We start from the raw sequence: 54,512 nt of genomic DNA on the forward strand, positions 1-54,512 counted from the left end.
AGGATGCCGCGCAGGTTGTTCATCGCGCGCCACCCGGGTGGGTCGCGGCGCGGGCCGAGCGCAGGATGGTGTAAAGACCCGAGGCCACGATGATCGCCCCGCCCAGAAGGGTCATCGCATCGGGCCGTTCTCCGAAGATCGCCATGCCAAGCCCCGTCGCAAACAGAAGCCGTGTATAGCGGAAGGGCGTGACCACGCCCACCTCGCCCAGGCGCATCGCGGCGGTGATCGAATAATAGCCCGCGACCCCGGCCAGGATCGCCGTCCCCAGGAAGGCCGCCGCCTGCGGCGTGGGCAGGCCCATCGGTCCGGTGAAGGGGCTCATGGCAAGCCCGGTGGGGATCAGAACCGCGAAGCCGTAGGTCGCCAGTTGCAGGTTCGACAGCGCGCGCGGCGCCGCGCGCGTGCCCAGGTCGCGCGCCGCGAAGCCGATGGTGCCGATCAGCGTGAAGATCGAGGCCGGCGTGAACCCCTCGAGCCCCGGACGGAGAACGATGAGCACGCCCGCGAAACCCACCCCGATCGCCGTCCAGCGCCGCCAGCCCACACGCTCGCCGAAAAAGAGCGCCGCGCCGAGCGTGACGAAAAGAGGCGAGGCCTGCAGGATCGCCGAGGCGTTCGACAGGGGCGTAAGCGTGATGCCCAGAAAGTAGCCCGCGCGGCCGATCACCTCGAAGACCGCGCGCAGGACGATCGGGCGCGACCGCGCCTCGGGCGGAAACAGCGGCAGGCCGCGCGCCCGCGTCAGCGCGGCGAAGATGACGAACCCGCCCAGACCGAAGACCGCCACCACCGGGCCCAGCGGCAGCGCGCCGGCGGCCAGCTTGATGAACGCATCCTCAAGCGCGAAGCCCACCATGGCCGCGACCATCCACAGGATGCCGCGCCGGTTCTCGGCCGCCGCGGTGGACTTCCCGGTCATGGCGCGACGATCCAGCCGCCCAGCGCCAGCGTCAGCGGGATGGTGAAGAAGCTCAGAAGCGTCTGGAAGGTGATGATCGCGGCCATCGTGGGCGCGTCGCCGCCCATGGCTCGGGCCAGCGTGTAGGCCGCCACCCCCGTGGGAAGCGCGGCATAGATCAGCGCGACCTGCGCCGGCAGAAGTCCGGGCTGGAACACCGCGATCAGCCCAACCGTCGCGGCGGGAAAGACCGCAAGCTTGCCCAGCGCCGACAGCGCCAGCGGCCCGGCGCTGGCCGTCAGCCCCCGCAGCTTGAGGTTCGCACCCACGCTGAGCAGCATCACCGGAAGGGCGGCGGCGCCCAGAAGGGCCGCCGTCTCATCGATCACCGGCAGCCCGCCGAGGCCCGAAAGGTTCGCAGCCGTCCCCAACGCGATCGACAGGATCAGCGGATTGCGCGCAAGGTCGCGCAGCACCGTCAGCGGCAGCCGCCCGCGGTCGTCCGACAGCATCAACGTCATCACCGTGACCACGGTCACGTTCACCACCGGCACCAGAAGCGCCGCGCCAAGCACCGCCAGCGCCAGGCCTTCGACGCCGAACAGCGCCTCGGCGATGGCGAGGCCGACGAAGGTGTTGAACCGCCCCGAGGCCTGCATCACGGTCGAGGCCAGCGGCGCCTCGTAGCCCGCCCGCCGGCCCGCGGCCCAGCCAAAGGCGGTCGCGGCCAGAAAGCCGCCGCACAGGACGGCGGCGAAGGGGCCAAGCGGCGCGCCCGACAGGTCGGCCGTGCTGATCTGGCGGAAGAACAGCGCCGGCATCAGCACCCAGTAGACCAGCCGGTCGTTGAGGTTCCAGAACTCGGTCGACGGAAAGCCCCCGCGCCGCAGCGCGTAGCCGGCAAGGATCATCACGAAGACCGGCGCGATCGCCAGCGCGGTCGACAGCATCTAGCGCGCGCGCTTCTTGGGCACGCCGTAAAGCTCAAGCCGGTGGCCACGCAACTCGTAGCCCAGCTTCTCGGCGATCCTCTCCTGCAGCTTCTCGATCTCTTCGTCCACGAATTCGATCACCTCGCCCGACTGGATGTCGATCAGGTGGTCGTGGTGCTCGCGCTCGGCGTCCTCGTAGCGGGCGCGGCCATCGCCGAACTCGAGCTTTTCGAGAATGCCCGCCTCTTCGAACAGCTTCACGGTGCGATAGACCGTCGCCAGCGAGATGCGCGGGTCGACGGCCGAGGCGCGGGCATAAAGCGCCTCGACATCGGGATGGTCCTGCGCCTCTTCCAGAACGGTGGCGATCGTGCGCCGCTGCCCGGTCAGGCGCAGGCCCTTGGCCTCGCAACGTTCAATGATGGTGTCGCCCATGTCGGCCCCCGGGTCGCTGAGGTCGCCCGCGCTGTGATCGTCTGCCTCTAGGGCCGTCTCTTAGGCAATCCGGGCGGCGGAAAAAAGCCCCGGCGTGCGGTGAGGGTGTCTTCGTCACGCGGCGGACGAGGTGATCCGCGCCAGCGCCTCGATCTTCTGTCGCGCGGCCCCGCTGTCGAGGCTTTCGGCCGCGATCTCGACGCCTGCCTTCAGGCTCGACGCGCGGCCGGCCACCACAAGCGCCGCCGCCGCGTTCAAGAGCACCGCGTCGCGATAGGCCGAGGGCGCCCCGTCGAGAAGCGCGCGGAAGGCGGCGCCGTTCTGGTCCGGCGTGCCGCCGAGAATCGCCTCGAACGGGTGCACGGGCAGGCCGGCGTCCTCGGGGTGGACCTCGAATTCCTCGACGATCCCGTGCCTGAGGGCCGCGACATGGGTGCGCCCGGCGATCGACAGCTCGTCGGTGCCGTCCTCGCCGTGGACCAGCCAGGCCTCGTCCGAGCCCAGCGCTGCCAGCGTCTCGGCCATGGGGCGGATCATGGCGCGCGAAAACGCGCCGGTCAGCTGGCGCGTCACGCCCGCCGGGTTGGTGAGCGGCCCGAGGATGTTGAAGATCGTGCGCGTGCCAAGTTCGGCCCGTGTCGGCATGACATGGGCGATCGCGGGGTGATGCATGGGCGCCATCATGAAGCCGATGCCCACTTCTTTCAGCGCCTTTTCAACGACTTCCGGCCCGACCATCACGTTGACGCCCATCTGCGTCAGGGCATCCGCCGCACCCGATTTCGAGCTGAGGTTGCGGTTGCCGTGCTTGGCCACCGGCACGCCCGCGCCCGCCACGACAAAGGCGGTGGCGGTCGAGATGTTCAGCGTGCCCTTGCCGTCGCCGCCGGTGCCGACGATGTCGATCGCGCCTTCGGGCGCGCGCACCTTGCGGCACTTGGCGCGCATCACGGCCGCCGCGGCGGCGTATTCGCCCACCGTCTCGCCCCGCGTGCGCAGGGTCATCAGGAACCCGCCGATCTGGCTGGGCGTCGCCTCGCCGTCGAACAGGATGGTGAAGGCCGTCTCGGCCTCGTCCCGCGTCAGCGGCCGGTCGACGGCGGCAGCGATGAGGGGCTTCAGCCGGTCGCTCATGCCGGAACCGCCACGAGGTCGAGGAAATTGCGCAGGATCGCGTGGCCGTGTTCGGACCGGATCGATTCAGGGTGGAACTGGACCCCGTGGATCGGTCTTTCGCGATGCGACAGGCCCATGATCGTCCCGTCCTCGAGCCAGGCCGTGATCTCGAGCACCTCGGGAAGTGTTTCGCGTTCCACGATGAGCGAGTGATAGCGCGTGGCCTTCAGCGGCGATGGCAACCCGCGGAACAGGCCGCGGCCTTCGTGGTGGATGGTGCCAAGCTTGCCGTGCACGATCTGGCCCGCGCGCACCACGCGTCCGCCAAACGCCTCGCCGATGGTCTGGTGGCCAAGACAGACGCCCAGAAGCGGCGTCCCCGTCTCGGCGGCGGCCTGGGTCAGCGCCAGGCAGATGCCGGCCTGCGCGGGATCGCAGGGCCCCGGCGACAGCACGATGCCTGCCGGGCGCAGCGCCATCGCCTGCTGCACGTCAAGCGCATCGTTGCGCCGCACAAGCACCTCGGCGCCAAGCTCGCCCAGGTAATGGACGAGGTTGTAGGTAAAGCTGTCGTAGTTATCGATGAGAAGCAGCATCTTGCAGCCTTGAGCGGATTGGGGGCTGGTCCGCCCCCCGGGGTCGGGTATACTTGGTCAGAGGTGCCGCCGGGGGTCAAGGCACCCAAGAGGCAAAAGAACAGGCGGAGAGACCGGGCATGGCACGCGGGTTCGTTTCGGGGACGTTCTGGGGATTCGTGGTCGGGGCGTTCATCTTCCTGACCGCCACGCTGATCGCGGACCGGCAGGACCCGGTCCTGCCGCAGCCCGCCGCCGGGGCCGAGACGACGCCAGCGCCCGACGCCAGCGAATTCGACACCGTGACCGAGCAGGCCGAACCCGAGTTGCCCGCGGCGGAAACCGCGCCCGGCGGGTCGGCCGACATCGCCGAGGCGCCCGCGGTCGCCGCGCCCGCCGCCGAGGCCACGCCAACGCCCGACGAGACGCCGCTTGTCGCCCCCGACACGGCGGCGACGGCGCCCGCCGCCCCCGAACCGCCGACCGAGGCGCCCGCCCCCTTGGTCGCGAGCGCGCCGCAGCCGGTCGAGGCGCCGCACCCCGCCGACGTGCCCGCCCCGGACCAACCGGGCAGCGACGCGCCGCTGGTCGCGGGGCTTCAGGCCCCCGCGCCGCCGGCGCCGCCCGCGCCGGAAGTCCCCGAAGCCTCCGGGGCCGGGACGCCCGCCGAGGGACCCGAAGGGGAGATCGCGGCCCTGCCCCCGACGGTCAGCCCCGAGGCGCCGACAGCCCCGCCCGTTGCCGAGGCCCCGCGCGAGGCGGCGCAGCCCGACCCCTCGGTGGGCGATGCCGCCCCCGAAGGTGGCACGGGAACTTCCCCGGAAACTGCTCCCGAGATGGCACCTGAAGCCGACGCCGCGCCGCCCCCCGAAAGCGATGCGCCGCCGGCCTCGGTGCCTGGCGCCGTCGCCTCGGCCATGCCGGGGCAGCGCGCGGCGCCCCTGCCCGGGATCGCCGGCGACCCCGGGGCCGGTGCGGCCCCGGAGGCGCCCGAGGCCCCCGAGGCGCTGCCCGCCGCCGTCGCCGCCGCCCCCGGTGCGGCCGCCGGTATGGCCCCCGCGCTTGCCGCCTTCAGCACGCCCTTCGAGATCACCGATGACCGCCCCTTGCTGTCGGTCGTGCTGCTTGTGCCCGCGAACTCCGAGGTCGGGGTCGAGACCCTGTCGGCGCTGCCCTTCCCGGCAAGCTATGCGATCGACGCCATCGCCCCCGACGCCGGCGAGACGGCGCGCGCGCTGCGCGCGGCGGGGCGCGAGTTACTGCTGATCCCCAGCCTTCCCGAAGGGGCCACCCCATCGGACGTCGAAGTGGCGCTTCAGGCGAACCTCGCCGCCGTGCCCGAGGCCGTGGCTTTCATCGACGGGCCGGGCGCCAGCTTCCAGTCGGACCGCACCGCCGTGGCGCAGGTCGTGGCGGCGGCAGGCGCGTCCGGGCATGGCCTTGTCACCTTCCCGCGCGGGCTGAACACCGCCCAGCAGATCGCCCGGCGCGACGGGGTGCCCGCCGCGCTGGTCTTCCGCGACATCGACGGCGAGGGCCAAAGCGGCGACGACATCCGCCGCGCGCTGGATCAGGCGGCGTTCCGCGCCCGCCAGGAAGGCGCCGTGATTCTTGTCGGCCGGGCCGAGCCGGCCACGCTCGCCGCGCTGACCGAGTGGGCTCTGGGCAACCGTGCGGCCTCGGTGGCGCTTGCGCCGGCCTCGGCGGCGATTCTTGCGCAGAACTGAGGCCGCGCCGACGCAGACGCCGAAGACCTGTCGCCGGAGGCCGGCGTCCCCGCGCGCGGGTCGTGACCGATCGCCCGGTCCCTTGGCACCGTCGTCGGGCGTGACCTCGGGGATCGGAATGACGGACCGAACGGCCCTGCCCTCGGTCAGAGCGACAGCTTCATGTGGATGATGCGGTCGTCGCCGGCCCCAAAGGCGTCGGGGTCGGTGTAGCGCACGAATCCAAGGCTTTCGTAAAGCGGGATCGCCTCGACATGGCGGTACAGCGCGTCGAGCCAGAGCGCGCCCATCCCCCTTTGGCGGGCCTCGTCGACCACGGCCAGGGCAAGCTTGCGTCCAAGCCCCTGACCACGGGCCGCGTCGCGGACGTACATCCGGTTCACCTCGCCGTCGCCCTCGCCTTTCGGCATCATCATCACCATGCCCACCGGCGTGCCGTCCTGCAGGCCAAGGAAGCATTCGCCGGCAGGCGGAAGGAAATGCTCCGCGAAGGCGCCCAGTTGCCCGGCAATATCCTTCTGCGCGATGTAGGCGTCGATCTCGTCGTGCATGTCGGGATAGCGCGCCCGCAGGACGTCGAAGAACTCCCAGACAAGGGCGCGCACGGACGCGATCTGCTCTGGCGTGCGGACCCTGGTTACCGTGACCGACATGCGCCCCCGCTCAGGTTGTTCCAAGATCCCGCCAGCCGGACGGGCCCCGTGGGGCCCCGGCCACGTCCCCGGTCACGGTCGCGGCAGCACGGGCAGGTCGGCAAGGCACCCCGGTCCGATCCTCAGCCCATGGCGCGCAGGCGCTTGATCAGGCTCGAGGTGTCCCAGCGGCCGCCACCCATCTTCTGCACGTCCTTGTAGAACTGGTCGATGAGCGCCGTCACCGGCAGCGAGGCGCCGGTTTCGTCGGCGGTCGACAGGCAGATGCCAAGGTCCTTGCGCATCCAGTCGACGGCGAAGCCGTGGTCGAACTTGTCGTCGATCATCGTGGCGTGGCGGTTCACCATCTGCCACGACCCCGCCGCGCCGCCCGCGATCACCTCGACCACCGCGCGGCCGTCAAGGCCGGCCTTCTCGGCGAAGTGCAGCCCCTCGGACAGCCCCTGGACAAGGCCCGCGATGCAGATCTGGTTGACCATCTTGGTGAGCTGCCCCGCGCCGCTGTCGCCCAGCCGACGGGCCAGCTTGGCATAGGCCTGCATCACCGGTTCGGCGCGGGCATAGGCCGCCTCGTCGCCGCCGCACATGATGACAAGCTGGCCGTTCTCGGCCCCCGCCTGCCCGCCCGAGACCGGCGCGTCGACGAAGGCGAGGCCGGCCTCGGCCGCCTTGCCGTAAAGTTCGCGCGTGACGGCCGCCGACACCGTGGTGTGGTCGACGAAAACGGCGCCCTTCGCCATGCCGGCGAAGGCGCCGGCGTCGCCCAGGCAGACCGAGCGCAGGTCGTCGTCGTTGCCCACGCAGGCCATCACGAAATCGGCGCCCTTCGCCGCGCCGGCCGGCGTTTCGGCCATCGCGCCGCCGTGCTGGGCGACCCATGCCTTGGCCTTGGCGGCGGTCCGGTTGAAGACGGTGACCTCGTGGCCGGCCTTGGCAAGGTGCCCGGCCATCGGATAGCCCATCACCCCCAGACCCAGAAACGCGACCTTCGCCATGGCTTTCCTCCCCCTGCCAAATCGCCTAAGACCTGCCCCTACCTAACGGCTCGGTTCGGCGCGTCAACTCAGGTTCCATGGCAACGATCTTCCGCTGGCTCTTGCGCCTGTCCACATTGGCGTTCGTCCTCGCCGCACTGTCGGCGGCGGGCCTGTTCTGGTTCGCCACGCGGTCCCTGCCCGACTACGACGAGACGATCGAGGTGGCGCGGCTTGCGGCCCCGGTCGAGATCGTGCGCGACAACGCCAATGTCCCGCACATCTTCGGAGAAAGCGACCGCGACGTCTATTTCGGACTGGGGCTTGTGCATGCACAGGACCGTATGTGGCAGATGCTGATGCTGCGGCGCGTGGCGCAGGGCCGGCTGAGCGAGTTGTTCGGCCCGCGCACGCTTGAGACCGACGACCTCTTGAGGCGGCTCGACCTTTACGGGGCGGCGGCGCAATCGGTCGAGGTGCAGGACGACTACACGAAGGCCGCGCTTCAGGCCTATGCCGACGGGGTCAACGCCTGGCTGGTCGCGGTGAACGCCGGCGCGCGGGGCCGGGGCGCGCCCGAGTTCTGGATCTTCGAACCGACGATCGCCCCCTGGCAGCCCGCCGACAGCCTGGCCGTGGTCAAGCTGATGTCGCTGCGCCTGTCGGACCACGTCGCCAACGAGGTTCTGCGCGCCCGGGTGGCGCTTGCGCTGCCGGGCGAGCGGCTTCTCGACATCCTGCCCGAGGCGCCGGGGCCGGGCATCGCCGCCCTGCCCGACTATGCCGCGCTGCTTCCCGGCATCGACCGGACCCACGCCCTGGCCTGGCCCAAGCGCGCGCAGCCGCCCTTCTGGCCCGCGCCCGAGCGCGGGCTTGCCGGGGCCTCGAACGCCTGGGCAGCGGCGCCCGACCGGTCGGCGGCGGGCGGCACGCTGCTGGCCAACGATCCCCATCTGGGCTTCGCGGCGCCGACGATCTGGTATCTCGCGCGGCTCGAGCTGGCCAGCGGCGGGGTGATCGGGGCCACGATCCCGGGCATGCCGGCAATCGTCATCGGACGCAGCGAACGCATCGGCTGGGGCGTGACCTCGTCCTACCTCGACGACCAGGACGTGTTCATCGAGAAGCTCAACCCCGACAACCCCGAAGAAGTGCTGACCCCCGAGGGCTGGACGCCGGTCACGACGCGCCCGTCGATCATCAACATCGCCGGCCAGGCGCCGGTGACGATCACGCTGCGCTGGTCGGAAAACGGCCCGATCCTGACGGGAAGCCAGTTCGATCTGGGCGCGGTCACGCCGCCCGGCCATGTCGCCGCGCTGGGGTGGACGGCGCTCAGCCCCAACGACACCTCGATGACCGCCTCGCTGCGGCTGATGCGGGCGCAGACGCTGGACGAAGCGCTTGAAGCCTCCGAGCTTTACATCGCTCCCAGCCAGAACCTGACCGTGGTCGACGGCGAACGGATCGCGATGGCGGTGATCGGCGCCATGCCCCGCCGCGACGCGCGCCACCAAAGCCTGGGCCGCGTGCCCGCGCCCGGCTGGCGGGTCGAGAACCGCTGGCAGGGTCGTTTCCCGGCCTCGGACAACCCGCGCTTCGTCGATCCGCCGGGCGGGATCCTGGGCAACACCAACAACAAGACCGTCGACCGCCCCTTCCCCAACCACCTGAGCTTCGATTGGGGCGACAGCCAGCGCGTGTTCCGCTGGCAGTTCCTGATGCAGAACCGCGAGGTGCACACCCGCGAAAGCTTCATCGAGGCGCAACTCGACACCGTCAGCTACACCGCGCGGTCGCTGCTGCCCCTGATCGCGGCCGACCTGTGGTTCACCGGCGAGGCCGCGCCCGAAGGCACGCCCGAGCGCCAGCGCCAGCGCGCGCTTCTGCTGCTGGCGGAATGGAACGGCGAGATGAACGAGCACCTGCCCGAGCCGCTGATCTACGCCGCCTGGATGCGCGCGCTTCAGGATCGGCTGATCCGCGACGAGCTGGGCCCGGTGCTGGCGGCCGAGTTTCCCCATGTCGAGCCCCTGTTTCTGGAACGCGTCTTCCGCGACATCGACGGCGCCTCGGTCTGGTGCGACGTGGTGCAGTCGGCCCCGGTCGAGACCTGCACCGACATCGCCCGCCAGGCGCTGGACGACGCGCTGGTCTGGATCAGCGAGAAGTACGGCGGCGAGCTTGAATCGCTGCGCTGGGGCGACGCGCACGAGGCGCGGCACGACCACGAGGTTCTGGGCGAGATTCCGGTGCTGCGCTGGCTGGTGAATATCCGCCAGTCCACCAGCGGCGGCGACCAGACGCTGATGCGCGGGCGCACCTCGGGCGTCGATCCCGACCCGTTCCTGAACGTGCACGGCGCAGGCTATCGCGGGGTCTACGACTTCGCCGATCCCGACAGTTCGGTCTTCATCATCGCGACCGGGCAGTCGGGCCATCCCCTGTCCCGCCATTACGACGACCTGGGCGAGCTGTGGCGGCGCGGCGAATACATTCCCATGAGCCTTGATCCCGACCTTGCCCGGGCGGCGGCGGTCGGCGTGACGCGGCTGGTGCCGAAAACGGACCCCGAGCCTGTGGGCCAGTAGCATCGCCGCCTCGCGGCCGCAGAGGAACCTTCCGCCATTGCGCGGTTCGGGCTGTAGTATGGCCGCATGAACGCCGAGTCGCATCACGATCAGGGCCGGGACACCATCCTGAGCCATGGCATCCAGACGTCGGACCCCGAGAACCTGTTTCACAGCACCGGGTGGCGCGCCCCCGTGGCGGTGCTGCGCGAAGCGGGTCTGCGCCTGTGGAGCGACGACGCCTTCGGACTGGCCGGCAACGTCGCCTTCCGGGCGCTTCTCGCGGTCTTTCCGTTTCTCATCTTCACAAGTTCGATGGCCGCCTTCATCGGCGACCGGTCGATGGCCGACAACCTGACCGAGTTCCTGATCGCCATCGTCCCGAGCGAACTGGTCGACCCGCTTGTCTCGGAGGTGAAGAAGGTGCTGACCGTCCCGCGCGGCGGCGTTCTGAGCGTCGGCTTCCTGCTGACCATCTGGTTCGCGATGGGGGGCGTGGACGGCGTCAGGGTCGGTCTCAACCGGGCCTACGGCATCCGCGAGACGCGCACGACGCTGACGCTTTTCCTGGTGCAGGTGGCCGTGGTGGTCGTCGCCGCCCTGGCGCTTGTGGTGGTCGGCTACCTTCTGGTTCTGGCCCCGCGCGTGGGATCGCTGCTGCACCGTCTGATGCCGGACTTCGACCCGGCCTCGGTGACCATCGGTCTCATCCGGTATCCGTCGGCGGCGGTCATCCTGATGGCCGCGCTCTTTGTCGCGCATGTCTTCCTGCCGGCACGGCGCACCGCCTTCGCGCATATCTGGCCCGGGGTGCTGTTCACGCTGGCCCTCTGGACCATCCTTGCGACGGTCTTCTCCTATTACCTGCGCAGCTTCGCGGTCTACGCCAGCTACTATGCGGGCCTCGCCGGGATCGTCGCGACCCTCTATTTCCTCTATCTCGGGGCGCTGATCCTGATCTTCGGGGGCGAATTCAACCGCGCGCTGCGGATCCGCCATCTTGCCCGCGCGCTAAGCCCGGGGAGCGGGCCGCACTGAGCTTGGGCGCGGGCCATGGCACCTCCGGCCAGGGCGGTGGCCCGTGGCGCCGGCGCCGGCGTCATTTGACCTTCGTCGCGCAACGATCCGCCGTGTGGGGCGTATCGGCAAGCCCGGGGAAACGATGACCGTGACGGACCAGCGCGGCCCAACGCGCCGAAACTTAACGATATTTATCCGCGCGCGCCGAACCCCCGGGGGGAAGGGCATGTTCTTGCTTGAAATTTCCCCGCCGTTCACGCATTCTTGCTGCCCTGTGTAGTCCGTAACCGCCGCGACGTGCGGCAAGGGGGAAATCATTATGAAGACGACAATTATTGCTACGGCTTTCGTGGCAGCGCTGGCCGCTCCGGCCGCCGCGTCCACGGTCCTGGATTTCACGACCAGCGGAATCGGCACCGGCAACACCACGGGGTCCGCCGCCAACAGAACCTACGAGATCACCGGGTCGGGCACGCTGACCGACGCCACGCACAAGACCAATGTTGGCTGCACCGGTGAAGCCTGGGAGTTCACGTGCGATGCGGTCGACAATCGCTTCGACGTGGGCTTCGGCGTGCAGGGCGGTGGAAACGACAACGAAGTCGACGGCATGCGCAACGGGGTCAACAAGAACGAATACGTCCAGGTCAAGTTCGGCGGCCTCGTCAAGATCCTGGGTTTTGCCGGGATGCTGACCTACGACGACAGCCAAAGCGATGGCACCGAGACGGTGGTCCTTGAATACTCCAAGGACGGTGGCGCGACGTTCTCGTCGGTCTTCGCCAGCGCGATCAACGACGACAACGACCCGTATGGCACCGGCACTGACAACAACCTGTTCAACACGGTCGGCCTTGCCTTTGCCAAGGACCTGTCGCTTCTGGCCGATGTCGTGCGGTTCCGGGCGGGCGGGGTCAGCCCGTACGACGACGGCAACGCCAACATCACGGCGGCCGGCCTCGAGGTCGGCGTGGTTCCGGTGCCGGCGGCGCTTCCGCTTCTGCTGGCCGGTGTGGGCGCCCTTGGCTGGGCCTCGCGGCGCAAGCGGCAGCTTGCGGGCTGATCCGCGCAGCCACCTGAAAAGATCCAGAGGCCGGGCCCTGCCCGGCCTCTTTCTTTTTCGGCAGCGACACGTCGCCTGGCCCTCTCCGCCGCAGGGATCGCCCCCATTCCGCGCTGCCTACTGGTGGGGCCCGACCGGCGCCGGGTTCCTGCACAACCACCCCACCCGCTTCCGCCGGCCGCCATAAGACGTTTTTTCGGGTGGCGACAGCGTCTTGACCCGTGTCGTGATTCTGGCAGGCTATGAATATTTTACCGTAGAGCTCATTCCGGCGATCGTCCCATGTGAATTCGTGCACGGAGTTTTCCAAGTGACAGCGAACGAAAACACCAAAAAACACTATGATCTTACCGCAGCTCAGTACGACAAGACGCTCGGCAACGACAAGGTTGTCGAGCACACGAGGGCACTGGAACTGCTTGTCCCCAGATATTTCTCGGAGGCGTCGTCAGTCCTCGACATCGGAACCGGGACGGGCCGCGCGCTTGAATGGCTTTCCAGCCATTTCAGTGAACGCAAGGCCAAAGTGGACCTTACGGGGGTCGAGCCGTCCACGGCACTTGCAGAGATCGCGCGCAAGAAAGTGCCGAGTGCGAAAATTGTCGAAGGGAGCGGAGAGTCGCTTCCTTTCGCGGAGGGCTCCTTCGACCTCGTAACGATCACAGGTGTCCTTCACCACGTCGAGTTCCCAAAGCAGGTCCTGACCGAAGCATTTCGCGTGAGCCGGTTCGGCGTATTGATAAGCGATCACAACAACTTTTCCTTTGGGTCGAGAGGTGCGCGAAAACTGCGGCTTGGCCTCTATGCAGCCAATCTGCTTTCGGCGTTCACCTACGTCAGGCTGGGTTTCAGACGCCAAGGCTACTCCGAAGGAGATGGCTGGTGGTATCCGTATTCGCTGCTCAACGATTTCGACGTGATCTCGAAGAATTCGGAACAATACGCCATCGTTCCAACGCGAAGACCGAATTCGGGACTTGGCAACTTCATGTTGTCCAACTCGCACATTGCTGTCGCCTGCATCAAGAAGACGGCATGAGTCTCGACGGTTGATCGTCGCGTTTCAAGAGCGGCACGTTTCTTGCAAGATACCTCTGCGCGGGGTGGCAGCCCCCTACCCCGTGACCGCCCGCGTGACCCAGAGCCCGCCCATGGCGGCAAGCGTGGTCAGGACCGTGCCCCAGGTCAGGTCAACCGCGACCATCTCCCAGGTCCAGTCCCTGAGGGTGGCGTAGTTGGTGAACTCGTAGGTGCCATAGGCCGCGGCCCCCAGAAGCGCCGCGTTCAGCGCGACCTTGCCCGAAGGGCCGGTGGCGAGCGCCGGGATCGTCACCAGCCACAGCAGGACCCCGACGTAGAACAGGTAGAAGGCCGCCGCTGGGGCCAGGCGGATCGGCTCGACCAGCGCCTCGCCCAGGTGCCGCTGGAAGAGCGGCTTCATCACCGTCGACAGCATCACCGCGTCGAGGACGAGAAAGATCACCGCCGTCGAGGCGTAAAGGATCGCGATCTGCATGGGCACGTCTCCTAAAGACGGAGATATGCGGCGCGCTGGCGCGGCGTCCAGTGCACGGTCAGGCGGTGGCCCGCGTCGGTCTGCGCCTCGTCCTCGACCACGCCCTGCTCGTAAAGCCAGGCGCGCTGGCGGCCGGCGGCGAAAGGCACCACGATCGTCTCGGTCACGCGGGCCTCGTCCAGCGCCTCGGTCACGGCCTCAAGCAGCGCGGGCAGGCCCTCGCCCGTCAGCGCCGATCCGGTGAAGACGCCCTCGGTGCGCGCCGCGCGCGCCTCGACCGCGGCGCGGGCCTCGGGGTCGAGAAGGTCGACCTTGTTCCACAGTTCGATCTTCGGCGTGTCCTCGGCGACGCCCAGTTCGGCCAGCACCGTCTCGACGTCCTCGGCCTGAAGATCGGTTTCGGCATGGGCGATGTCACGCACATGCACGATGACATCGGCGGCCAGAACCTCTTCCAGCGTGGCGCGGAAGGCCGCGACAAGCTGGGTCGGCAGGTCCGAGATGAAGCCCACCGTGTCCGACAGGATCACGTCGCGCCCGGTCGACAGGCGGACCGCGCGCATCGTCGGGTCAAGCGTGGCGAACAGCATGTCCTTCGCCAGCACCTCGGCCCCTGTCAGGCGGTTGAACAGCGTGGACTTGCCCGCGTTCGTATAGCCCACCAGCGCGACCACCGGATAGGGCACCTTGGCGCGCGCGGCGCGGTGCAGGGCGCGCGTCTTGACCACCTTCGACAACTGCTTCCTGAGCCGCACAAGCTGGTCGTCGATGGCGCGGCGGTCGGCCTCGATCTGGGTTTCGCCGGGGCCGCCGACGAAGCCAAGGCCGCCGCGCTGGCGTTCGAGGTGGGTCCAGGCGCGGACAAGGCGCGTGCGCTGATAGCTCAGCGCCGCCATCTCGACCTGAAGCGCGCCCTCGCGGGTGCGCGCGCGGTCGGCGAAGATCTCGAGGATGAGAGAGGTGCGGTCGAGAAGCTTGACCTTCCATTCGCGCTCGAGGTTGCGCTGCTGGACCGGGGTGACGGGGCCGTCGATCAGCACCAACCCGATCTCGTCGGCCTTCAGGCGCTGGCCGATCTCCTCGATCTTGCCCGACCCGAACAGCGTGCCGGGCTGGGCGCGCGGCAGGCGCACGACCTCGGCGCCCACGACGTCAAGTCCCGGCAGAGCCACGGCAAGCGACACGGCCTCGTCCAGTGCCGCTGCGGGCTCGCGCCGCGCGGGTTCGGTGCGGATATCGGGGTGCAGCACGAGGGCGCGCATGGCCCCCGTCGCGGCCTCGTCCACGGTCAGTCTTCGCCTTCGTAAAGGCTGATCGGCTGCGATGGCATGATGGTCGAGATCGCGTGCTTGTAGACAAGCTGGGACTGGCCGTCACGGCGCAGCAGCACGCAGAAGTTGTCGAACCAGGTGATGACGCCCTGCAATTTGACGCCGTTGATCAGGAAAATCGTGACCGGGACCTTGGTCTTCCGGACATGGTTCAGGAAGGCGTCCTGCAAATTCTGACGGTCGGATGCCATGAAGTTCTAGCCCTTTTTCTTTCTTGTTGCCCCGCGCCAGGGCCATTCTCAAACGTCCGGATATCAGTATGTAGCGGAGCGAAAGGAGATTCCAGACCAAAAATCAGATCGTTACGCAATTACACACGCTTACGTTGCATCAGCTGCGCCAGAAGGTGGGATTCATCAGCGCGATGATCGCCAGCGTCTCGAGCCGCCCGATCACCATCGCGGCGGTGAAGATCAGCTTGGCGGCGGGGCTGAGGATCAGCAGATCGATGGGTGTTTCCATCGCGATCTGGGTCAGGGGCCCGGTCGTCGACAGCGCGGCGACGGTCAGCACCAGGGCCTCTTCGAAACGAAGGCCCGTCAGGCTGAGCGCCGTCGTCACCGCGCAGATCGACAGCGCGAACAGCATGAAGAAGATCCAGGCCGAATAGGCGCCCTGACGGCGGATATGGCGCGCGCGCTGCCCCGAGCCGCCCACCGACGAGGGCTGCACGAGCTTTTCCATTTCGCGCTGGCCATGCTTGTAAAGCGCGTAAAGCCGGAACAGCTTGACCCCGCCCGCGGTCGTGGCGATGCCGCCGCCGAAGACCGCCAGACCCATCAGCACCAGCCCCGGCGTCTGCAGGCCCGACCACAGCTGCGCCTCGTCCCAGCCGGCGCTTCGGAAGCCCGTCGTGGTCAGGAACGACAGCGCCGTGAAGAACCCGCCCCACAGACCGAAAAGACCATCGGCCAGCCCGACGTCGTCGCCCGCCGCGAAGACCCAGTGGCGCAGGAACAGAAGCACCGGCACCGCCGCGACGATGGCAAGGCCGATGCGCAGTTCGGGGTCGGTCCAGACGCTGCGCAGGCCTTCGGGCCGCTCCCACTTCGAGAAGGTCACGCGCGACAGGGCGAAGACGAGAAACAGAAGCATCATCCCCTCGCCCAGCACGCCCGAGGTGCTGCCCGCAAGCCCACCCACCGGCGAGATGCCCGAGGTCGACAGGATCGCCATCGCATGGGCCAGCGCCACCAGCGGCGGATCCCCCGCCGACAGAAGCAGGATCCACAACAGCAGCGTGAGCCCGGCGTAGACCGGGAAAAGCAGGACGGCGAACTTGCGCAGCCGCACCGAGGTGTCGGCCACCCCCCGGATCTGCGAGGCCGGCAGCGCCCCCTGCCCGATCTCGGAACTCGACCCGACCTCGAAGCCGCCAAGGTTCAGCGGCGCGAAGACCGCCACGGCCGTGACCCAGACGAAGAAGCCCCCCATCCAGCCGACCTGCGCGCGCCAAAGGTGCAGCGACGGCTGAAGCCGCCCGCGCTCGAAGAAGCTGGCGCCGGTGGTGGTGAAGCTTGACACCATCTCGACGTAGGCGCTGAGGAAGTCGGTGTTTCCGATCGCCTCGTAAAGCGGGAAGGCCAGCATCAGCGGAAGCAGCGTGTAGGCCGCCAGAAGCGACAGCAGGTGGCTTCGTCCCTGGCGGCGCACGACGCGGTTCGCGGTGGCCACCGCGATCATCGCGAACAGGACCAGGAAGATCAGGCTGGAATACAGGAAGATCCGCGCCGTGGGCAGGTCGCGGACCAGATAGGCATGGACCGAGACCGGCAGCATCGACAGCGCGCCGATCCCCATCAGGAGGACGATGAACGGCAGGCCTGCGAACCAGGCGCGCATCAGAAGAAGTCGATCGAGACCTGGAAGAGGCGCTCGACCTCGGGGACGTCGGCGGCCAGCGAGAAGACGACGATCACGTCGCCCTCGTCGATGCGGGTGCCGCCGGTCGGGCGCACCACCTTGCCCCCCTTCTGGACCGCCGCAACCAGCACGCCTTCGGGAAAGTCGATGTCGCGGATCGCCTGGCCCGCGATGGGCGAGGTCGACAGGACCTGCGCCTCGATCACCTCGGCCTCGCCGTCGCCGATCGAATAGACGCCGCGCACGCGCCCGTGCCGGATGTGGCGCAGGATCGAACTGACGGTGGTGGCGCGCGGATTGATGTAGGCGTCGACGTTCAGCGGCTCCATCAGCGGCAGAAGCGTGGGATCGTTGACCAGCGCGATCGCCATCTTGCAGCCTGCCGATTTCGCCCGTACCGAGGCCAGAAGATTGGTCTTGTCGTCGTCGGTCACCGCAAGGATCGCATCGGCGCGGTCGATCCCGGCTTCGGACAGAAGCTCCATGTCCAGCCCGTCGCCGTGCAGCACGACCGTGCGTTCAAGCGCGTCGGCAGCGCGTTCGGCGGCGGCGCGGCTTTTCTCGATCACCTTCGAGCGCACGCGCTCGGCCCGGCCTTCCAGCGCGCGGGCGACCGCCAGACCCACGTTGCCGCCCCCAAGGATCACGATCCGCTCCTGCCGGGTGAAGGGCTTGCCGAAGATCTCGAGCGTGCGGGCGGTGTCGTCGACATGGGTCGAGACATAGATCTGGTCGCCGTCGTAAAGCTGGTCGCCCGGTTCGGGCGCGAAAAGGTTTCCGGCCCGGCGCACCCCCACGACGATCGCCCGCAGGGTCGAGAACAGGTCTGTCAGCTGCCGCAGCGGCGTGTTCAGCACCGGGCAGTCCTCGTCCAGCTGGATGCCCAGAAGCTGGACCTGGCCCTCGAGGAACATCTCGGTGTCGAAGGCGGTCGGCGCGGCCAGCCGGCGCAGCGCGGCCTCGGCCACCTCGCGCTCGGGGCTGATCACGACGTCGATCGGCAGGTGATCGCGGCGGTAGAGGTCGGAATAGATCGCCGTCAGGTAGCTTTGCGCCCTGAGCCGCGCGATCTTGCGCGGCACGGCAAAGACAGAGTGGGCCACCTGGCAGGTGACCATGTTGACCTCGTCGGAATGGGTGGCGGCGATGACCATGTCGGCGTCGCGCGCGCCCGCCCGCTCGAGCACGTCGGGATAGCTTGCGAAGCCCGCGATCCCCTGCACGTCCAGCGTATCGGTGGCCCGGCGCACCAGATCGGCGTTGCTGTCGACCACGGTGACATCGTTGCGTTCGCCCGAGAGCTGCCGGGCGATCTGCCAGCCGACCTGCCCTGCTCCGCAGATGATGACCTTCATGACTGCCCCGGTCGCCGCCTCGTGAGGCGCTCAGAAGTGGCAGAAGCCCCGGTCCGCGTCAATTGCGGGTCAGGTTCCGGCCCGGTCCGCTGGTGCGCTCCGGCGACGTGACGTCAGGGCCGGCGGCCTGCACGCGGGCCTAGGCAGAGCGCGACCGATCGACTTAAGGTTCTGAAGAAAAAGGCGCCCGGACACATCCGGGCCATACATGCACGATGGGGGACGACATGACGACGAGGACCGAGGGCCCTGGCGCCTTCAAGGGCACCGTGGCAGCGGACGGGACGGCGCCGGCGGGGGGACCCTCCGGCGCGCTTCTGTCGCCCGACCTGATCGACGCCCTGCGTGGCGCCGGCACCCCCCAGACCCTTCAGCGGGGCGAGGTGCTGGTCACCGAAGGCTCGGCGGCGGATGCCTTCTTCATCGTCCTCAACGGGCGGTTCATCGTCTTTCACGGCGCGCGCCCCATCGCCGAGATCGCCGCCGGCGAACCGATCGGCGAGATCGCGTTCTTCGCGGGCGGCAGCCGCACCGCGACGGTGACGGCCGGACGCGCCGGACAGGTCCTGCGGATCACCCGCGACAGCTATCGCGCGCTCTGCGACAGGGTGCCGGGCCTGCCCGAGGCGGTGATCGCGGCGCTTGCCGAACGCCTGCGCCGCAGCGTGCCGGCGACCGCCAGCCTGAAACCCCGTCCGGGCGACGTGATCGGCATCCTGCCGGCGGGCGGCGGGCGGCTTGATCCCGCGTTCCTCGCCGCGCTCGGCGACGAGCTTGGCCGCGACGGGTCGGTGGTGACGCTGAGCCCCGACGAGGTGGGCGCGGCCATGGACGGCGGGCTGGGCGCGCGCCTTGCCGAGCGTGGGCTGGCGGGCCGCACGGTGGTCCTGTCCTGCGCCGACCCTTCGGCCGAACCCGAGGCCGCGCGCCGGGTGTTCGACACCGCCGACACCGTGCTTCTGGTGCTTGACCGGCGGCACGGCGGGGCGGCGCCCGGTCCCTCGGCGCTCGAGGCCGAGATCGCCGCGACCTTCCTGCCGCAAAGTGTGCACCTTGCGCTGCTGCACGCGCCGGGCACGACGCGTCTTGACGGCACCGCGCAGGCGCTCGAGGGGCGCGCCCCGGGGATTCACCACCACGTCGGCATGGACAACGCCGCCGACATCGCGCGGCTTTCGCGGTTCCTGCGGGGGCGGGCCTTCGGCGCGGTCTTCGGCGGCGGCGGAGCCTTCGGCACCGCGCATCTGGCCCTTGTGAAGGCGCTTGCCGAACATGGCGTCACCATCGACATGGTGGGCGGCGCCAGCGTCGGCGCGGCCATGGGCGGCGCGGTGGCCATGGGCCTTGGTCCCGACGAGGTGCTGGACCGCTGCGACGACATCTTCGTGCGGTCGCGCGCGATGAAGCGGCTGACCGTGCCGAAACACTCGATCCTCGACCCGCGCTACTTCGACGACCAGTTGCGCCGCCACTACGGCGAAATCGCGATCGAGGACCTGCCGATCCCGTATTATGCCGTCTCGACCAGCCTGACGCGCAACGACCTTGCCGTGCTTCGGCGCGGGGCGCTGTGGCGGGCGGTGCGGGCGTCCAGCTCGATCCCGGCGGTGTTCCCGCCACTGGTCGCCCCCGACGGCGAGGTCTTCATCGACGGCGCCTATATCGACAACGTGCCGGTCGAGACGATGCGCGGCCTGAAGCCCGGGCCGAACCTTGTGCTGAGCCTCGAGGGCAAGCGCGACTGGCGCGTGATGTCCGACTACGACGCCCTTCCCGGGCGCGGCCGCGCCCTTGCCGGCGCGCTTCTGGGGCCGCTGGTCAAGCGGGTGCGCTTTCCCGGGATCTCGTCGATCATGACGCGCAGCATGATCGTGAACTCGGAACGCCGGCTGGCGAACATCGACCCCGGGTCGGACATCTTCGTGCCGGTCAGCCCCCTGCCCGGAATGGGCTTTCTGGACTGGACCAGGGGGCGGCGGCTCTACGAGGCGACCTATGCGCGGGCCTCGGCCGCGCTTGCCGCCGAGGCGGACGCCGGCGCGACGGGCCTGGACCTGCTGCGCCGGGCCGCGGCGCGCCTGTCGGCGCCCGAGGCGGCCGGCTGACCGGCGTCAGACCGCGCGCGCCTGCATCGGCCCCTCGTCCTGATCGGCATCGTCCTCGTCGCTGAACTGGGCGACGCGCGCACCTGAACGCGTCGTCGTCACTACGTTCAGCGACTTGAGCTTGCGGTGCAGCGCCGAGCGCTCCATGCCCACGAAGGTCGCCGTGCGCGAGATGTTGCCGCCAAACCGGTTGATCTGGGTCAGCAGGTACTCGCGCTCGAACAGCTCGCGCGCCTCGCGCAGCGGCAGCATGGCGACGCTTGCGGCCAGCACCATGCGCTCGCCCTCGCCATCCTCGCCGCCCCGGCCCGGCTGGGGCAGTTCGGCGGCCGTGATATCTCCGCGCTCGGCCCCCAGGATCAGCACCCGCTCGACCACGTTCTTCAACTGCCGCACGTTTCCGGGCCAAGGCATGGTCTGCAAAAGCGCGACCGCCTCGTCGCTGAGGCGCCGCAGCGGCAGGCCCTGCGTGCGGTTGAAATCGGCGATGAAATGCTCGGCAAGCTCGGGAATGTCCTCAAGCCGCTCTTCGAGGCCCGGCACGCGGATCGGCACGACGTTCAGGCGGTGGAACAGCTCGCGCCGAAAGGTGCCGGCATCGACCTCGGCCTCGAGATCCCGGTTCGTCGACGAGATCACGCGGAGGTCCACGTGCACTTTGTCCGACCCGCCGACGCGCTGGAACTGCTGGTCGGTCAGCACGCGCAGGATCTTCGACTGGGTGCCCAGCGGCATGTCGCCGACTTCGTCGAAGAAGATGACGCCGCCATGGGCCTGTTCCAGAAGCCCCGGTTCGATCCCGCGTTCGGCGCTTTCGCGGCCGAACAGCACTTCTTCCATGCGGTCGGGCTCGACGCTGGCCGAATTGACGCTGACGAAGGGGCCCGAGGCGCGGTTCGAATTCGCGTGGACATAGCGCGCGGCGATTTCCTTGCCCGACCCGGCCGGCCCCGAGAACATCACCCGGCCGTTCGAATTCGTCACCTTGTCGAGTTGCGCCCGCAGCGCCCGCATCGCGGCGCCGTTCCCGATCATGTCGGCCGCGGTGACGTCCTTGCGCCGCAGTTCGATGTTCTCGCGCCGCAGACGCGACGTCTCCATCGCGCGGCCGATCACCACCATGAGCTGGTCGATGTTGAAGGGCTTTTCGATGAAGTCGTAGGCCCCCTGCTTGATCGCGGCGACGGCGATCTCGATGTTGCCGTGGCCCGAGATGATGATCACCGGCACTTCGGGCGTCTCGCGCTTGACCTTCTTGAGGATGTCGATCCCGTCGAGCTTCGAGTCCTTCAGCCAGATGTCGAGGATCATCAGCGACGGAAGCTCGCGCTCGAGTTCGGCCACGCAGTCCTCGGAGGTGCCGGCCAGCCGCACCGTGTAGCCTTCGTCGCGCAGGATGTCCCCGATCAGTTCCCGGATGTCGCGCTCGTCGTCCACGATCAGAATATCGCCCATGAATACAACCTCCTATTCGGCGACCTTCACGTCGCCCGTTTGGCCGCCCGCCTGTGCAAGCGGCAGCAAGATCTCGGCCCGTGCGCCGATCTGGCCCGAGACGTCGAGCGGCTCGGCATCGGCAAGGGTGAGGGTTCCGTCATGCTCTTCGATGATCTTCTTCACGATGGGCAGGCCAAGGCCGGTGCCCTTCTCGCGGGTGGTCACGTAGGGCTCGAACAGGCGGGCGCGATCCTCGGGCAGGCCGATCCCGTTGTCCGAGATGAGGATCCGCGCCTGGTCGCCGTCGACCGTCAGCGCGACGCTGATGCGTCCTGAATGGCCGGCGGGGGCGCCTTTTTCCCGCAGCGTTTCAATGGCCTCGCCGGCGTTCTTGATCAGGTTCGTCAGGGCCTGGCCGATCATCGTCGCGTCGATGTCGCAGAAGACCGGCCCTTCGGGCAGGTCCACGGCGATCGCGATGTCCTCCTGCGCGGCGTCCTGCAACACGACGGCGTCGCGCACCAGCGTCACAAGGTTCTCGGTCCGCCGCGTCGGCTGGGGCATGCGCGCGAACTTCGAGAATTCGTCGACGATCCGCCGCAGATCCCCGGTCTGGCGCACGATCACGTCGGTGTACTGGTCGAGAAGCTCGGCCTCGTCGCCGGCCGAGGCGCGGAACTTGCGCTTGATCCGCTCGGCCGACAGCTGGATCGGGGTCAGCGGGTTCTTGATCTCGTGCGCGATGCGGCGGGCGACGTCGCCCCAGGCCGCCATGCGCTGCGCCGAGACAAGGTCCGAGACATCGTCGAAGGCGATCACGTAGCCCTCGAGATTGCCCGCCTCGTTGCGGCGGGTCGAGATGCGCACCAGCAGCGTTTCCTGCGCGCCGTTGCGGATCAGCCTGACCTCTTCCTGCGCCGTCTCGCGGCCGCTGTCGCGCAGACGGTCGAAGACCGGCAGGAATTCGGGTGCGGCGCGGCCCAGAGGGAGCTCGGCGGGAAGCTCGGAGGACAGCTCGGTCGAAATCGCCGCGCCTTCCGCCGCGACCGTGCCAAGCAGGGTCGCGGCAGAGCGGTTGATGAAGCTGACGTTGCCGCGATCGTCAAGGCCGATGACGCCCGCCGTCACCGAGGACAGCACCGAATCGAACAGCCGCCGGCGCCGTTCGATCTGGCGGTTGGTCTGCAAAAGCGCGTCGCGCTGGCCCTTGAGCTGCCGCGTCATCTGGTTGAAGACCCGGCCCAGCATGGCGATCTCGTCGTCGCCCGTCTCTTCCGGCACGCGCACGTCCAGATCGCCCGCGCCCACCCGCTGCGCCGCGCCGGCCAGCCGCCCCACCGGCCGCGACAGGCGTTCGGCGAACCACAGGCCCAGCCAGATCGCGGCAAGGATCAGGATGACGGCGAAGCCGAGGTAGAGAAGGCCGAACTCGAACACGAGGCGCCCGCGTTCGCTTTCAAGCTGGGTGTAAAGCCGCGCGGTTTCCTGGGCGTCGTCAAGCAGCGTCAGGATGCGCAGGTCGACGTCGCGGCTGACATAGAGATAGCGGTCGGGATAGGCGGCCAGCGCCACCAGGCCGCGGAATTCGCCGACGTCCAGATCCTCGATCACCACGGTTCCGGCGCGGGCGGCCTCGATGTCGGCGGCCGCGGGCATTTCGTAGGAAAAGAGGTAGGACCGGTCGCCGCGGGCGCGGATCTGGCCCACGCCGTTGATGACGTAGGCCTCGGACAGGCCGCGCTGGACCAGGGGCTGGGCCTGGCTCAGAAGCTGGCGCAGTTCGCCCTCGCCGATGAAGGGATTGGCGCGGCGCGCGGCGTCGAGATAGTCGGCCAGAGTCTCGACATCGGCGACAAGGTCGCTGCGCTGGTCTTCGCGATAGGCTTCGGCGGCCGAGATCGACGCCCCCACCACCTGCCGGACGCGGTCCGAGAACCATCCTTCCAGACCGACATTGATCGTGAGCCCCGCGAAGATCGCGACCATGACCGTGGGGACAAGCGCGATGGCCGCGAAGACCCCGGTAAGGCGCAGGTGCAGGCGCGAGCCGGCCGATTTCGCCCGCCGCGCCGCGATCATCGTGGCGATGCGCCCCATCACCAGCGCGGCCACCACCAGCACATAGACAAGGTCGGCAAGCAGCACGAGACGCAGTTCGAGCGCCGACGCCCCGGCGTCGAGCGGCCCAAGCACAAGGAACGTGGCAAGCGCGAGAAGCGGCCCGAGGATGACCACGCCAAGCGTCGCCCAGTTCTGGAACCGGCGCTGACGCCGAAGGCGCGCAACCCGCTCGAGCGTTGCCTGTCGAACGCGTCCCGTCACGGGGACACTCCTACCTGATGCGCAGCAAGACCGCCGCGACCGCCATATCGGGTGGCTTCTGGTCCGCTGCGGCGGATCGGCCACTCTCCTGTTGCGGTTTTACATCAATTTGCGGCGACGTGTCACGCGAATATCGAGATCGGTGATCTTCTTGCGCAGCGTATTGCGGTTGATGCCCAGCAGATCGGCGCATTTCGCCTGGTTGCCGCCGGTGGCGTCGAGCGCGATCTCGATCAGCGGGCCCTCGACCTCGCGCAGGATGCGCTGATAGAGGCCTGGGGGCGGCAGCACGCCGCCGTGCAGGTCGAAGTAGCGCTTGAGGTGCTTGCCGACCGAGGCCGACAGCTTTTCGCCCTCGCCCCCGCCGACAAGGGGCTCCATCGCCGGCTGGTTGCCCAGCACGGCCTCGGCCTCGGCGCGGGTGATCTCTTCCTCGGTGCCGGTGACGACGATGCGCCGGATCGTGTTCTCGAGCTGGCGGACGTTGCCGGGCCAGCTGTAGGCGCGCACAAGGTCCATGGCCCCGGCATCGAAGCGCCGTTCGGGCGCGCCGTCCCGCTCGGCCCGGGCCAGGAAATGCTCGACCAGAAGGGGGATGTCCTCGACCCGCTCGCGCAGGCTGGGCACGCTGATCGTGACGCCGCCGAGGCGATAGAACAGGTCCTGGCGGAAGGCGCCCGACTCCATCTTGCGCGACAGGTCGGCCTGGCTGGTGGCCATGACCCGGGGCGCGTTGTCGGTGAAGCTGTCGAGCATGCGGACCACCCGCGCCTGCGCCTCGTCGCCCAGATCGCCGACCTCGTCGAACAGGATCGAGCCGTTGCGCGCCCGCGAGATCAGCGTGGCCGGCCCCTCCATCGCGGCCAGGTCGGCGGCCGAGGCGACGACGAAGGGCAACGTGCGCCGGTCCGAGAAGTCGTGGATCGCCCGGGCGATCAGCGACTTTCCGGTGCCCGATTCCCCGGTGATGAGAACCGGCAGGTCGGTGTTCATGACCCGCGCCACAAGGCGGTACAGCGCCTGCATCGACGGCGTGCGGCCGACAAGGGGCAGTTCGTCCTGGGGCCCGCGGACCGTGGTGTCGGTCGTCGGGCGCGCGACCGCGCCCGCCCGTCGCTTGACCTCGAGCGCGCGGGCCGCGCGCTTCATCAGGTCGGGCAGGTCGAAGGGCTTGGGAAGATAGTCGTAGGCGTCGGCCTCTTCGGCCTGGATCGCGGTCATGATCGTGTTCTGCGCCGAGATCACGATGACCGGCAGGCCCGGCCGCGCCTTCGAGATCAGCGGCAGCTGCTCGAGCCCGTTGCCGTCGGGCATGATCACGTCCGAGATCACCAGATCGCCCTTGCCCTCTTCGACCCAGCGCATGAGCGTGACCAGCGACGAGGTGGCATGCACCTTGCAGCCGGCGCGCGTCAGCGCCTGGGTCAGAACCGTGCGGATCGTGCGGTCGTCGTCGGCGACCAGAACCGTGCCATCCATTGCCTAGCCTTCTCCTGAACTTTTCGGGACCTCGACGCCCTCGTCCTTGGGCGCGACGGGCAGCGAGATGCGAAACACCGTGCGCCCGGGCACGCTGTTCACGCTGACCCAGCCGTCGTGGTCCGAGATGATCTTCGACACCAGCGCCAAACCCAGCCCGGTGCCGTTCTCGCGCCCCGAGACGAAGGGTTCGAAGATCTCTGACGCGATCTCGGGCGGGATGCCGGGGCCGTCATCCACGATCTCGACCTGAAGCGGAAGGGCCGCGGTGCCGTCCTTCCGGCGCAGGCGCAGCGAGGTGTCGTAGAACGTGCGGATGGTGATCGTTCCGCGTTCGTTGCGCGCGGCTTGCGCGGCGTTCTTCAACAGGTTTTGGAACACCTGCAGCATCTGGTCGCCATCGACCCAGGTCGACGGCAGCGACGGGTCGTAGTCCTCGACCACGCGCATGTTGGCGGCAAAGCCCACCTGCGCGGTCTTGCGGGCGCGGTCGAGCAGATCGTGGATGTTCACCGCCCGGCGTTCGGGCGGACGAAGGTTGCCGAACTGCTCGACCTGTTCGAGCAGCTTCAGGATGCGCCGCGTCTCGGCCACGATCAGGTCGGTCATTTCCTGATCCTCGCCCGAGAGGTTCATCGACAGAAGCTGCGCCGCCCCGGTGATGCCCGCCAGCGGGTTCTTGATCTCGTGCGCCAGCATCTCGGCCATGCCGATGGCCGATTTCGCGGCGCTCTTGACCGAGTGCGCCCGGTTCAGCCGGTCGGCGATCTGGCGCGGCTCCATGATCAGCAGGACGAAGCCCGGCATTCCGATCATCGGCGCGATCTGGATGTTGCACTGCACCGGCGGCCGCTCGCCCGATCCGACGTCGGCGGTATTGATGAAAAGCGAGGACTGGTCGGTTCTTACGCGGCGAAACGCATCTTCGAGTGGGGCGTCGATCGCCAGCGTGTCGAACATCGGCTGACCGCGCAACGACCGGACCGAGGCATTCAGGAACAGCTCGGCCGCGGGGTTCACCTCGGAGATGATGTCCCCGGGATCGAGAAGGAACGCCGGGATCGGCAACGAATTCCACAGGGTTTCGCCGAAGGACTTCATGCCGCCTCCGCCACGCCGTCAAGCGCCAGCCCCAGAAGCGAAAGCGTCCGCGCCGGATCACCCGAGGTCAGCACCTCGCGCCGCAGCGCGGGCGGGGTTCCGGCCGCGTCCATGTACCAGCCAAGATGCTTGCGGATCACCTTCGACCCCAGCGCCGCGCCATAGAAGGCGAGCGTGTCCTCGAAATGGCCGCCCACCAGATCGGCCAGCGCGCGGCCCGCAGGCGCCGCAGGGCGCCCCCGCCCCGCCAGCGCCGCCGCGATCTGCGCCAGCGCCCAGGGCCGGCCCTGCGCACCGCGCCCCACCATGACGCCCGCAGCGCCCGACTGCGTCAGCGCGCGGCGCGCCGTGGCGGCATCGACGATATCGCCATTGGCGATGACCGGAATGCGCACCGCCGCCCGCACCGCCCGGATCGCGGCCCAGTTGGCCGCGCCCTTGTAGAACTGGCACCGCGTGCGGCCGTGGATCGTGACCATCCGCACGCCGGCGGCCTCGGCGCGGCGGGCGATCTCGGGGGCGTTCTGCGTCGCGTCGTCCCAGCCGAGGCGCGTCTTCAGCGTGACCGGCACCGTCACCGCGCCAACCACGGCCTCGATCAGCCGAAGCGCGTGATCGGGCGTGCGCATCAGCGCCGAACCCGACAGACCGTTCGTCACCGTCTTCGCGGGGCAGCCCATGTTGATGTCGATGACCCGCGCGCCCATGCCTTCGACCATGCGCGCGGCCTCGGCCATCCAGCGCGCCTCGCGCCCGGCAAGCTGCACCGCGGTCCCTTCGACGTTAAGGCCAAGCTCGGCCTTCTCGCGCACGCCGGGCTTGGCCTGCACCATCTCCTGGCTCGCCACCATCTCGGACACGACAAGGCCCGCGCCGAATCGCTGCACGACCCGTCGAAACGGCAGGTCGGTGATTCCGGCCATCGGCGCCAGCAGCACGGGGCTGTCCAGAGGCACGCCTGCCACTTCGATGGTCAGTTGCTCATTCCTTGTGCACATGGCCCTCAGGTATCGCGCCAGAGGACGAATGGCAAATGCCCACGGACACAACAGGTGGGCCAGACGTAACCTGCCGCTTTTTTGGGCAGCACGGGGGTGACGGCGCAGCGCATTGTCTCTGCCCCGGGCAACGCCTAGACAGGGCCCGGCAGACCGGAGGCAAGCATGACCAACGCGGCGGTGATCGTGGCGGCCGGGCGCGGACTTCGCGCCGGCGGCGGCGTGCCGAAGCAGTGGCGCGATCTAGGCGGGCGGCCGGTGGCGGTGCGCACCCTCGACGCCTTCCGCGACCATCCGGGGATCGAGAGGATCGTGCTGGTGCTGCACCCCGACGACATGGACCGCGCGCCCGCCTTCGCCGATCCGCCGGCCGTGACGGTCGTCACCGGCGGGGCGACCCGGCGCGACAGCGTGCTGGCCGGCCTCGAGGCGCTGGAGGGCCAGGGGATCGCGCGCGTGCTGATCCACGACGTGGCGCGGCCGTTGACGCGCGCCGCCACGATCACGGCGGTTCTGGCGGCGATCGACACCGGGCCGGGCAGCGCGCGGGGCGCGGCGCCGGCGCTTGCGGTCACCGACGCGCTCTGGCGCGGCCAGGGCGGCGAGGTGACCGGCGCCGTGGCGCGCGACGGGCTTTGCCGCGCGCAGACCCCGCAGGGCTTTCCCTATGACGCGATCCTCGCTGCACACCGCGCGCATCCGGGCGAGGCCGCCGACGACGTCGAGGTGGCCCGCGCCGCCGGGATCGCGGTCGCCATCGTCCCCGGCGAGGAACGCAACCTCAAGATCACCACGCCCGAGGACTTCGCCCGCGCCGCAACCTTCCTGGGAGGGACCATGGACATCCGCACCGGAAACGGCTTCGACGTGCACGCCTTCGGGCCCGGCGGCCACGTCACCCTCTGCGGGGTGCGCCTGCCCTTCGACCGGGGCCTCGAGGGGCATTCCGACGCCGACGTCGGCATGCACGCCCTGACCGACGCGATCTACGGCGCGCTGGCCATGGGCGACATCGGCCGGCACTTCCCGCCCTCGGACCCGCAGTGGAAGGGGGCGGCCAGCCACATCTTCCTGGCCCATGCCGCCGACCTCGCCCGGACCGAGGGCTTCACCCTGACCCATTGCGACGTGACGCTGATCTGCGAGCGCCCGAAGATCGGCCCTCATGCCGTTGAGATGCAAGGCGAACTTTCCCGGATCATGGGTGTCGATCCGGCCCGCGTCAGCGTCAAGGCCACCACCTCGGAACGGCTGGGCTTCACCGGCCGCGGCGAAGGGATCGCGGCGCTGGCCACCGCGACGCTGGTGCGCGCATGAGCCGGATCATCGCCACCTTCCTGTACGTGGGGCTTCTGAAACCCGCGCCCGGCACCTGGGGATCGCTGGCCGCGTTGCCGGCGGCCTGGGCCGTTCACGCGATGGGCGGTCCGATCCTTCTGATCGCCGCCACGCTCGCGGTCGCGGCGGTGGGCTGGTGGGCCACGGCGGTCGAGATCGCCGGCGCCGAGGACCAGGACCCGTCGGAGATCGTGATCGACGAGGTCGCCGGCCAGTGGATCGCGCTCTGGCCGGTCTCAGTCGGCGCGGCGATGGCCGGAACAGGCTTTACCGCGCTCTGGCCCGGGATCCTGACTGCCTTCCTGGCGTTCCGCCTTTTCGACATCTGGAAACCGGGGCCGGTGGGCCTGGCCGACCGGCAGAAGGGGCCCACGGGCGTCATGCTCGACGACATCGTGGCGGGCGGACTTGCGGCGATGGTGGTGGCCGTCGCGGCGGTCTTTGCCCATCTGGTCATCGCGACATGAGCCTTGCCGCGGATCTTGTTGAAACCGCGCGATCTTCGGCGACGATGATCGCCACGGCCGAAAGCTGCACGGGCGGGATGGTGGCCGCCGCGATCACCGACATCCCCGGCTCCTCGCGCATCTTCGACCGCGGCTTCGTCACCTATTCGAACGCCGCCAAGACCGCGATGCTGGGGGTCGACCCCGCACTGATCGATCGCCACGGCGCGGTCTCGGAAGAGGTGGCGCGCGCCATGGCCGAAGGTGCCATCGCGCGATCCGATGCCCGCCTCGCGGTCTCGGTCACCGGGATCGCCGGCCCGGGCGGGTCCGAGACCAAGCCCGAGGGGCGCGTCTGCTTCGGGCTGGCCAGGGCCGAAGGCGTCACCTCGCAGACCGTCGATTTCGGGGCGCTCGGCCGCGACCGCGTGCGCGCGGCGGCCCGCGACCACGCGCTGCGCCTGCTTCTGGACGCGCTGCGGCCCTGAGGTCTTCTTGGCGGAAATATCCCGGGGGTCCGGGGGGCTGGCCCCCCGGACCCTGCACCCGGCGGGTCAGCCGTAAAGCTCGGCCGCGCGGCGCTCGAAGGCCCGCACGATGCGCTGCATGGCATCGTGAAAGACCACACCGATCACGCCCTGCAAGACCTTGTTACGGAATTCGAAATCCACGAAGAACTCGACGTCCGAGCCGCCCTCGGCCGGCCGGAAGCGCCAGTTCGATTCAAGGTACCGGAACGGCCCGTCCAGATACTCGGTATCGATCCGCATCTCGTGGGGAAACAGCGTCACCCGGCTGCCGAAGCGTTCGCGGAACACCTTGAACGAGATCACGAGGTCGGCCTCCATGATCTCGGCCTCGCCCTGCGGCCGGCGCGAGCGGATCCGTGCCGCCGCGCACCAGGGCAGGAATTCGGGATAGCGCGCGACATCGGCCACCAGATCGTACATCTGCCGGGGCGTGTAGGGCAGCGTCTTGGTCTCGGAATGCGTCGGCATCGGTCGCTGTGGCTGGTGACAGTTCCGCCCGAATACGTAGACTGTGGGCAGGAAATCAAGGGGGAGCGTCCGGGTGAGCCGTCCATACGTGATCGACCAGATGATCTCGGCCAAGGAAATCGCGGCCCGCGTCGAAGCGCTTGCGCGCGAGATCCGGGTCGCCTTCGCGGGCACCGACAAGCTGGTCGTCGTGGGTCTTCTGCGCGGCTCGTTCGTCTTCATCGCCGATCTCGTGCGCGAGATCGACCTGCCGCTCGAGGTCGATTTCCTCGAGGTCTCGTCCTACGGCAACGCCATGGAATCAAGCCGCGAGGTGCGCGTTCTGAAGGACCTTCGGGGCGAGATCGCGGGCCGCGACGTGCTGGTGGTCGAGGACATCGTCGATACCGGCTTCACGCTGACCCATGTGCTGGCCTTCCTCGATGCAAAGAAGCCCGCGCGGCTGGAAACCATCGCGCTGCTCGACAAGCCGTCGCGCCGCGAGGTCGAGATCCGGGCCACCTGGACCGGGTTCGAGATCCCCGACGAATTCGTGGTGGGCTACGGCATCGACTATGCCCAGCGCAACCGCAACCTGCCCTTCATCGGCAAGGTGCGTTTCACCGGCTGAGACCGGTCCCGGCAAGCGGCGCGGCCATCGCGGCCAGGCCCGTGGCCAGCGCGCCGCGCACGGCCTTCAGGCGCGGCGCCTCGACGAGGTCGGCGTGGCAGGCCACCCAGACCGGCACGCTGGCCAGCGGCCGGCCGTCGCCCAGGCGCACAAGCCCGGGCGCGCGGTCGCCCAGGATGCAGGGCAGGACCGCCCTGCCCGCCCCTGCCCCGACCAGCGCGGTCAGGGTCACGAAGCTGTCGGCGCGGCCTGCGACGCGGTCGCCCACGCCGGCCTCGTCCAACCATTTCGCGGCCACCGTGCGCGCCAGCACGCCGGAAAGCCCCAGCCAGGGACCCTCGGTCGTGTCGGCGCGGGCATAGGCGGCGAAGCCCAGGTCGGCCGCGACCTCGCCGCGCAGGTCGTCGGGCAGGCTCTGCGCCGGGCGCACGGCGACATCGGCCTGGAGGCGGGCGAAGTCGCTGTGCTGGTTGCCGGTCAGAAGCTCGATCCGCAGCGCCGCCTCGTCGGCCATGAGCCGCGCCACGATCGGGGGCAGGACGACGCTGGTGAAGCTGTCGGTCGAGGTGACGCGCACCACGCCGGCAAGCGGCGCCTGCGCCCCGCGCATCATCCGGTCCAGCGCGCCGAAGCCGGCCTCGACCTCGCGCGCGGCCTCGATCAGGCGGCGCTGTTCGGCGCGCACGACATAGCCGCGCGGCCCCCGGTGGAAGATCTGCGCGCCGCTGCGCGTCTCGAAGGCGGCGACCCGGCGCAGCACGGTGGCGTGGTTGACGCCCAGCGCCTTCGCGGCGGCCGAGACCGAGCCCAGGTCCGCCACCGCCAGCACGTATCTCAGGTCGTCCCAGTTCTCGCTGTGCATGGATCGCAGATATCCCCGCAAAAAACGACAGTGGTCAACGTCCGCGGCAACGCTATCCTCAGGTATATTCGTTCAACCAAACTTGAAGGCAGATATCCCCGATGATCCGCAGACTTCTCGCCTCCGCCCTTGGCGCCGCCCTTCTCGTTCCCGCCGCCGCGATCGCACAGGACGGCTTTGCCGGCCAGCTTGCCGCCCGGCAGGGCCAGTTCGACATTCTTGCCCTCAATATCGGCGTTCTGGGCGGGATGGCGCGGGGCAACACGCCCTACGACGCCGCGATGGCGCAGCAGGCGGCCGACAACATCGTCGCGGTCAGCCGGATCGCACAGACCTTCAACTGGCCCGAGGGCTCGGACAACATGAGCATCGAGGGCACCCGCGCCCTGCCCGCGATCTGGGACAACCTCGACGACGTTGTGGCGAAATGGGCCGCCCTCGGGACCGCGGCCGAAGGCCTCGCCGCCGTGGCCGGCACCGGGCAAGAGGCGCTTGGGCCGGCCCTAGGCGCGGTCGGCGGCACCTGCCAGGCCTGCCACGAGGCCTATCGCGCCCCCGAGAACTGACCCCCTCATGGCGACGGCCGCACGGCTTCTGGGCCTGGGGGCCGCCGCCGTGATCGTGATCGCGGCGGCCGGGTGGGCGATCACCCGGCCGCGTGCGCTTGACCCCGCGGCGACCGCGGGCCTGAGCGGCGACGCGGTGCGGGGCGAATGGGTGTTCTGGGCGTCGGGCTGCGCGTCCTGCCATGCCGCCCCGGGAAGCGAGGACAAGCTGGTTCTGGCCGGCGGGCAGCGCTTCGTCACCGAGTTCGGCACCTTCGTGGCCCCCAACATCTCGACCGACGCGCAGGCCGGCATCGGCGGCTGGACCCTGGCCCAGTTCGCGACGGCGCTGACGCAAGGGACGTCGCCCGAGGGCCGGCATTACTATCCGGCCTTTCCCTATGCCGCCTACCGGCTGATGGCGCTGCAGGACGTGGCCGACCTCAAGGCCTTCATGGACACGCTGCCGGCCTCGGATGCCCCGAGCGCGCCGCATGAACTGGCCTTTCCCTTCAGCCTTCGCGCGGGCCTCGGGGTCTGGAAGGCGCTGGCTCTGGGCGACGAGGGGTGGGTGATGCCCGCCGGCACGCCCGAACTGGAGCACGGCCGCTATATCGCCGAAGCGCTGGCCCATTGCGGCGAATGCCACACCCCCCGGGACGGCCTTGGCCGACTTGACACCGCGCGCTGGATGGCCGGGGCGCCCAACCCCTCGGGCCAGGGACGCATCCCCGGCCTGACGCCCGGCCAGCTTGACTGGAGCGCGGAGGACATCGCCTATTACCTGGAAAGCGGCTTCACGCCCGGCTTCGACAGCGCTGGCGGGCACATGGCGGAGGTCGTCCGCAACATGGCCCGCCTGACGGCTGAGGATCGCGCCGCAGTCGCGGCCTACGTCAAGGCCCTGCCGCCCGCCGAATAGCGGCGCAGAAGCCCCAGCGACCCGAGGCCCGCAAGCATCAGCCAGACACCGGCCGGAAGCGGCACCGGGGTCGCCGAGATCATGAAGCTTTCGCCCGCGACGGTGTTGAACCCGCCCAGCGCGAAGGTGTCGTCGAAGATCGCGATGCGCGCCCAGGCGGGGTCGAACGGCAGGTCGAATTCCGCCAGCGGACCCAGCGCCGCGTTGAAGAAGCTGATCCCGCCGTAGCCGACCGAGAGCTGTGCCTTCAGCACATCGACGTCGAAATCGAGCCCGAACTGAAGGCCGGTCGTGCTTTTCATCATCGCCAGGACCGAAAAGGTCGGCGTGAAGAGGGTGTCGCCGAACAGCGTGAACTCCGGCAGGTCGCCCCATTCGCCGAAGAAGCTGTTGCGCAGCACGCCGTCGATCTCGACCGCGCGGTCGAAGGCAAGGTCGACCATCAGCTTCGGCGTGACCTTGAATTCCTGGAACACGTCGATCGAGGGGCCGAATTCAGCGTCGATCAGATCGATCGAGCCCGAGACCGCGTCAAGGATATCCACCCGCGCGCCCAGCGGCGGCAGGGCGTTGGCATAGGTCAGAAGCCCGTCGAGGTCGGCGCGCAGACTGACGAAGTCGGCCTGGCCCGACAGCGCGAGGTGATTCTCGCCGGCCTCCTTGGTGGTCGACTGCGCCAGAAGCGGCGCCTGGACGTTGATGTTGGCCAGCTCGATGTTGATGCCGCTTTCGACCGGGCCGCCGTCGACCGGGGTGATCTCCTGGGTCTGGCCGGTGACGTTGTTCTGCTGCGAGACCTCGAGCTTCTTGGTCACGAGGTCCGCCTCGAGCGACACGCTGTAGTCCAAAAGCGGCGTCGTCAGCTCCACGAAATCGGGCAGGAAGCCGTCGAGATAGCGCACCGCGACCGGGTCGACCGAAATCAGTTCGCGCACCTCGTCGATGTCGAGCAGCGTCACCGTGTCGCTGACGCAGCCGGCCAGGGCCAGACAGGCCTGGCCCGACACCGAGAGGTTGGCCTGCATCACGACGTCGATCGACGCCTCGGCGGTTGGCGACTGCGAATCCATCTCGCCGTCGGCGAAGACCGACGTCGTCTGAAGCCGGAAGGCCTCGCCCTGCCTGACGATCGTACCGGGCGCCAGATCGGCGCCGGCGTCGAATTCGAGGCGCGCAGCGACCGAGCCCGCGTCAAGCGCATAGCCGATGTCGAGGCCGACCCGACCCGAGCTTGCCACCGTGCCTTCGGCGCCGGTGCGGGTGTCGAGGACGACGGGAAGCGTGGCCGGCGGGCGCGATCCGCAATCTGGCCGCACGATGGCCGGGATCAGCCGGCAGGCATTGTAGGCCAGGCGGCGCGGGTTCGGCACGCTGCCGCGACTGACGCTGCCGACGATGTCGCCGACCTGGTCGCTGACGTTCCATGCCGGCCCGACCGGAATCACGTCGGCAATGCGCGAGGCCGCGCCGGCCCCCCAGGCGCTTTGCCGTTCGCCGGTCTCGAATTCCAGAGCGGCGGCATTGTAGAGCGTCGCGCCATGGGCAAGCCCCGGCACTGTGGCGCCAAGCGCCAAGGCGAATAGACCGGTCTTCATCTGCGTTCCCCCGTCGGTTTTTGCATTCGGTTGACGCAAAGGAAGCACACCGACCGCGGCCCCACCTGTGACGCACGTCACACGGGCCGGGGTAAACGTCCTGTTTCCGATCGGGAAACGGTGCGGGCCTAGCCGCGGCCGAGCTTCGCCAGCCGCGCCGCGCGGAGCCGGGCGAAATCGTCGCCCGCGTGATAGCTCGACCGGGTGAGCGGCGTGGCCGACACCATCAGGAAGCCCTTGCCGAAGGCCGCCTTCTCGTAGCTCGCGAATTCCTCGGGCGTGACGAAACGCTCGACGCGGTGGTGCTTGGGCGTGGGCTGGAGATACTGGCCGATGGTCAGGAAATCGACATCGGCCGAGCGCATGTCGTCCATGACCTGCAGCACCGACTGGCGATCCTCGCCAAGGCCGACCATGATGCCCGACTTGGTGAACATCGCGGGGTCAAGTTCCTTGACCTTCTGCAGCAGGCGAAGGCTGTGGAAGTAGCGCGCGCCGGGCCGCACCGTGGGATAGAGCGCGGGCACGGTTTCGAGGTTGTGGTTGAAGACGTCGGGGCGGGCCTCGACCACCGTCTCGAGCGCCGAGGGCGGGCACTTGAGGAAATCGGGGGTCAGGATCTCGATCGTGGTCTCGGGGCTGCGGTGGCGCACGGCACGGATCGTCTGGGCGAAATGCTCGGCCCCGCCGTCGGCGAGGTCGTCGCGATCGACCGAGGTGATGACGACATGCCGGAGGCCAAGCTTCTCGACCGCGTGGGCGACGCGGCCGGGTTCGAAGGCGTCAAGCGCGTCGGGCCGCCCGGTGGCGACGTTGCAGAAGGTGCAGCCGCGGGTGCAGATCTCGCCCATGATCATCATGGTGGCGTGGCCCTGGCTCCAGCATTCGCCGACGTTGGGGCAGCCGGCCTCTTCGCAGACGGTGACGAGGCGGTTCTCGCGCATGATGTCGCGGGTCTTCTTGTAGCCCTCGCTGACCGGCGCCTTGACGCGGATCCAGTCGGGTTTCTTCGGCTGGGCGTTGTCGGGGCGATGCGCCTTCTCGGGGTGGCGCTGGCCGGGGATGGAAAGGTCGCGGGGGCTCATGGGTCTGGCTCCGTCGGGCGCTGCCGGGTTGCCCTTTCTCTACAGCGGCGGCGCGGGCTTGTCCAACCCGGCCGGGGCCCGGCATGGCGGGGTTGCACGCGGTGCAACGGGGACAGGGACCCGGGGCTCTGCCCCGGACCCCGGGATACTTGCGCCAAGAAGAACGCCCGAGGGGCGGCGCGCCTCAGCCGATCAGCGGCGACCAGCCGCCGCGGGTGTCGTAGTGGCGCTTGAGCCGCTGCAACGCGATGCGCAGCACGATCTTGCCCGAGCGCGCCGACCAGCCCATGCGGCGTTCGGCGGCTTCCATGCCTTCGAGGAAGCAGCAGCAGCGCAGCACCACGTCGCCCAGCCCCGGGCCGAGGTCGGCCAGCGCCGCGCTGACCCGGTCGCGCGCGGCCTTCGGGCCCTCGGCGCGCCCGCCATCGCTGCCGGCGGGCCCCTGCGAGGTGCCGCCGGTGAGGAACTTGTCCCAGTTCTGCGTGGTGCGCGGCCCCATCTGGGCAAGCTCGAAATCCTCGCGCAGGCGTTCCCCCGCGGCGACGAGGTCGTCCGAGAGGAAGGGGGTGCCGTCCTTCTCGCGCCGCCGGGCCAGCGTGACCAGCGGGCTTTCGGCGGCGTTATAGCGCAGCCGGCGGCCGGGCTGCCCGTCGCCGCCGGCGACATCGCGCGCGGCGAAGTCGCGATGCTGGTGGCCGAAGGCCGCGCCGGCGTCGGAAAACCCCGCGCGGGCCTGGTCCTCTTGCGCGATCATGCGCTTCAGCGCGATCCGCCCGGTCGAGGTGATGCGGTAGCGCGTCACCCTGCCCTGCGGGGCGCCGTCGGCGGACGGCTGGCAGGCGATCCAGTCCTTGAGCGCCAGAGCTTCGGCCACGGCGCGCTCGACGATGCCGGTGCGCAGGGTCTGGCCGTCGCCGGTTTCGCGCACCACGACCGCCTTCTCCATGTCGAGCGCCACCGCAAGGCAGGATCCGGGCTCGTTCAGGCGGCGCAGGATGCGCCGGGCCTCGCGGTCCACGGTCGCGTCGTCGGGGGCGGCCTTCGGCGCGTCGCCCGGGGCGGCGGACCGGGATCCGGCGGGACAGGACTGAGCGGAAACGGTCATGGACGGAAGCTCCTTTCGCTGATCCTTCGCCCCGGCAGCGGGGGCGGCGTGCCGGGCGACGAGACGCCGCAAGGCATGGTCGATGAGAACGTCGTCGCGTCGCGCTTCGAACTTGCGGACCTGCCGCAGCACGGTCGACGCGTGGCAACCGGCGCCCCGCGCCAGAGCGCGGATCGACACGCCACCCTCGACATGGGTGAGGTAGCGGCATGCGTCCGCGGGAACCCAGCCCGGGTACCGGGGACGGGTCGTGTCCTTTGCCCCCTTGTCCGCCAAAGTGCCCTCCACCGCCGGCCAAGTCCTCCAGTTTATCAACCTAAAGTTGTATTCGTTACCAGTTCATTAACGTCGCGAGACCGTCAGACCCTAGCGCAACAGGACTGAAGAGAACGGGAAGGCAGCGTGCGCAGGAATGGGCGCTGGCGCAACTCTACCTTGGGTTGTGTAACTTGGAGGGGTCTGCAAAGGAGACCCCCGTCCATGACCGACCCAGTCGCCGCCCTTGCCGCCCTTCGTCGCCCACGCCTTCTGATCCGCGCCGCGCGCTTCGGGCTGACCGATTACGACCGCAGCCGCGACCTGCGCCGCCTGATCCGCGCGGACGCACCGCCCAGCCCGGAATGCGCGCTTGGCCGGCTGATCGACGAAGAGGCGGCGATCGACACGGTGCGACGGGCGAAAACGGCCGGCTACAGCGTCTCGCGGCACGTCGAGCTCCTGATCGCGATCATGGGCGAGGCGCGGCTGCTGCCCCGGCGCGAGACCGCGCTTTAGGCGCCTAGACGAAGGCGTCGGGGACCGAGGCCTTCTTGCGCGCCACGAAGTCTTCGAGGCCGTCGCGCACGGCCTCGTCGATGGGGGGCGCCACGTAGTCCGACAGCATGCGCGCCACCTTTTCCGAGGCCAGCGCCTGGGTATCGCGGCTGCCGTCGTCGGCCCAGGTCTCGAAGGGCTTGTAATCAAGCAGGCCGGTGCGCCAGAAGGCGTCCTTGAAATGGGCCTGGGTATGGGCGCAGCCCAGGTAGTGACCGCCCGGACCGACCTCGCGGATCGCGTCCATGGCCTGCGCGGCCTCGGAGACGTCGACGCCGGCGGCGAAGCGGTGCAGGACGCCCAGCTGGTCGGCATCCATCACGTACTTCTCGTAGGACGCGACCAGCCCGCCCTCGAGCCAGCCGCAGGCGTGCAGCATGAAGTTCACCCCCGACAGCAGCGCGGCGTTGAGCGAGTTCGCACTTTCATAGGCCGCCTGCGCATCGGGCAGCTTCGAGCCGCAGAAGGCCCCGCCCGAGCGGTAGGGCAGCCCCAGCCGCCGGGCGAGCTGCCCCGCGCCGTTGGTGATCTGCGATGCCTCGGGGGTGCCGAAGGTGGGCGCGCCCGAGTTCATGTCGATCGAGGTGACGAAGGCGCCGAAGATGACCGGCGCACCGGGGCGGACAAGCTGGGAATAGGCCACGCCCGCCAGGACTTCGGCCAGGACCTGGGTAAGCGTGCCGGCCACACTGACCGGCGCCATGGCGCCGCCCACGATGAAGGGCGAGATGATCGCGGCCTGGCCCGCGCGGGCATAGACCTCGAGCGCGCCCATCATGGTCGAATCGAAGGTGAGCGGCGAATTGATGTTGATGAGCGAGGTCATCACCGTGTTCGCCTCGACGAAGGCGTCGCCGAAGAGAATCTTCGACATCGCCACGCTGTCGGCGGCGCGCTCGGGTTCGGTCACCGAGCCCATGTAGGGCTTGTCCGACAGGGTCATGTGCGCGAGCAGCATATCGAGGTGGCGCTTGTTGACCGCGATGTCCGTGGGCTCGCAGACCGTCCCGCCCGAATGGTGGACCCATTTCGACATCTGGCCGAGCTTCACGAAGTTCCGGAAGTCGGCAAGCGTGGCATAGCGCCGTCCGCCGGCGGCGTCGCGCACGAAGGGCGGTCCATAGACCGGCGCAAGCACAAGGTTCCGGCCACCGATCACGACGTTGCGGTCGGGATTGCGGGCGTGCTGGACGAAGCTTGACGGCGCGGTGGCGCACAGCTTGCGGGCAAGACCGCGGGGGATGTGCACGCGCTCGCCCTCGACCTCGGCGCCGGCCTCTTTCCACAGCTGCAGCGCAGGCGCGTTGCCCATGAAGTTGACGCCGATCTCCCACAGAACGGTCTCGGCGTTCGCCTCGATGATCTCGATCGCCTCGGGCGTCAGGATCTCGAGGTCGGGAATGTTGCGCTCGAGAAAGCGCGCCGCCTCGAAGCGCACGGCCGTCCGTTCGGCCCGCCGCGCCGCGCCACCGCCTCCACGCCTGCGTTCACTCACGTCCACCGTCATTCCGCGTCCTCCGACCGGGCCGTCCCTGTCCCGTCATAACTGTCCTTGCCCGGCCCAGCTTTCCGTTTGCGCCCTTCCGCAGGCGAAAACGACATTGCCGCCCGTCGCGGTTCTTCTTGGAAGAAATATCCCGGGGGGGCCGCGCGCACCGCGCGGCGGGGGCAGAGCCCCCTTCCCCGCTTGCAAGTTGCGCGGCTCCTGCCTAGAGCGGGGGCATGACCCCAACGCCTTCCCACGACCGGCTTCTCATCATCGATTTCGGCAGCCAGGTGACGCAGCTGATCGCGCGGCGCCTGCGCGAGTTGAACGTCTACTGCGAGATCCACCCCTACCAGAAGGTCACCGACGCCTTCCTTGCCCGGTTCGCGCCGAAGGCCGTGATCTTCTCGGGCGGGCCCGCCAGCGTCATCGACGCGGGCAGCCCGCGCCCGCCGTCCTCGGTCTTCGACCTGGGCGTGCCGATCCTGGGGATCTGCTATGGCCAGCAGGTGATGATGCAGATGCTGGGCGGGCGGGTCGAGCGCGGGCACGGCACCGCGGAATTCGGGCGCGCTTATGTCACCCATACCGACCGGCGCATCGATCTTCTGAACGGCTGGTTCCTCGAAGGACGCGAACAGGTCTGGATGAGCCACGGCGACCACGTCGCCGCCATCGCCCCGGGATTCGAGGTCTTCGGCACCTCGCCCGGCGCACCCTTCGCGATCACCGCCGATCCGGCCCGCCGGTTCTATGCCGTGCAGTTCCACCCCGAGGTGCACCACACCCCGAACGGACGGACGCTTTACGAGAATTTCGTGCGCCTTGCCGGCTTCACCGGCGACTGGACCATGGGCGCCTACCGCGACGAGGCGATCCGCAAGATCCGCGAGCAGGTCGGCGACAAGCGTGTGATCTGCGGGCTGTCGGGCGGGGTCGACAGTTCGGTCGCCGCCGTGCTGATCCACGAGGCGATCGGCGACCAGCTGACCTGCGTCTTCGTCGACCATGGCCTCTTGAGGCTCAACGAGGCGGACGAGGTCGTGGGCATGTTCCGCGACCACTACAACATCCCGCTGATCCATGCCGACGAATCCGAGTTGTTCCTGTCGGCGCTGGAAGGCGTTTCCGATCCGGAAACAAAGCGGAAAACGATCGGCAGACTGTTCATCGACGTCTTCCAGAAGCACGCCAACGAGATCGATGGCGCCGAGTTCCTGGCCCAGGGCACGCTTTACCCCGACGTGATCGAATCGGTGAGCTTCTCGGGCGGGCCCTCGGTCACGATCAAGAGCCACCACAACGTCGGCGGACTGCCCGAAAAGATGGGGCTGAAGCTGGTCGAGCCCCTGCGCGAGCTTTTCAAGGACGAGGTCCGGGCCCTGGGTCACGAGCTTGGCCTGCCGGCCAGCTTCATCGGCCGCCACCCCTTCCCCGGCCCCGGCCTGGCGATCCGCTGCCCCGGCGAGATCACGCGCGAGAAACTCGACATCCTGCGCAAGGCCGACGCGGTCTATATCGACCAGATCCGCCGGCATGGCCTTTACGACGAGATCTGGCAGGCCTTCGTCGCCATTCTGCCCGTCCGCACTGTGGGCGTGATGGGCGACGGGCGCACCTACGACTATGCCTGCGCGCTGCGGGCGGTGACCTCGGTCGACGGGATGACGGCGGATTACTATCCGTTCAGCCACGACTTCCTGGGCGAGACCGCAACGCGGATCATCAACGAGGTCAAGGGCATCAACCGGGTGACTTACGACATCACCTCGAAACCGCCGGGGACCATCGAATGGGAGTGATCCGCAGGCTTCTGGCGCTGGTCGTGCTGTTGTGCGGGGCGGCCCTGGCGGGTGTGGCCGCCTACACGTTCTTCTACACGCGCCCGGCCGAGCTTCCGGCAGGCGCCAATGTCGTGGTGCTGTCGGCGGGAACGGAGGGCGGCCAGATGGATGCCGTCACGGCCGAAAGAACGGCCACGGGAATCGCGCTTTATCAAACCCTTGTGGCCCGGGGTGAAAGTCCGATCCTGGTCATGTCCGGGGGGCGCGGGGCCGGCGCGCCGGCCGCGAAGGCCACGCTGATGGCGGATTCGGCCCGCGCGGCCGGGGTGCCGGTGGGCGACATCCGGGTCGAGGTCGAAAGCCATTCCACCCTGCAGAACGCGCTGTTCGTGCGCGAGGTGCTTGGCGAGGCGGCAGATGCCCCGGTGATCCTGGTCACAAACCGCTTTCACCTGCCCCGGGCCTGGGCCAGCTTCCGCTGGGCGGGAATGCACGACATCACCCTGTACTCGGCCGAGCCCGAAGAGGCCGCGCCCGACACCGGGGCGCTGATCCTCGAGGCGCTGAAATGGCCCGCCAATCTTGCGCGGGCCGGCGTCTTCTCGGCGATGACGCTTGTGGGCGCCGATGGCGGCGACCTTGCCCCCCTTCTGCGCTGACGGCCGGCAATGACGACGGCGTCGCCAGCCGCGCGCCCCGGGCTTGCCGCGCTGTGGATGACGGGGGCGATCGTGTCCTTCTCGCTCATGGCGGTGGCCGGGCGGGCGGTCAGCGGAGAACTCGATACCTTCGAGATCATGATGTACCGGTCCTTCGTGGGTGTGGTGCTGGTGATCGGCGTGGCCGGCCTTCTGGGACGGCTGGGCGAGGTCACGACGCGCGACCTCCACGTCCACGGGGTGCGCAACCTGTTTCATTTCACCGGCCAGAACCTGTGGTTCTGGGCGATCACGATGATCCCGCTGGCGCAGGTCTTCGCGCTGGAATTCACGTCGCCGATCTGGGTGACGCTGCTGGCGCCGCTGGTGCTGGGCGAGCGGCTGACGCGGATGCGGCTTCTGGCGGCGGTCCTCGGCTTTCTGGGCATCCTGATGGTGGCCCGTCCCGGCGCGGGCGATCTGAGCCCTGGCGTCACCGCCGCGGCGGCCTCGGCGCTGTGTTTCGCGGGCTCGATCCTGCTGACCAAGCGGCTGACCCGGACCGAGACGATCACCTGCATCCTTGTCTGGCTGACGGTCATGCAGGCGGGTCTGGGGCTGCTCACCGCGGGCTGGGACGGCGACATCGCCCTGCCTTCGTCCAGGACGGCCCCCTGGCTTCTGGCGATCGGCTGCGCCGGCCTGATGGCGCATCTGTGCCTGACCAACGCGCTGAGCGTGGCGCCGGCCTCGGTCGTGGTGCCCATGGATTTCGCCCGCCTGCCCGCGATCGCGGTGATCGGGATGCTGCTTTACGGCGAGCCGCTCGATGCCTGGGTCGTTCTTGGCGCCCTCGTCATTTTCGGTGCGAACTACCTCAACATCTGGACCGAAACGCGCCGGGCGCCGGCTGGGTAACGGATTTGTGACGCTGCGGCACGGCCGGTTCCTTACGCTGGGTAAATTGTTGACCGGCGAAGCGTGGGCCGACTACGACTTTCTTTCATAAGTGCACGTCCAGGTGCATTGGGGAGGACAGCATGGCATTCAGACTTGTCGCGACGGCGACCGCGGTCTCACTTTGCGCCGGAACGGCATTCGCCGGCGGAATCGAGCGGACCAACCAGGTCGTCGGGATCATCTTTCAGGAAGGCACCTATGCCGAACTTTCGTTCGGCTATGTCGATCCGTCGGTTTCGGGCACGGCGACAGCCTTCAGCCCCACGCCGGGCGCGAATTCGGGCAACATGGTGAAGGCCTATTCGCTGGCGGGCGCGGCGTTCCGCATGAACATCAACGACCAGCTGTCCTTCGGCGTGATCTTCGACCAGCCCTATGGCGCCGACGTCAGCTATCCCGCGGGGACCGGGTACTTCGCCCAGGGCTCGACCGCCGAGCTTGACTCGAACGCGCTGACCGCGGTGCTGCGCTATCAGTTCGCCGGCAACTACGACATCTATGGCGGTCTGCGCTATCAGACGCTGTCCGCCAATGCCTTCATTCCCTTCGTCACGCCTGTGCCGGGGGTCACCCCGCCCTATCAGGTGAACGGGGAACGCGATGGCGGCCTCGGCTGGCTGATCGGCGCGGCCTACGAAGTGCCCGAGATCGCGCTGCGCGTCGCGCTGACCTACAACTCGTCGATCGAGCACGAACTCGACACCACCGAGTCCTCGTTCTTCGGGCTGTCCAACTCGGTGACGACGATCGAGACGCCGCAGTCGGTGAACCTTGACTTCCAGACCGGTATTGCGGCCGACACGCTTTTGTTCGCGGCCGTCCGCTGGGTGGACTGGTCGGAATTCGACATCAGCCCGGAGGACTACGGCCTGCTGACCGGCGGGGCATCGCTTGTGTCCTACGATTCGGACACGACCACCTACGTGCTGGGCCTTGGCCGGCGGATCAACGAGCAGTGGTCGGTGTCGGGCCGGGTCGCGTACGAAGACCCGACGGGCGGCTTCTCGTCGAACCTCGGGCCGACGGACGGGCAGACGACGGTGGCGCTCGCCGCGCAATACACCGTGGGCCAGACGCAGATTTCGGGGGGCGTGAGCTATACCGACATCGGCGACGCCGAGACGACGCTGGGTGGCTCGGGCCTTCCGGCCTCGGACTTCAGCGGCAACTCGGCCTGGGGCGCGGGCATCCGGATCGGCTACACCTTCTGACATCGGGCCATCGCCCGACCGGACGGCCCCGCGCAGCGCGCGGGGCCGTTTCGTTTGCGCAGGTTCCGGGTGGCCGGGCGCGCGCGGCCGCGTCAGGATGCGCGGCATGACCCAACAGGAACTCTCTCCCCGCGCCTGGACGGAACTCGCCGCGCTCTCGCTGATCTGGGGCGCCTCGTTCCTGTCGATCCGCGTCGCGCTGGACGAGATCCCGGTGATGACCTCGGTCGCGCATCGCGTCGTCTGGGCTGCCGTCGCGCTTTGGCTGGTCGTCGCGCTGCGCCGCCTGCCCCTGCCGCGCGATCCGCGCCTGTGGGGCGCCTTCCTGGTGATGGGGCTCTTGAACAACGTCGTTCCCTTCACGCTGATGGCCTGGGCGCAGCTTCATATCGAGACCGGCCTGACCTCGATCCTGAACGCGGCGACGGCGATCTGGGGGGTGATCGTGGCGGCACTGGTCTTCGCTGACGAGCGGCTGACGCTGCGCAAGGCCCTTGGCGTGGCGCTTGGCTTTGCCGGGGTCGCCGTGGCGATCGGGGTGGACAGCCTTGCCGCGCTTGACCTTCGGTCGGTGGCGCAGCTTGCCGTGATCCTTGGCACGCTGTCCTACGCGCTGGCGGGGACCTGGGCGCGGGCGCGGCTGTCGGAGCTGTCGCCCATCGTGGCGGCGGCCGGGATGCTGACGGGATCCGCGGTCGTCATGGTGCCCCTTGCGGTTGCCGTGGATGGCCCGCCGGCCTGGCCGCGATCGCCCGTGACCTTCGCGGCGGTGGCCTATTATGCGCTGGTGTCGACGGCGCTTGCCTATCTGCTTTACTACCGCGTGCTGCGCATGGCCGGGTCGGGAAACCTTCTGCTGTGCACGTTGATGATTCCGCCGGTGGCGATCCTTCTGGGGGCCGCGGTGCGGGGCGAAGCGCTGCACGCCGGCGCCTTCGCGGGCTTCGGGCTGCTTGCGGCGGGGCTTCTGATCCTCGACGGCCGGGCCGTCCGGTATTTGCGCGCCCGGCGTTCGACTTAACGCTGGCCTCGCGCCCACACGCCCGCTAGGACAAGCGCCGGACGCGGAGGTGAGGCGAACGATGATCTACGGATCGGCAGACCACTGGCGCAAGGCGCCGAACAAGCGGATCATGCTGTTCGGCATGTCGGGTCTTGGAAAGACCCATGTCTCGACCCTTCTGCGCGAGACCGGCGGCTGGTTCCACTATTCGGTCGATTACCGGATCGGCACCCGCTACATGGGCGAGCATATCGCCGACAACTTCAAGGCCGAGGCCATGAAGGTGCCGTTCCTGGCGCAGCTTCTGCGAACGGATTCGATCTATGTCGCGTCGAACATCACCTTCGACAACCTCGCGCCGCTGTCGACCTATCTGGGCAAGCCCGGCGATCCGGCGAAGGGCGGGCTTCCCTTCGGCGAATACATGCGCCGGCAGGCGCTGCACGCCGAGGCCGAGAAATCGGCGATGCTCGACACCGCGCAGTTCATCGAGCGGGCGAAGCTGCTTTACGGCTATGATCACTTCGTCTGCGACAGCTCGGGCTCGATCGTCGAGGTCGTGAACCCCGAAGACCCTGCCGACCCGGTGCTTTCGGCGGTTACGCAGCTTCTGCTGCCGGTCTGGATCGAGGGCACCGAGGCCCATACCGAAGAGCTGATCCGCCGTTTCGACCGCGATCCCAAGCCCATGTACTACCGCCCCGAATTCCTGCAGGCGGCCTGGTCCGAGTATCGCGCCGCGACCGGCGAGGCCGAGGACAGGGTCGATCCCGACGCCTTCGTGCGCTGGGCCTATTCGCGGGCGCTGGCGCATCGCCAGCCGCGCTATGCGGCGCTGGCGCGCAACTGGGGCGTCACCGTCGCCGCGTCGGACATCGCCCGGGTCCGGACGGCCGAGGACATGGTCGAACTGATCGCCCATGCCCTTTCGGCGCGCTGAGGCGCCTCAGACCCGGCAGCGTCCTTCCGCCTGACCGATCGCCAGGGGCGCGCCGTCCATCGAGAAGCGCCCGATCGGGCCCCCCGCGTCGTCCGAGATGGTCAGCATCCGGCCCGAGGCGATGTGCAGGAACAGCGGATCGCCAATGCTGATGGGGGCGTAGGCCACGCCGTTTTCGGTCGTCACAGCGAAGTCCTGCACACGGCCGTCCACGTCGATCGCGATGCGCCCGTTCCCGGCGTAGGGCGACAGCGCCAGAAGCGACGGCCGCCCCTTGCCGCAAAGCCAGTCCAGCCGCGCGCCGGTGTCGGCGTCCTTCGTGCCTGCGTACCACCCGCTGAAATCGGCAGTCTGGGCGTATTGCCAGCCCGCGGCAGGTTCGCCCATGAGCGACGGCAGGCTGGGCGAGTCCGGGGGCGGCGCGGCCGGCGCGGCGGCCGATGGTGGCTGCGGTGCTTCGGGCGCGGGCGCAGGGAATGCGGCGGCCGCACCGTCGGCTGGCCGGGCGGCCGGACGCGGCGAGGCCCCGGGCGCAAGGGCCTCGGGCGCAAGGGCCGCCGACGCCACGCCGCCCGCCTCAGGTCCCGCGTCCGTCCCCGGATCGGGAGCGGCGCCCAGGCGGACGACCTCTTCGCAGCCGTCGGCACCGACGCGGGGCGGCGTGCACAGCTGACCGTGGAGCGACAGGACGACGTCCCGCCCGTCAAGCCGCCAGGCCTGCGCGCTGCCGCCCCAGGCGACTTCGTGACCCGCGGCCGAGCCGACCCAGACGGTGACGGGGCAGCCGGCCGAGCCGCAGAACAGGCTCCAGGCGTTCACGCATTCAAGGCCTGCAAGGTCGGTGACATAGTCGGGCCGCCCGTCGGCGTTCAGGTCGACTTCGGTGATGAAGGGCGGCGTGCCGTCGGCGGCGCGACCCGCCCCCGGCATGTCGATGCCCGAGAAATTGGGCGTGCCGCCGACTTCCTTGCAGAAGCGGATGTTCTCGTCGGCGAACTCGCGGATCGCATCGGGAAGGACGGCAGGCGCCCCGGGAGGTGGGGCGGGCTGCGCGGATGCCGCGGACTGTTCCCCGGCCGCCGGCACGCAGACGGCGTCGACACAGGCCCGGTAGGCCGGGTCGTCGGCGCCCTTCGAATTGGCTAGGCAGGACCACACGCAGCGCTGAAGGACCATCTCGGGGTCCTCTTCCTGTGCCTGTGCGGACGTTCCGGCGACAAGCGCCGCAAGCAGTAGAAGTGCACGCCTCATTCCGGCCCCCCTGGACATCCTGGTCGAAGGCTATAGCAGCGCCGTCTTCGCGCAAGCCTTCATCCCCTTGAGGCGCGACGGAAAACCGCCTAAGTCAGCGTCTCCGCCTGCCTGGGACGCCCGCAAATGCCGATCACGCTGCCGCAGAACCTGCCTGCCTTTGGAGTCCTCAGGAACGAGGGCGTCATGGTCATGGCGCAGGACCTGGCCAGCCATCAGGACATCCGGCCGATCCGGATCGGGCTTTTGAACCTGATGCCGAAGAAGATCCAGACCGAGACGCAGTTCGCCCGGCTGATCGGCGCGACGCCGCTTCAGATCGACTTCCAGCTGATCCGGATGACCGAGCACGAGACGAAGAACACCGCCGCCGAGCACATGGCCGAGTTCTATCGCCCGTTCCAGGACGTGAAGGACGAGAAGTTCGACGGCCTCATCATCACCGGCGCCCCGATCGAGCACCTGCCCTTCGAAGAGGTCACCTACTGGGACGAGCTGACCGAGGTCATGGACTGGACCCAGACCAACGTGCATTCCACCTTCGGCGTCTGCTGGGGCGGGATGGCGATGGCCTATCACTTCCACGGCATCCCCAAGCACATGCTGGACCAAAAGGCCTTCGGCTGTTTCCGGCACCGCAACCTCACGCCGTCCTCGCCCTACCTGCGCGGATTTTCCGACGATTTCGTCATTCCGGTCAGCCGGTGGACGGAGATGCGCGCGGACGAGATCGCGGCGGCGGGGTTGAAGATCCTGCTGGGGTCCGAAGAGGTCGGCCCCTGTCTGGTCGAGGATGCGGGCCACCGCGCGCTTTATATCTTCAACCACTTCGAATACGACAGCGGCACGCTGAAGGAAGAATACGACCGCGACGTGGCGAACGGCACGCCGATCAACGTGCCGCGCAACTACTACCCCGACGACGATCCCTCGCGGATGCCGCAGAACCGCTGGCGCAGCCACGCGCATCTGCTTTACGGCAACTGGGTAAGCGAGATCTACCTGACCACGCCCTTCGACATGGCGCAGATCGGCCAGTCCTCGACCGACCTGCGCGCCTGACGGCACGGCAGGCTGGCGCGGCGGCGCGTTCCCTCTAGATCATGGGGCAGAGGCAGTCGGGATCCCGCACGTGAGCACGCTTCAGACCTTCGCAAGCCTGGCCGTGGCCGTCGTCGCCCTTGGCGGGTGCGGCGCGGCCTTCGACGGGCGCGCGACCCGCATGGAAGCCGAGGCCGAGGCGCGCTTTCCCCCGATCGGGCGCATCGTCGAGGTCGACGGACGGCCAGTGCATGTGCTGGTCGAAGGCCAGGGGCCGGACCTTGTGATCATCCACGGCGCGGGCGGAAACCTGCGCGACTATACGTTCGACTTCGTCGACCGGGTGAAGGACCGCTACCGCGTCATCGTCTTCGACCGTCCCGGCCATGGCTTCACCGCGCAGACCGATCCCGCCTACGAGGCCGCCTTCACGCGCCTGGCCGAGGGCCCCGAGGAACAGGCCGCCTTTCTTGCGAAGGCCGCCGCGCAGATCGGAGTGCGCGACCCGATCGTGATGGGACAATCCTTCGGGGGCGCGGTGGCGCTGGCCTGGGCGCTGAACCACGACCCCGCGGCGGTCGTCGTCGTCTCGGGCGTGTCGCATCCCTGGCCGGGCGGCCTGGGACCAAGCTATGTCATCGGCGGCTCGGCCATCGGCGGCGCGGCGGTGGTGCCCGTGGTCGCGGCCTTCCCGCCGAACGGGTCCGTCGACGCGATCCTGGCCCGTATTTTCGCGCCGCAGGCCGTGCCCGAGGGCTATGCCGACCACTTCGGCGTGCCGCTGTCCCTGCGCAGGTCGACCTTGCGGGCGAACACGCGGCAGGTGAACACCCTTCGGCCGCATATCGTGCGCATGTCCGAACGATACCCGACGCTCGACCTGCCGGTCGAGATCGTGCACGGGACCGAGGACCAGATCGTGCCGCTTGCCATCCATTCCGAACCGCTGGCCGAACGGGTGCCGGGCGCGAACCTTCTGCGGCTGGAGGGCGTGGGCCACATGCCGCACCACGCCGACCCCAAGGCCGTGATCGCGGCAATCGACCGCGCCGCCGCGCGCGCCGGATTGCGCTAGGCCGGCCCGCGCCCTAGGCTTTGCCCACTTTGAGGGAGGCACGGATGGATCTGCCCTTCGACGGCGCGATCAGCAGGTATTACGAGGACGAGGCCCCGGACGAGGTTCGCAAGACGATCCGCGAGGGCGACGACAAGGACATCCTCGATCCGACCTATCCCTATGACCGATGGATGAAGAAGAAGGACTACGAGGCCGAGATGGACGCGCTCCAGCTCGAACTTGTGCGGATGCAGCACGACATCCGGCAGTCCGGCAAGCGCGTGGTCGTGGTCTTCGAGGGGCGCGACGCCAGCGGCAAGGGCGGCACAATCAAGCGCGTGCGCGAGAACCTGAACCCGCGCGGGGCGCGCGTGGTCGCGCTGTCCAAGCCCACCGAGACCGAAGCCAGCCAGTGGTATTTCCAACGATACATCGAGCATCTGCCAAGCGCGGGCGAGATCGTGCTTTTCGACCGGTCCTGGTACAACCGCGGAGTGGTCGAGAAGGTCTTCGGCTTTTGCAGCGACGCCGACCGCGAGCGTTTCTTCCGCCAGCTGCCCGAGTTCGAGGACATGCTGGTCAGCGAGGGGATCACCTTCCTGAAGCTCTGGCTGAACGTCGGGCGGGCGGAGCAGCTGCGCCGTTTCCTGGCCCGCGAGAAGGACCCGCTGAAGCAATGGAAGCTGAGCCTGATCGACGTCGAGGGCCTGAAGAAATGGGACGACTACTCGGCGGCCATCCGCGAGACGCTTGACCGCAGCCACAGTGCCGTCGCGCCCTGGACGGTGATCCGGTCGGATGACAAGTACCGCGCCCGGCTTGCCGCGATCCGGGCACTGCTTGGGCGGATCGACTATGCCGGCAAGGGCGATGTGGCGGCCCCGGATCCGAAGGTCTGCGGCGGTCCAGACATCTGGCATGGCTAAGCGCGGATACCACCACGGAAACCTCAGGCAAGCGCTTGTCGAGGCCGCACTCGAGCTGATCGAAGAGCGCGGACCGCAGGGGTTCACCCTTTCCGAAGCGGCCAAGAGCGCCGGCGTGACGCCGGCCGCCGTCTATCGCCACTTCGAGGGCCGCGAGGACCTGATCGCCGAGGCGGCGCTGCAGGGCTATGAAATCTTCGCCGACCTCATGCAATACGCCTATGACAGCGGGCAACCGTCGGCCCTGCGCAGCTTCGAGGCGACGGGCCGCGCGTATCTGGCCTTCGCGCGAAAGTACCCGGGGCACTACGTGGCGATGTTCGAGTCCGGCATCTCGATCAACCGGACGCCGGAACTGGCGATGGCCGCGGCCCGGGCGTCGCAGGTTCTGGAACGGGCGGCTGTGGCGCTTTCGGAACACATTCCAAGGGAAAAACGCCCCCCACCCCAGATGTTTTCCGCACATATTTGGGCGATGAGCCACGGCGTGGTAGAACTTTTCGCACGCGGGGCACCGGGGCGACAGTCCCCCTTTCCGCCGGAAGAGCTTTTGGAGTCGGGGATTGGCATCTATCTGCGCGGACTTGGGCTTATCCCGCCAGACGAGTGATGGGCACCTGAACGCCTGCACAATGACGCCGGCATCTTCGGACTTCGGAACCCTGCGTCGCGCAATGGGTGGCGTCATGCGAAGCGGTGCGATGCGACTTCTGGGTCTGACGTTGGCGCTTGGGACGCCGTCCGCGGCGGCTGCGCAAGCGCCGTCGTCGGGGTCGACCGAATTTCTCTGGTCGGGGCCCTATGCGGGCCTCACGCTGGGATATGGCGGGTCGGATCTTGAAGGTCCGGGCGGGACCAGGGGGGAACAGGACGGGCGCGAGACCTCGGTCTACACCGGTTTCGTCTGGGCGCGCGGGCAGCTTGTCTTCGGGGTCGAATACGACCTGACCGTCAACATCGGCGGCGACTACGTGTTCGGCGACCGCGTCGAGGTCGGCAGCCGGACGGCCGCGGTCGACTGGATGACAAGCCTGCGCGGGCGCATGGGCTATGTCGCCGAGGATACGCTGGTCTATGGGACGGCGGGGCTGGGCTATTCCGACACCGTTTCCACGGGCCGGTCGTATGACACGGGATACGTGCTTGGCTGGGGCCTCGAGCGGCGGCTGGCCGGACGATGGGCCTGGCGGGGCGAGGCGCTATACTGGGGATTTTCGCCCGACGGTGCGACCGACCGGGTGGAAATCGACGACGCCTGGGTGGTTCGCCTGGGTCTGGCCCGCTATTTCTGACAGCAAGACCGGCCGAAACGACGGGTTGCAGGGCGACCCTCAGGCCGCCTCAGCGGCCTTGCCCCGGGTTTCGGCGCTGATCAGCGCCCAAAGAAGCGACCCAAGGGTCGCGGCATAGAAGGTCAGTTCTGAAATCGGCATGGTCCTACCCCGGTGTGGAGCCCGGCGTATATGGGGATGGACCGGCAGACCTGCATGTCACGCGACTGCGTGACGGGCGAGGCCGGCAAGCAAAAGGGGCGCGGGAAACCCCCGCACCCCTTCCGGTATCCATGATCCGGCTGGATCAGCGCTTGGAGAACTGGAAGCTCCGACGCGCCTTGCGCTTGCCGTACTTCTTGCGCTCGACCACGCGGCTGTCGCGGGTGAGGAAGCCTGCGGCCTTGAGCGGCGAGCGCAGGGACGGTTCGTAAAGCTGCAGGGCCTTCGAGATGCCGTGCTTCACCGCACCGGCCTGGCCCGACAGGCCGCCACCAGTCACGGTCGCCATCACGTCGAATTCGTTCTCGACGCCGGCGACGGTGAAGGGCTGCCGCAGGATCATCTGCAACACCGGCCGGGCGAAGTAGTCCTTCATTTCCTTGCCGTTGACGACGACCTTGCCGGAACCCGGCTTGATCCAGACGCGGGCGACGGCGTTCTTGCGCTTGCCCGTCGCGTAGGAGCGACCCAGCATGTCGCGCACCGGCGTTTTCGGCACGTCGACTTCGGCCACCGCGACATCGGCCGCGCCGGTCAGGGTGTTCAGCTCTTCGAGCGATTTGATTTCTTCGGCCATCTGATCAGCTCCGGGTGTTCTTCTTGTTCATGGACTTCACGTCCAGAACTTCGGGCTGCTGCGCCTCGTGCGGGTGCTCTGCCCCGGCATAGACGCGCAGGTTGGTCATGACCTGACGGCTCAGGCGGTTGCCGGGCAGCATCCGCTGCACGGCCTTCTCGACCACGCGCTCGGGGTGGGCGCCTTCGAGGATCTGCGCCGCGGTCTGCGACTTGATCCCGCCGGGGTAGCCGGTGTGGCGGTAATAGACTTTGTCGGCGCGCTTGTTGCCCGTCATCTGCACCTTGTCGGCGTTGATGACGATGACATTGTCGCCCATGTCCATGTGGGGCGTGAAGCTTGGCTTGTGCTTGCCGCGCAGACGCATGGCGACGATCGAGGCAAGCCGGCCGAGAACGACGCCCTCGGCGTCGATCAGGACCCACTTCTTGTCGATGTCCGCCGGAGTAGCGGTGAAGGTCTTCATTGTTCTGCCCATGTTCGGGGGAATTCGGATGGGCGGGTTCTAACGGTTTCCCGGCCGCAGTCAAGCGGACACAGAAAGAATAAATTGTTCCAAAACAATTGCTTGCGATTAAGGTATTATTTTACCCCAAATTTCGCGGCGCGGGCGACCGGTGAACGGCCGCCCCTGCCCCGTCAGACGCCGGCCGTCACCCGTCGACCCGGACCGAGACCATGCGGTCGGGGGTGTCGGCGACGACGCCATTTTGCGCCTCGTTCCCGCGCTTGATCGCGTCGACGACCTCCATCCCCGAAACCACGCGGCCGAAGACCGTGTATTCGCCATTCAGGAAATAGCCGGGTTCGAACATGATGAAGAATTGGCTGTTGGCGGAATCGGGGCTTGCCGAACGCGCCATGCCGACGACGCCACGGTCGAAGGGAATGTCCGAAAACTCGGCCGGGATATCGGGCAGCGATGACCCGCCGCGGCCGGCCATGCGGACGTCGCCACCGGACTTGCCGAACTCGACATCTCCGGTCTGGGCCATGAAGCCGTCGATCACGCGGTGGAAGACCACGTCATCATAGGCGCCCTCGCGCGCAAGGGCGACGATCTGTTCGACATGGGCGGGGGCGACGTCGGGCAGAAGGTCGATGACGATCTCGCCGTTCGCTTCGCCGGCCACGGTGATGACAAGGTTCGGGCCCGGGCCGTCGACGACTTCCTGCGCGTTGGCCTGCCCGGGCAGCGTGGCAACGTAATAGGCGCCCAGCGCGCAAACGCCCAGGGCGAAGACCGCCCAGGCGGCAAGGGTCGAGCTACGCATCGGCGGCCACCTTCACGCTGAGCATCCGGTCGGGATTCATCGGCGGTTCGCCCCGGACGATCTTGTCGACATGCTCCATCCCGCCGATCACGCGGCCATAGACCGTGTACTGACCGTTGAGGAAATGGTTGTCCTTGAAGTTGATGAAGAACTGGCTGTTGGCCGAGTTCGGGTTCGCCGAGCGCGCCGCGCCGAGGGTGCCGCGATCGTGCGGGATGCGGCTGAATTCGGCCGGCAGGTCCGGCAGGTCCGAGCCGCCGGTCCCCGCCCTGCGGATGTTGAAGTCCTTTTCGAAGTTGCCATGCGCGACGTCGCCGGTCTGCGCCATGAAGCCGTCGATCACGCGGTGGAAGACCACGTTGTCATAGGCCCCCGCGCGGGCGAGGTCCTTCATCCGCCCGCAATGGGCCGGCGCGATGTCGGGCAGAAGCTCGATCGTGACGGTGCCGTCCTTGAGTTCGATGAGAATGGTGTTCTCGGGGTCCTTGATCTCGGCCATCGGGGCCTCCTGTGCTCGGTCTCGGGGCGACCCTATCGGGGCGCGCGGCGAAGGAAAAGCCCGAAGCGGTTGACGCAACGCCGGCGATGGGATGGAAAGGGCGCGGATCACTTGCGAGGTGCCTGATGGCCTGGAAGACGCTTGACGACATGGACCTGGACGGCCGGACGGTGCTGGTGCGCGTCGACATCAACGTGCCGGTCGAGGACGGCCATGTGACCGACACCACCCGGATCGACCGCATCCGGCCGACGGTGACGGACATCCTGTCGAAGGGCGGGCGGCCCGTGCTTCTGGCGCATTTCGACCGGCCCAAGGGCAAGGTCGTGCCCGAGATGTCGCTGGGCCATATCCGCGGCACGGTCGAGGACTGTCTGGGCGTGCCCGTTCGCTTCGCCGAGGATTGCATCGGCGTGGCGGCGAAGACGGCGGTGGCGGCCCTTGCCCCGGGCGAGGTCCTGCTTCTCGAGAACACCCGCTTCCACGCCGAGGAAGAAAAGAACGACCCGATGTTCGCGGCCTCCCTGGCCGCGCTGGGCGAAGTCTACGTCAACGACGCCTTCTCGGCGGCGCACCGGGC

54 protein-coding genes (2 of these 54 only partly in view) are annotated in these 54,512 nt (G+C 68.7%); 25 read left to right on the forward strand and 29 right to left on the reverse strand.

The genetic code is table 11. The features are described 5' to 3' along the window. From ACRDNQ_RS13535 to ACRDNQ_RS13560, 6 genes are all read right to left on the reverse strand, one after another. Nucleotides 1-23 carry the start of a DMT family transporter gene (locus ACRDNQ_RS13535; protein ID WP_431829222.1) on the reverse strand. 874 nt of this gene lie to the left of the window's left edge, so the window shows 23 of its 897 coding nt (coding positions 1-23); the start codon lies at nucleotides 21-23; its stop codon lies off the left edge, out of view. After that, nucleotides 20-922: a DMT family transporter gene (locus ACRDNQ_RS13540; RefSeq protein WP_431829223.1), complete on the reverse strand. Its 903-nt coding sequence runs from the start codon at nucleotides 920-922 to the stop codon at nucleotides 20-22. The genes ACRDNQ_RS13535 and ACRDNQ_RS13540 overlap by 4 nt, the downstream gene beginning before the upstream one ends. Continuing rightward, nucleotides 919-1,851: an AEC family transporter gene (locus tag ACRDNQ_RS13545; RefSeq protein WP_431829224.1), complete on the reverse strand. Its 933-nt coding sequence runs from the start codon at nucleotides 1,849-1,851 to the stop codon at nucleotides 919-921. The genes ACRDNQ_RS13540 and ACRDNQ_RS13545 overlap by 4 nt, the downstream gene beginning before the upstream one ends. Continuing rightward, entirely contained in the window at nucleotides 1,852-2,268 is a 417-nt protein-coding gene (locus ACRDNQ_RS13550) for a Fur family transcriptional regulator (protein WP_431829225.1), read from the reverse strand. A gap of 114 nt (nucleotides 2,269-2,382) precedes the next feature. Then, nucleotides 2,383-3,402, reverse strand: coding sequence for an anthranilate phosphoribosyltransferase (gene trpD, locus ACRDNQ_RS13555; RefSeq protein WP_431829226.1), 1,020 nt, complete (start codon nucleotides 3,400-3,402; stop codon nucleotides 2,383-2,385). Then, a complete protein-coding gene (locus tag ACRDNQ_RS13560) occupies nucleotides 3,399-3,980 on the reverse strand; it encodes an anthranilate synthase component II (RefSeq protein ID WP_431829227.1) in 582 nt (193 codons plus the stop codon). Before ACRDNQ_RS13560 ends, trpD begins: the two co-directional genes overlap by 4 nt. Before the next feature lie 119 nt (nucleotides 3,981-4,099). On the opposite strand from ACRDNQ_RS13560, the gene ACRDNQ_RS13565 reads away from it, so the two are divergent. Continuing rightward, a complete protein-coding gene (locus tag ACRDNQ_RS13565; protein ID WP_431829228.1) occupies nucleotides 4,100-5,686 on the forward strand; it encodes a divergent polysaccharide deacetylase family protein in 1,587 nt (528 codons plus the stop codon). 146 nt (nucleotides 5,687-5,832) lie between these two features. Here the strand turns inward: ACRDNQ_RS13565 and ACRDNQ_RS13570 are convergent, their stop codons facing one another. Both ACRDNQ_RS13570 and ACRDNQ_RS13575 read right to left on the reverse strand, forming a co-directional pair. Further along, complete coding sequence (locus ACRDNQ_RS13570) at nucleotides 5,833-6,339, reverse strand: GNAT family N-acetyltransferase (RefSeq protein WP_431829229.1); 507 nt, start codon at nucleotides 6,337-6,339, stop codon at nucleotides 5,833-5,835. Between the two features lie 122 nt (nucleotides 6,340-6,461). Continuing rightward, nucleotides 6,462-7,334: an NAD(P)-dependent oxidoreductase gene (locus ACRDNQ_RS13575; RefSeq protein WP_431829230.1), complete on the reverse strand. Its 873-nt coding sequence runs from the start codon at nucleotides 7,332-7,334 to the stop codon at nucleotides 6,462-6,464. Between the two features lie 77 nt (nucleotides 7,335-7,411). Between ACRDNQ_RS13575 and ACRDNQ_RS13580 the strand changes: the two genes are divergently transcribed. The 4 genes from ACRDNQ_RS13580 (at nucleotide 7,412) to ACRDNQ_RS13595 (ending at nucleotide 13,005) form a co-directional block, all read left to right on the forward strand. Continuing rightward, nucleotides 7,412-9,904, forward strand: coding sequence for a penicillin acylase family protein (locus ACRDNQ_RS13580; RefSeq protein ID WP_431829231.1), 2,493 nt, complete (start codon nucleotides 7,412-7,414; stop codon nucleotides 9,902-9,904). Nucleotides 9,905-9,970: 66 nt separating this feature from the next. Then, the gene (locus tag ACRDNQ_RS13585) at nucleotides 9,971-10,921 is read left to right on the forward strand and encodes a YihY/virulence factor BrkB family protein (protein ID WP_431829232.1); all 951 of its coding nucleotides are present in this window, start codon (nucleotides 9,971-9,973) and stop codon (nucleotides 10,919-10,921) included. Between the two features lie 301 nt (nucleotides 10,922-11,222). Then, nucleotides 11,223-11,966, forward strand: coding sequence for a VPLPA-CTERM sorting domain-containing protein (locus tag ACRDNQ_RS13590; RefSeq protein WP_431829233.1), 744 nt, complete (start codon nucleotides 11,223-11,225; stop codon nucleotides 11,964-11,966). Nucleotides 11,967-12,180: 214 nt separating this feature from the next. Further along, complete coding sequence (locus tag ACRDNQ_RS13595; RefSeq protein ID WP_431829234.1) at nucleotides 12,181-13,005, forward strand: class I SAM-dependent methyltransferase; 825 nt, start codon at nucleotides 12,181-12,183, stop codon at nucleotides 13,003-13,005. Nucleotides 13,006-13,080: 75 nt separating this feature from the next. Here ACRDNQ_RS13595 and ACRDNQ_RS13600 read toward each other — a convergent pair whose 3' ends face one another. The 5 genes from ACRDNQ_RS13600 to trkA form a co-directional block, all read right to left on the reverse strand. Further along, nucleotides 13,081-13,482 (reverse strand): DUF2177 family protein, encoded by a 402-nt coding sequence (locus ACRDNQ_RS13600; RefSeq protein WP_431829235.1) that lies wholly within the window; start codon nucleotides 13,480-13,482, stop codon nucleotides 13,081-13,083. An 11-nt stretch (nucleotides 13,483-13,493) separates the two neighbouring features. Continuing rightward, nucleotides 13,494-14,744, reverse strand: coding sequence for a GTPase HflX (gene hflX / locus ACRDNQ_RS13605; protein ID WP_431829793.1), 1,251 nt, complete (start codon nucleotides 14,742-14,744; stop codon nucleotides 13,494-13,496). Between the two features lie 26 nt (nucleotides 14,745-14,770). Next, nucleotides 14,771-15,004, reverse strand: coding sequence for an RNA chaperone Hfq (gene hfq, locus ACRDNQ_RS13610; RefSeq protein WP_086053174.1), 234 nt, complete (start codon nucleotides 15,002-15,004; stop codon nucleotides 14,771-14,773). Nucleotides 15,005-15,143: 139 nt separating this feature from the next. Beyond that, nucleotides 15,144-16,655, reverse strand: a complete 1,512-nt coding sequence (locus tag ACRDNQ_RS13615; protein WP_431829236.1) for a TrkH family potassium uptake protein — start codon at nucleotides 16,653-16,655, stop codon at nucleotides 15,144-15,146. After that, nucleotides 16,655-18,031 carry a Trk system potassium transporter TrkA gene (gene trkA, locus ACRDNQ_RS13620; protein ID WP_431829237.1) on the reverse strand — a complete coding sequence of 459 codons (1,377 nt, stop codon included), beginning with the start codon at nucleotides 18,029-18,031 and terminating at the stop codon, nucleotides 16,655-16,657. The genes ACRDNQ_RS13615 and trkA overlap by 1 nt, the downstream gene beginning before the upstream one ends. A gap of 227 nt (nucleotides 18,032-18,258) precedes the next feature. Here trkA and ACRDNQ_RS13625 point away from each other — a divergent pair, with 227 nt between their 5' ends. After that, on the forward strand, nucleotides 18,259-20,136 hold the full coding sequence (locus tag ACRDNQ_RS13625) for a patatin-like phospholipase family protein (RefSeq protein WP_431829238.1): 1,878 nt from the start codon (nucleotides 18,259-18,261) through the stop codon (nucleotides 20,134-20,136). 6 nt (nucleotides 20,137-20,142) lie between these two features. Here ACRDNQ_RS13625 and ntrX read toward each other — a convergent pair whose 3' ends face one another. The 5 genes from ntrX to dusB form a co-directional block, all read right to left on the reverse strand. Continuing rightward, complete coding sequence (gene ntrX / locus ACRDNQ_RS13630) at nucleotides 20,143-21,591, reverse strand: nitrogen assimilation response regulator NtrX (RefSeq protein ID WP_431829239.1); 1,449 nt, start codon at nucleotides 21,589-21,591, stop codon at nucleotides 20,143-20,145. A gap of 12 nt (nucleotides 21,592-21,603) precedes the next feature. Continuing rightward, complete coding sequence (locus ACRDNQ_RS13635) at nucleotides 21,604-23,895, reverse strand: sensor histidine kinase NtrY-like (protein WP_431829240.1); 2,292 nt, start codon at nucleotides 23,893-23,895, stop codon at nucleotides 21,604-21,606. A 99-nt stretch (nucleotides 23,896-23,994) separates the two neighbouring features. Next, complete coding sequence (locus tag ACRDNQ_RS13640) at nucleotides 23,995-25,374, reverse strand: response regulator (RefSeq protein ID WP_431829241.1); 1,380 nt, start codon at nucleotides 25,372-25,374, stop codon at nucleotides 23,995-23,997. A 3-nt stretch (nucleotides 25,375-25,377) separates the two neighbouring features. Next, on the reverse strand, nucleotides 25,378-26,475 hold the full coding sequence (locus ACRDNQ_RS13645) for a two-component system sensor histidine kinase NtrB (RefSeq protein ID WP_431829242.1): 1,098 nt from the start codon (nucleotides 26,473-26,475) through the stop codon (nucleotides 25,378-25,380). Beyond that, nucleotides 26,472-27,473, reverse strand: a complete 1,002-nt coding sequence (gene dusB / locus ACRDNQ_RS13650; RefSeq protein WP_431829243.1) for a tRNA dihydrouridine synthase DusB — start codon at nucleotides 27,471-27,473, stop codon at nucleotides 26,472-26,474. The genes ACRDNQ_RS13645 and dusB overlap by 4 nt, the downstream gene beginning before the upstream one ends. Nucleotides 27,474-27,638: 165 nt before the next feature. On the opposite strand from dusB, the gene ACRDNQ_RS13655 reads away from it, so the two are divergent. From ACRDNQ_RS13655 to ACRDNQ_RS13665, 3 genes are read left to right on the forward strand one after another with little or no spacing between them, the layout of a single operon-like run. Next, on the forward strand, nucleotides 27,639-28,790 hold the full coding sequence (locus ACRDNQ_RS13655; protein WP_431829244.1) for a bifunctional 2-C-methyl-D-erythritol 4-phosphate cytidylyltransferase/2-C-methyl-D-erythritol 2,4-cyclodiphosphate synthase: 1,152 nt from the start codon (nucleotides 27,639-27,641) through the stop codon (nucleotides 28,788-28,790). Next, entirely contained in the window at nucleotides 28,787-29,278 is a 492-nt protein-coding gene (locus tag ACRDNQ_RS13660) for a phosphatidylglycerophosphatase A family protein (RefSeq protein ID WP_431829245.1), read from the forward strand. Before ACRDNQ_RS13655 ends, ACRDNQ_RS13660 begins: the two co-directional genes overlap by 4 nt. Then, complete coding sequence (locus tag ACRDNQ_RS13665; RefSeq protein WP_431829246.1) at nucleotides 29,275-29,745, forward strand: CinA family protein; 471 nt, start codon at nucleotides 29,275-29,277, stop codon at nucleotides 29,743-29,745. The genes ACRDNQ_RS13660 and ACRDNQ_RS13665 overlap by 4 nt, the downstream gene beginning before the upstream one ends. A gap of 66 nt (nucleotides 29,746-29,811) precedes the next feature. Here ACRDNQ_RS13665 and ACRDNQ_RS13670 read toward each other — a convergent pair whose 3' ends face one another. After that, on the reverse strand, nucleotides 29,812-30,255 hold the full coding sequence (locus ACRDNQ_RS13670; RefSeq protein WP_431829247.1) for a type II toxin-antitoxin system RatA family toxin: 444 nt from the start codon (nucleotides 30,253-30,255) through the stop codon (nucleotides 29,812-29,814). 100 nt (nucleotides 30,256-30,355) lie between these two features. Between ACRDNQ_RS13670 and hpt the strand changes: the two genes are divergently transcribed. Beyond that, complete coding sequence (gene hpt, locus ACRDNQ_RS13675; protein WP_431829794.1) at nucleotides 30,356-30,865, forward strand: hypoxanthine phosphoribosyltransferase; 510 nt, start codon at nucleotides 30,356-30,358, stop codon at nucleotides 30,863-30,865. On the opposite strand, the gene ACRDNQ_RS13680 is transcribed toward hpt, so the two are convergent. Continuing rightward, entirely contained in the window at nucleotides 30,855-31,727 is an 873-nt protein-coding gene (locus tag ACRDNQ_RS13680) for a LysR family transcriptional regulator (protein ID WP_431829248.1), read from the reverse strand. The genes hpt and ACRDNQ_RS13680 overlap by 11 nt on opposite strands. A 101-nt stretch (nucleotides 31,728-31,828) precedes the next feature. Between ACRDNQ_RS13680 and ACRDNQ_RS13685 the strand changes: the two genes are divergently transcribed. Together ACRDNQ_RS13685 and ACRDNQ_RS13690 are read left to right on the forward strand one after the other, a co-directional pair. Next, nucleotides 31,829-32,293 carry a c-type cytochrome gene (locus tag ACRDNQ_RS13685; RefSeq protein ID WP_431829249.1) on the forward strand — a complete coding sequence of 155 codons (465 nt, stop codon included), beginning with the start codon at nucleotides 31,829-31,831 and terminating at the stop codon, nucleotides 32,291-32,293. A 7-nt stretch (nucleotides 32,294-32,300) separates the two neighbouring features. Then, entirely contained in the window at nucleotides 32,301-33,194 is an 894-nt protein-coding gene (locus ACRDNQ_RS13690; protein ID WP_431829250.1) for a c-type cytochrome, read from the forward strand. Here the strand turns inward: ACRDNQ_RS13690 and ACRDNQ_RS13695 are convergent. The 3 genes from ACRDNQ_RS13695 to ACRDNQ_RS13705 form a co-directional block, all read right to left on the reverse strand. Beyond that, entirely contained in the window at nucleotides 33,164-34,789 is a 1,626-nt protein-coding gene (locus ACRDNQ_RS13695) for a VPLPA-CTERM sorting domain-containing protein (RefSeq protein ID WP_431829251.1), read from the reverse strand. The two genes, ACRDNQ_RS13690 and ACRDNQ_RS13695, sit on opposite strands and share 31 nt — an antisense overlap. A 128-nt stretch (nucleotides 34,790-34,917) precedes the next feature. Continuing rightward, on the reverse strand, nucleotides 34,918-35,874 hold the full coding sequence (lipA, locus tag ACRDNQ_RS13700) for a lipoyl synthase (RefSeq protein WP_431829252.1): 957 nt from the start codon (nucleotides 35,872-35,874) through the stop codon (nucleotides 34,918-34,920). A gap of 184 nt (nucleotides 35,875-36,058) precedes the next feature. Next, complete coding sequence (locus tag ACRDNQ_RS13705; protein ID WP_431829253.1) at nucleotides 36,059-37,255, reverse strand: DUF6456 domain-containing protein; 1,197 nt, start codon at nucleotides 37,253-37,255, stop codon at nucleotides 36,059-36,061. 204 nt (nucleotides 37,256-37,459) lie between these two features. Between ACRDNQ_RS13705 and ACRDNQ_RS13710 the strand changes: the two genes are divergently transcribed. Further along, nucleotides 37,460-37,753, forward strand: coding sequence for a DUF6477 family protein (locus ACRDNQ_RS13710; protein ID WP_431829254.1), 294 nt, complete (start codon nucleotides 37,460-37,462; stop codon nucleotides 37,751-37,753). Between the two features lie 4 nt (nucleotides 37,754-37,757). Here ACRDNQ_RS13710 and ACRDNQ_RS13715 read toward each other — a convergent pair whose 3' ends face one another. Beyond that, nucleotides 37,758-39,299: a trimethylamine methyltransferase family protein gene (locus tag ACRDNQ_RS13715; protein ID WP_431829255.1), complete on the reverse strand. Its 1,542-nt coding sequence runs from the start codon at nucleotides 39,297-39,299 to the stop codon at nucleotides 37,758-37,760. A gap of 215 nt (nucleotides 39,300-39,514) precedes the next feature. Here ACRDNQ_RS13715 and guaA point away from each other — a divergent pair, with 215 nt between their 5' ends. From guaA to ACRDNQ_RS13745, 6 genes are all read left to right on the forward strand, one after another. After that, nucleotides 39,515-41,080 (forward strand): glutamine-hydrolyzing GMP synthase, encoded by a 1,566-nt coding sequence (gene guaA / locus ACRDNQ_RS13720; RefSeq protein ID WP_431829256.1) that lies wholly within the window; start codon nucleotides 39,515-39,517, stop codon nucleotides 41,078-41,080. Further along, nucleotides 41,071-41,721: a YdcF family protein gene (locus ACRDNQ_RS13725; RefSeq protein WP_431829257.1), complete on the forward strand. Its 651-nt coding sequence runs from the start codon at nucleotides 41,071-41,073 to the stop codon at nucleotides 41,719-41,721. The genes guaA and ACRDNQ_RS13725 overlap by 10 nt, the downstream gene beginning before the upstream one ends. Nucleotides 41,722-41,730: 9 nt before the next feature. Next, complete coding sequence (locus tag ACRDNQ_RS13730) at nucleotides 41,731-42,618, forward strand: DMT family transporter (RefSeq protein ID WP_431829258.1); 888 nt, start codon at nucleotides 41,731-41,733, stop codon at nucleotides 42,616-42,618. Nucleotides 42,619-42,740: 122 nt separating this feature from the next. After that, nucleotides 42,741-43,871 (forward strand): OmpP1/FadL family transporter, encoded by a 1,131-nt coding sequence (locus tag ACRDNQ_RS13735; protein WP_431829259.1) that lies wholly within the window; start codon nucleotides 42,741-42,743, stop codon nucleotides 43,869-43,871. Between the two features lie 97 nt (nucleotides 43,872-43,968). Beyond that, nucleotides 43,969-44,892 carry a DMT family transporter gene (locus ACRDNQ_RS13740; RefSeq protein WP_431829260.1) on the forward strand — a complete coding sequence of 308 codons (924 nt, stop codon included), beginning with the start codon at nucleotides 43,969-43,971 and terminating at the stop codon, nucleotides 44,890-44,892. A gap of 61 nt (nucleotides 44,893-44,953) precedes the next feature. Further along, nucleotides 44,954-45,814 carry an ATPase gene (locus ACRDNQ_RS13745; protein ID WP_431829261.1) on the forward strand — a complete coding sequence of 287 codons (861 nt, stop codon included), beginning with the start codon at nucleotides 44,954-44,956 and terminating at the stop codon, nucleotides 45,812-45,814. A 6-nt stretch (nucleotides 45,815-45,820) separates the two neighbouring features. Here ACRDNQ_RS13745 and ACRDNQ_RS13750 read toward each other — a convergent pair whose 3' ends face one another. Beyond that, entirely contained in the window at nucleotides 45,821-47,065 is a 1,245-nt protein-coding gene (locus tag ACRDNQ_RS13750) for a hypothetical protein (RefSeq protein WP_431829262.1), read from the reverse strand. A gap of 126 nt (nucleotides 47,066-47,191) precedes the next feature. Between ACRDNQ_RS13750 and metA the strand changes: the two genes are divergently transcribed. The 5 genes from metA to ACRDNQ_RS13775 all read left to right on the forward strand — a co-directional run bounded on the left by metA (nucleotide 47,192) and on the right by ACRDNQ_RS13775 (nucleotide 51,381). After that, on the forward strand, nucleotides 47,192-48,127 hold the full coding sequence (gene metA / locus ACRDNQ_RS13755) for a homoserine O-acetyltransferase MetA (protein WP_431829263.1): 936 nt from the start codon (nucleotides 47,192-47,194) through the stop codon (nucleotides 48,125-48,127). Nucleotides 48,128-48,197: 70 nt separating this feature from the next. Next, nucleotides 48,198-49,181: an alpha/beta fold hydrolase gene (locus ACRDNQ_RS13760; RefSeq protein WP_431829264.1), complete on the forward strand. Its 984-nt coding sequence runs from the start codon at nucleotides 48,198-48,200 to the stop codon at nucleotides 49,179-49,181. 44 nt (nucleotides 49,182-49,225) lie between these two features. Further along, on the forward strand, nucleotides 49,226-50,089 hold the full coding sequence (gene ppk2, locus ACRDNQ_RS13765; protein WP_431829265.1) for a polyphosphate kinase 2: 864 nt from the start codon (nucleotides 49,226-49,228) through the stop codon (nucleotides 50,087-50,089). Continuing rightward, nucleotides 50,082-50,699, forward strand: coding sequence for a TetR/AcrR family transcriptional regulator (locus ACRDNQ_RS13770; protein ID WP_431829266.1), 618 nt, complete (start codon nucleotides 50,082-50,084; stop codon nucleotides 50,697-50,699). Before ppk2 ends, ACRDNQ_RS13770 begins: the two co-directional genes overlap by 8 nt. A 91-nt stretch (nucleotides 50,700-50,790) precedes the next feature. Beyond that, nucleotides 50,791-51,381 carry an outer membrane protein gene (locus ACRDNQ_RS13775; RefSeq protein ID WP_431829267.1) on the forward strand — a complete coding sequence of 197 codons (591 nt, stop codon included), beginning with the start codon at nucleotides 50,791-50,793 and terminating at the stop codon, nucleotides 51,379-51,381. A 286-nt stretch (nucleotides 51,382-51,667) separates the two neighbouring features. Here ACRDNQ_RS13775 and rpsI read toward each other — a convergent pair whose 3' ends face one another. The 4 genes from rpsI to ACRDNQ_RS13795 form a co-directional block, all read right to left on the reverse strand. Then, nucleotides 51,668-52,159: a 30S ribosomal protein S9 gene (rpsI, locus tag ACRDNQ_RS13780; RefSeq protein ID WP_431829268.1), complete on the reverse strand. Its 492-nt coding sequence runs from the start codon at nucleotides 52,157-52,159 to the stop codon at nucleotides 51,668-51,670. Nucleotides 52,160-52,163: 4 nt separating this feature from the next. Further along, nucleotides 52,164-52,625, reverse strand: a complete 462-nt coding sequence (gene rplM, locus ACRDNQ_RS13785) for a 50S ribosomal protein L13 (protein WP_431829269.1) — start codon at nucleotides 52,623-52,625, stop codon at nucleotides 52,164-52,166. Nucleotides 52,626-52,812: 187 nt separating this feature from the next. After that, nucleotides 52,813-53,433 carry a peptidylprolyl isomerase gene (locus ACRDNQ_RS13790; protein WP_431829270.1) on the reverse strand — a complete coding sequence of 207 codons (621 nt, stop codon included), beginning with the start codon at nucleotides 53,431-53,433 and terminating at the stop codon, nucleotides 52,813-52,815. Continuing rightward, complete coding sequence (locus ACRDNQ_RS13795) at nucleotides 53,426-53,932, reverse strand: peptidylprolyl isomerase (RefSeq protein WP_431829271.1); 507 nt, start codon at nucleotides 53,930-53,932, stop codon at nucleotides 53,426-53,428. The genes ACRDNQ_RS13790 and ACRDNQ_RS13795 overlap by 8 nt, the downstream gene beginning before the upstream one ends. A gap of 125 nt (nucleotides 53,933-54,057) precedes the next feature. On the opposite strand from ACRDNQ_RS13795, the gene ACRDNQ_RS13800 reads away from it, so the two are divergent. Next, nucleotides 54,058-54,512, forward strand: the beginning of a protein-coding gene (locus ACRDNQ_RS13800; protein ID WP_431829272.1) for a phosphoglycerate kinase. Its footprint extends 748 nt past the window's final position; the window shows 455 of its 1,203 coding nt (coding positions 1-455); its start codon is at nucleotides 54,058-54,060; the stop codon falls past the right edge of the window.

The sequence above is a fragment of the Saliniferula longa genome (genome assembly GCF_050789285.1).
Taxonomy (GTDB): domain Bacteria; phylum Pseudomonadota; class Alphaproteobacteria; order Rhodobacterales; family Rhodobacteraceae; genus CAVPWP01.

Excerpts from the sequence above, each read along its gene's own strand:
- ACRDNQ_RS13735 (WP_431829259.1), top strand. The coding sequence starts at position 42,741 with ATGGCATTCAGACTTGTCGCGACGGCGACCGCGGTCTCACTTTGCGCC.
- ACRDNQ_RS13655 (WP_431829244.1), top strand. The coding sequence starts at position 27,639 with ATGACCAACGCGGCGGTGATCGTGGCGGCCGGGCGCGGACTTCGCGCC.
- ACRDNQ_RS13560 (WP_431829227.1), bottom strand. The coding sequence starts at position 3,980 with ATGCTGCTTCTCATCGATAACTACGACAGCTTTACCTACAACCTCGTC.
- ACRDNQ_RS13590 (WP_431829233.1), top strand. The coding sequence starts at position 11,223 with ATGAAGACGACAATTATTGCTACGGCTTTCGTGGCAGCGCTGGCCGCT.
- ACRDNQ_RS13680 (WP_431829248.1), bottom strand. The coding sequence starts at position 31,727 with ATGCACAGCGAGAACTGGGACGACCTGAGATACGTGCTGGCGGTGGCG.
- metA (WP_431829263.1), top strand. The coding sequence starts at position 47,192 with ATGCCGATCACGCTGCCGCAGAACCTGCCTGCCTTTGGAGTCCTCAGG.
- ACRDNQ_RS13695 (WP_431829251.1), bottom strand. The coding sequence starts at position 34,789 with ATGAAGACCGGTCTATTCGCCTTGGCGCTTGGCGCCACAGTGCCGGGG.
- ACRDNQ_RS13740 (WP_431829260.1), top strand. The coding sequence starts at position 43,969 with ATGCGCGGCATGACCCAACAGGAACTCTCTCCCCGCGCCTGGACGGAA.
- ACRDNQ_RS13770 (WP_431829266.1), top strand. The coding sequence starts at position 50,082 with ATGGCTAAGCGCGGATACCACCACGGAAACCTCAGGCAAGCGCTTGTC.
- ntrX (WP_431829239.1), bottom strand. The coding sequence starts at position 21,591 with ATGGGCGATATTCTGATCGTGGACGACGAGCGCGACATCCGGGAACTG.
- hfq (WP_086053174.1), bottom strand. The coding sequence starts at position 15,004 with ATGGCATCCGACCGTCAGAATTTGCAGGACGCCTTCCTGAACCATGTC.
- ACRDNQ_RS13730 (WP_431829258.1), top strand. The coding sequence starts at position 41,731 with ATGACGACGGCGTCGCCAGCCGCGCGCCCCGGGCTTGCCGCGCTGTGG.
- ACRDNQ_RS13660 (WP_431829245.1), top strand. The coding sequence starts at position 28,787 with ATGAGCCGGATCATCGCCACCTTCCTGTACGTGGGGCTTCTGAAACCC.
- ACRDNQ_RS13715 (WP_431829255.1), bottom strand. The coding sequence starts at position 39,299 with ATGACGGTGGACGTGAGTGAACGCAGGCGTGGAGGCGGTGGCGCGGCG.
- ACRDNQ_RS13690 (WP_431829250.1), top strand. The coding sequence starts at position 32,301 with ATGGCGACGGCCGCACGGCTTCTGGGCCTGGGGGCCGCCGCCGTGATC.
- ACRDNQ_RS13685 (WP_431829249.1), top strand. The coding sequence starts at position 31,829 with ATGATCCGCAGACTTCTCGCCTCCGCCCTTGGCGCCGCCCTTCTCGTT.
- ACRDNQ_RS13615 (WP_431829236.1), bottom strand. The coding sequence starts at position 16,655 with ATGCGCGCCTGGTTCGCAGGCCTGCCGTTCATCGTCCTCCTGATGGGG.
- ACRDNQ_RS13640 (WP_431829241.1), bottom strand. The coding sequence starts at position 25,374 with ATGGATGGCACGGTTCTGGTCGCCGACGACGACCGCACGATCCGCACG.
- ACRDNQ_RS13540 (WP_431829223.1), bottom strand. The coding sequence starts at position 922 with ATGACCGGGAAGTCCACCGCGGCGGCCGAGAACCGGCGCGGCATCCTG.
- guaA (WP_431829256.1), top strand. The coding sequence starts at position 39,515 with ATGACCCCAACGCCTTCCCACGACCGGCTTCTCATCATCGATTTCGGC.
- ACRDNQ_RS13745 (WP_431829261.1), top strand. The coding sequence starts at position 44,954 with ATGATCTACGGATCGGCAGACCACTGGCGCAAGGCGCCGAACAAGCGG.
- hflX (WP_431829793.1), bottom strand. The coding sequence starts at position 14,744 with ATGCGCGCCCTCGTGCTGCACCCCGATATCCGCACCGAACCCGCGCGG.
- ACRDNQ_RS13710 (WP_431829254.1), top strand. The coding sequence starts at position 37,460 with ATGACCGACCCAGTCGCCGCCCTTGCCGCCCTTCGTCGCCCACGCCTT.
- ACRDNQ_RS13575 (WP_431829230.1), bottom strand. The coding sequence starts at position 7,334 with ATGGCGAAGGTCGCGTTTCTGGGTCTGGGGGTGATGGGCTATCCGATG.
- ACRDNQ_RS13545 (WP_431829224.1), bottom strand. The coding sequence starts at position 1,851 with ATGCTGTCGACCGCGCTGGCGATCGCGCCGGTCTTCGTGATGATCCTT.
- ACRDNQ_RS13570 (WP_431829229.1), bottom strand. The coding sequence starts at position 6,339 with ATGTCGGTCACGGTAACCAGGGTCCGCACGCCAGAGCAGATCGCGTCC.
- lipA (WP_431829252.1), bottom strand. The coding sequence starts at position 35,874 with ATGAGCCCCCGCGACCTTTCCATCCCCGGCCAGCGCCACCCCGAGAAG.
- trpD (WP_431829226.1), bottom strand. The coding sequence starts at position 3,402 with ATGAGCGACCGGCTGAAGCCCCTCATCGCTGCCGCCGTCGACCGGCCG.
- dusB (WP_431829243.1), bottom strand. The coding sequence starts at position 27,473 with ATGTGCACAAGGAATGAGCAACTGACCATCGAAGTGGCAGGCGTGCCT.
- ACRDNQ_RS13790 (WP_431829270.1), bottom strand. The coding sequence starts at position 53,433 with ATGCGTAGCTCGACCCTTGCCGCCTGGGCGGTCTTCGCCCTGGGCGTT.
- ACRDNQ_RS13600 (WP_431829235.1), bottom strand. The coding sequence starts at position 13,482 with ATGCAGATCGCGATCCTTTACGCCTCGACGGCGGTGATCTTTCTCGTC.
- trkA (WP_431829237.1), bottom strand. The coding sequence starts at position 18,031 with ATGAAGGTCATCATCTGCGGAGCAGGGCAGGTCGGCTGGCAGATCGCC.
- rplM (WP_431829269.1), bottom strand. The coding sequence starts at position 52,625 with ATGAAGACCTTCACCGCTACTCCGGCGGACATCGACAAGAAGTGGGTC.
- ACRDNQ_RS13750 (WP_431829262.1), bottom strand. The coding sequence starts at position 47,065 with ATGAGGCGTGCACTTCTACTGCTTGCGGCGCTTGTCGCCGGAACGTCC.
- ACRDNQ_RS13565 (WP_431829228.1), top strand. The coding sequence starts at position 4,100 with ATGGCACGCGGGTTCGTTTCGGGGACGTTCTGGGGATTCGTGGTCGGG.
- ACRDNQ_RS13625 (WP_431829238.1), top strand. The coding sequence starts at position 18,259 with ATGACGACGAGGACCGAGGGCCCTGGCGCCTTCAAGGGCACCGTGGCA.
- ACRDNQ_RS13580 (WP_431829231.1), top strand. The coding sequence starts at position 7,412 with ATGGCAACGATCTTCCGCTGGCTCTTGCGCCTGTCCACATTGGCGTTC.
- ACRDNQ_RS13550 (WP_431829225.1), bottom strand. The coding sequence starts at position 2,268 with ATGGGCGACACCATCATTGAACGTTGCGAGGCCAAGGGCCTGCGCCTG.
- ACRDNQ_RS13665 (WP_431829246.1), top strand. The coding sequence starts at position 29,275 with ATGAGCCTTGCCGCGGATCTTGTTGAAACCGCGCGATCTTCGGCGACG.
- ACRDNQ_RS13645 (WP_431829242.1), bottom strand. The coding sequence starts at position 26,475 with ATGAAGTCCTTCGGCGAAACCCTGTGGAATTCGTTGCCGATCCCGGCG.
- ACRDNQ_RS13795 (WP_431829271.1), bottom strand. The coding sequence starts at position 53,932 with ATGGCCGAGATCAAGGACCCCGAGAACACCATTCTCATCGAACTCAAG.
- ACRDNQ_RS13585 (WP_431829232.1), top strand. The coding sequence starts at position 9,971 with ATGAACGCCGAGTCGCATCACGATCAGGGCCGGGACACCATCCTGAGC.
- hpt (WP_431829794.1), top strand. The coding sequence starts at position 30,356 with ATGATCTCGGCCAAGGAAATCGCGGCCCGCGTCGAAGCGCTTGCGCGC.
- ACRDNQ_RS13725 (WP_431829257.1), top strand. The coding sequence starts at position 41,071 with ATGGGAGTGATCCGCAGGCTTCTGGCGCTGGTCGTGCTGTTGTGCGGG.
- ACRDNQ_RS13775 (WP_431829267.1), top strand. The coding sequence starts at position 50,791 with ATGCGACTTCTGGGTCTGACGTTGGCGCTTGGGACGCCGTCCGCGGCG.
- ppk2 (WP_431829265.1), top strand. The coding sequence starts at position 49,226 with ATGGATCTGCCCTTCGACGGCGCGATCAGCAGGTATTACGAGGACGAG.
- ACRDNQ_RS13670 (WP_431829247.1), bottom strand. The coding sequence starts at position 30,255 with ATGCCGACGCATTCCGAGACCAAGACGCTGCCCTACACGCCCCGGCAG.
- rpsI (WP_431829268.1), bottom strand. The coding sequence starts at position 52,159 with ATGGCCGAAGAAATCAAATCGCTCGAAGAGCTGAACACCCTGACCGGC.